This is a genomic window from Syntrophomonas sp. UBA1041 (assembly GCF_002316705.1).
Taxonomy (GTDB): Bacteria; Bacillota; Syntrophomonadia; order Syntrophomonadales; family Syntrophomonadaceae; genus DTU019.
In genome coordinates, this window is record NZ_DCEA01000107.1 from 115,343 (window position 1) to 156,530 (window position 41,188).

The 41,188-nt window shown below is 48.2% G+C and carries 35 protein-coding genes, 1 tRNA gene and 3 riboswitches (1 of these 39 only partly in view); of the genes, 20 read left to right on the forward strand and 16 right to left on the reverse strand.

What is annotated here, in order from left to right:
* The 3 genes from B2633_RS16065 to B2633_RS16075 all read right to left on the reverse strand — a co-directional run.
* On the reverse strand, positions 1–1,383 hold the 5' end (the start) of the coding sequence (locus B2633_RS16065) for an ATP-binding protein (protein WP_483171703.1). The gene continues 1,428 nt to the left of window position 1, outside the view; 1,383 of the gene's 2,811 nt are visible here — the first part of the coding sequence; the start codon lies at positions 1,381–1,383; the stop codon falls past the left edge of the window.
* 258 nt (positions 1,384–1,641) lie between these two features.
* The gene (locus tag B2633_RS16070) at positions 1,642–2,481 is read right to left on the reverse strand and encodes an amino acid kinase family protein (RefSeq protein ID WP_483171704.1); all 840 of its coding nucleotides are present in this window, start codon (positions 2,479–2,481) and stop codon (positions 1,642–1,644) included.
* Positions 2,482–2,511: 30 nt separating this feature from the next.
* The gene (locus B2633_RS16075) at positions 2,512–2,730 is read right to left on the reverse strand and encodes a hypothetical protein (RefSeq protein WP_481039662.1); all 219 of its coding nucleotides are present in this window, start codon (positions 2,728–2,730) and stop codon (positions 2,512–2,514) included.
* A 204-nt stretch (positions 2,731–2,934) separates the two neighbouring features.
* A riboswitch (molybdenum cofactor riboswitch) is annotated at positions 2,935–3,057 on the forward strand.
* A 67-nt stretch (positions 3,058–3,124) separates the two neighbouring features.
* A riboswitch (molybdenum cofactor riboswitch) is annotated at positions 3,125–3,246 on the forward strand.
* A 97-nt stretch (positions 3,247–3,343) separates the two neighbouring features.
* Here B2633_RS16075 and B2633_RS16080 point away from each other — a divergent pair.
* From B2633_RS16080 to B2633_RS16095, 4 genes are read left to right on the forward strand one after another with little or no spacing between them, the layout of a single operon-like run.
* Positions 3,344–4,228, forward strand: a complete 885-nt coding sequence (locus B2633_RS16080) for an ABC transporter substrate-binding protein (protein ID WP_483171705.1) — start codon at positions 3,344–3,346, stop codon at positions 4,226–4,228.
* 29 nt (positions 4,229–4,257) lie between these two features.
* On the forward strand, positions 4,258–4,959 hold the full coding sequence (locus B2633_RS16085) for an ABC transporter permease (protein WP_483171706.1): 702 nt from the start codon (positions 4,258–4,260) through the stop codon (positions 4,957–4,959).
* A complete protein-coding gene (locus B2633_RS16090) occupies positions 4,952–5,647 on the forward strand; it encodes an ABC transporter ATP-binding protein (protein ID WP_481039656.1) in 696 nt (231 codons plus the stop codon). Before B2633_RS16085 ends, B2633_RS16090 begins: the two co-directional genes overlap by 8 nt.
* 15 nt (positions 5,648–5,662) lie before the next feature.
* Entirely contained in the window at positions 5,663–6,538 is an 876-nt protein-coding gene (locus B2633_RS16095) for an ABC transporter substrate-binding protein (RefSeq protein ID WP_483171707.1), read from the forward strand.
* Between the two features lie 98 nt (positions 6,539–6,636).
* On the opposite strand, the gene B2633_RS16100 is transcribed toward B2633_RS16095, so the two are convergent.
* Together B2633_RS16100 and B2633_RS16105 are read right to left on the reverse strand one after the other, a co-directional pair.
* Positions 6,637–7,188 carry a BclA C-terminal domain-containing protein gene (locus B2633_RS16100; protein WP_483171708.1) on the reverse strand — a complete coding sequence of 184 codons (552 nt, stop codon included), beginning with the start codon at positions 7,186–7,188 and terminating at the stop codon, positions 6,637–6,639.
* A 302-nt stretch (positions 7,189–7,490) separates the two neighbouring features.
* Positions 7,491–8,237, reverse strand: a complete 747-nt coding sequence (locus B2633_RS16105; RefSeq protein ID WP_483171709.1) for a hypothetical protein — start codon at positions 8,235–8,237, stop codon at positions 7,491–7,493.
* A gap of 367 nt (positions 8,238–8,604) precedes the next feature.
* A riboswitch (molybdenum cofactor riboswitch) is annotated at positions 8,605–8,725 on the reverse strand.
* Between the two features lie 237 nt (positions 8,726–8,962).
* Here B2633_RS16105 and B2633_RS16110 point away from each other — a divergent pair.
* Entirely contained in the window at positions 8,963–9,868 is a 906-nt protein-coding gene (locus B2633_RS16110) for a Gmad2 immunoglobulin-like domain-containing protein (protein WP_483171710.1), read from the forward strand.
* A 328-nt stretch (positions 9,869–10,196) separates the two neighbouring features.
* Here B2633_RS16110 and B2633_RS16115 read toward each other — a convergent pair whose 3' ends face one another.
* Entirely contained in the window at positions 10,197–10,784 is a 588-nt protein-coding gene (locus tag B2633_RS16115; protein WP_483171711.1) for a CBO0543 family protein, read from the reverse strand.
* 828 nt (positions 10,785–11,612) lie between these two features.
* Between B2633_RS16115 and B2633_RS16120 the strand changes: the two genes are divergently transcribed.
* The 5 genes from B2633_RS16120 (at position 11,613) to B2633_RS16140 (ending at position 18,122) form a co-directional block, all read left to right on the forward strand.
* Positions 11,613–12,509 carry a tyrosine-type recombinase/integrase gene (locus tag B2633_RS16120; protein ID WP_483171712.1) on the forward strand — a complete coding sequence of 299 codons (897 nt, stop codon included), beginning with the start codon at positions 11,613–11,615 and terminating at the stop codon, positions 12,507–12,509.
* Between the two features lie 99 nt (positions 12,510–12,608).
* A complete protein-coding gene (locus tag B2633_RS16125; protein ID WP_483171713.1) occupies positions 12,609–15,548 on the forward strand; it encodes an N-6 DNA methylase in 2,940 nt (979 codons plus the stop codon).
* Entirely contained in the window at positions 15,548–16,213 is a 666-nt protein-coding gene (locus tag B2633_RS16130; RefSeq protein WP_483171714.1) for a hypothetical protein, read from the forward strand. The genes B2633_RS16125 and B2633_RS16130 overlap by 1 nt, the downstream gene beginning before the upstream one ends.
* Positions 16,214–16,878: 665 nt before the next feature.
* Positions 16,879–17,421: an RNA polymerase sigma factor gene (locus B2633_RS16135; protein ID WP_483171715.1), complete on the forward strand. Its 543-nt coding sequence runs from the start codon at positions 16,879–16,881 to the stop codon at positions 17,419–17,421.
* Positions 17,418–18,122, forward strand: a complete 705-nt coding sequence (locus B2633_RS16140) for a DUF4367 domain-containing protein (protein ID WP_483171716.1) — start codon at positions 17,418–17,420, stop codon at positions 18,120–18,122. Before B2633_RS16135 ends, B2633_RS16140 begins: the two co-directional genes overlap by 4 nt.
* Before the next feature lie 50 nt (positions 18,123–18,172).
* Here B2633_RS16140 and B2633_RS16145 read toward each other — a convergent pair whose 3' ends face one another.
* Positions 18,173–18,670: a hypothetical protein gene (locus B2633_RS16145; protein ID WP_483171717.1), complete on the reverse strand. Its 498-nt coding sequence runs from the start codon at positions 18,668–18,670 to the stop codon at positions 18,173–18,175.
* Positions 18,671–18,970: 300 nt separating this feature from the next.
* Between B2633_RS16145 and B2633_RS16150 the strand changes: the two genes are divergently transcribed.
* Together B2633_RS16150 and B2633_RS16155 are read left to right on the forward strand one after the other, a co-directional pair.
* On the forward strand, positions 18,971–19,783 hold the full coding sequence (locus B2633_RS16150; RefSeq protein ID WP_483171718.1) for a hypothetical protein: 813 nt from the start codon (positions 18,971–18,973) through the stop codon (positions 19,781–19,783).
* 440 nt (positions 19,784–20,223) lie between these two features.
* Positions 20,224–20,676, forward strand: coding sequence for a tyrosine-type recombinase/integrase (locus B2633_RS16155; protein WP_483171719.1), 453 nt, complete (start codon positions 20,224–20,226; stop codon positions 20,674–20,676).
* A gap of 214 nt (positions 20,677–20,890) precedes the next feature.
* Here B2633_RS16155 and B2633_RS16160 read toward each other — a convergent pair.
* From B2633_RS16160 to B2633_RS16175, 4 genes are all read right to left on the reverse strand, one after another.
* Positions 20,891–20,965, reverse strand: a tRNA-Arg gene (locus tag B2633_RS16160).
* Positions 20,966–21,047: 82 nt separating this feature from the next.
* Positions 21,048–22,445, reverse strand: a complete 1,398-nt coding sequence (locus B2633_RS16165) for an MFS transporter (RefSeq protein WP_483171720.1) — start codon at positions 22,443–22,445, stop codon at positions 21,048–21,050.
* A gap of 137 nt (positions 22,446–22,582) precedes the next feature.
* Complete coding sequence (gene spoIIP / locus B2633_RS16170) at positions 22,583–23,533, reverse strand: stage II sporulation protein P (protein ID WP_483171721.1); 951 nt, start codon at positions 23,531–23,533, stop codon at positions 22,583–22,585.
* Between the two features lie 116 nt (positions 23,534–23,649).
* Positions 23,650–24,933 carry an adenosylhomocysteinase gene (locus tag B2633_RS16175; protein WP_483171722.1) on the reverse strand — a complete coding sequence of 428 codons (1,284 nt, stop codon included), beginning with the start codon at positions 24,931–24,933 and terminating at the stop codon, positions 23,650–23,652.
* A 526-nt stretch (positions 24,934–25,459) separates the two neighbouring features.
* Here B2633_RS16175 and B2633_RS16180 point away from each other — a divergent pair.
* From B2633_RS16180 to B2633_RS16200, 5 genes are all read left to right on the forward strand, one after another.
* The gene (locus tag B2633_RS16180; RefSeq protein ID WP_483171723.1) at positions 25,460–26,800 is read left to right on the forward strand and encodes a nitrogenase component 1; all 1,341 of its coding nucleotides are present in this window, start codon (positions 25,460–25,462) and stop codon (positions 26,798–26,800) included.
* A gap of 15 nt (positions 26,801–26,815) precedes the next feature.
* Positions 26,816–28,339: a nitrogenase component 1 gene (locus tag B2633_RS16185; RefSeq protein ID WP_483171724.1), complete on the forward strand. Its 1,524-nt coding sequence runs from the start codon at positions 26,816–26,818 to the stop codon at positions 28,337–28,339.
* Positions 28,340–28,399: 60 nt separating this feature from the next.
* Positions 28,400–29,512, forward strand: coding sequence for an ABC transporter substrate-binding protein (locus B2633_RS16190; RefSeq protein ID WP_483171725.1), 1,113 nt, complete (start codon positions 28,400–28,402; stop codon positions 29,510–29,512).
* Positions 29,513–29,595: 83 nt separating this feature from the next.
* On the forward strand, positions 29,596–32,034 hold the full coding sequence (locus B2633_RS16195; RefSeq protein WP_483171726.1) for a heavy metal translocating P-type ATPase: 2,439 nt from the start codon (positions 29,596–29,598) through the stop codon (positions 32,032–32,034).
* 41 nt (positions 32,035–32,075) lie between these two features.
* Positions 32,076–33,299 (forward strand): sulfite exporter TauE/SafE family protein, encoded by a 1,224-nt coding sequence (locus B2633_RS16200; protein ID WP_483171727.1) that lies wholly within the window; start codon positions 32,076–32,078, stop codon positions 33,297–33,299.
* Between the two features lie 24 nt (positions 33,300–33,323).
* Here the strand turns inward: B2633_RS16200 and B2633_RS16205 are convergent, their stop codons facing one another.
* Positions 33,324–34,142, reverse strand: coding sequence for a TIGR03915 family putative DNA repair protein (locus B2633_RS16205; protein WP_483171728.1), 819 nt, complete (start codon positions 34,140–34,142; stop codon positions 33,324–33,326).
* A 28-nt stretch (positions 34,143–34,170) separates the two neighbouring features.
* Positions 34,171–35,400 (reverse strand): putative DNA modification/repair radical SAM protein, encoded by a 1,230-nt coding sequence (locus tag B2633_RS16210; protein WP_483171729.1) that lies wholly within the window; start codon positions 35,398–35,400, stop codon positions 34,171–34,173.
* 427 nt (positions 35,401–35,827) lie between these two features.
* Here B2633_RS16210 and B2633_RS16215 point away from each other — a divergent pair, with 427 nt between their 5' ends.
* Together B2633_RS16215 and B2633_RS16220 are read left to right on the forward strand one after the other, a co-directional pair.
* A complete protein-coding gene (locus B2633_RS16215; protein WP_483171730.1) occupies positions 35,828–36,265 on the forward strand; it encodes a cupin domain-containing protein in 438 nt (145 codons plus the stop codon).
* A gap of 127 nt (positions 36,266–36,392) precedes the next feature.
* Positions 36,393–37,508, forward strand: a complete 1,116-nt coding sequence (locus B2633_RS16220; protein ID WP_483171731.1) for a RuBisCO large subunit C-terminal-like domain-containing protein — start codon at positions 36,393–36,395, stop codon at positions 37,506–37,508.
* Positions 37,509–37,596: 88 nt separating this feature from the next.
* On the opposite strand, the gene B2633_RS16225 is transcribed toward B2633_RS16220, so the two are convergent.
* Complete coding sequence (locus tag B2633_RS16225; protein WP_483171732.1) at positions 37,597–38,160, reverse strand: ATPase; 564 nt, start codon at positions 38,158–38,160, stop codon at positions 37,597–37,599.
* Entirely contained in the window at positions 38,153–38,500 is a 348-nt protein-coding gene (locus B2633_RS16230) for a type II toxin-antitoxin system RelB/DinJ family antitoxin (RefSeq protein WP_483171733.1), read from the reverse strand. The genes B2633_RS16225 and B2633_RS16230 overlap by 8 nt, the downstream gene beginning before the upstream one ends.
* A 424-nt stretch (positions 38,501–38,924) precedes the next feature.
* On the opposite strand from B2633_RS16230, the gene B2633_RS16235 reads away from it, so the two are divergent.
* Positions 38,925–39,614 (forward strand): B3/B4 domain-containing protein, encoded by a 690-nt coding sequence (locus B2633_RS16235; RefSeq protein WP_483171734.1) that lies wholly within the window; start codon positions 38,925–38,927, stop codon positions 39,612–39,614.
* A gap of 266 nt (positions 39,615–39,880) precedes the next feature.
* On the opposite strand, the gene B2633_RS16240 is transcribed toward B2633_RS16235, so the two are convergent.
* Positions 39,881–40,747: a tRNA 2-thiocytidine biosynthesis TtcA family protein gene (locus B2633_RS16240; RefSeq protein WP_483171735.1), complete on the reverse strand. Its 867-nt coding sequence runs from the start codon at positions 40,745–40,747 to the stop codon at positions 39,881–39,883.
* Between the last annotated feature and the right edge of the window lie 441 nt (positions 40,748–41,188).

The window sequence follows — 41,188 nt, forward strand, 5'->3', positions numbered from 1 at the left end:
GCGCATGGCATTATTCACCCCGCGCACCCCTTCTATTTCCTGCCGGTCGGCACTGCTCCAGCCCCCGATGATTTCCACAGGAACACCTTGCAGGGCCTGTTGGGGGCCGTAAACCACCACGTTTTTGGCACAATCGTGCACGGAGCCGATGCATTCGGTATCCTTTGAACAGCCCGGGTTGTAATTTATTAACAGGTCATCTTCCAGTATCGTCCAGCGTCCCGGTTTTAATAAAGCGGAGCGGGCTTCATCCACAAACACCCCCAGGTCTGATATCGCGGACCAATGCGGCTGCCCCATGCTGCCAAAGCGGTCGCGGCTCAGCTCCCGGAAAGCGGAAGCGATGGTTTGATAGGGAAATTGCAGATGCTTATGCTGCTCCCACTCTACCACTTCATAACCTTCGATTTGCAGCAGACGGGCCAGTTCAATCCCCAACCGGGAGGCCTTTATCCAGTCTGTCGCCGCCGTATTTGCGGCCCAGCTAGCGGCCAGGGCTCCTAGGATGCAGGTATTATCGCCAATGATTTGTCCGGGATACAGTGCGGCAAAGTGACCTTCTTGTCCATTGCGGTCAAAGATCAGGGTATGGTAATCCCGTCCCACCACGACCGCCCCGCTCAAACCGATGGGGACTATTACCTGCTGGTATTTGATGGTGCTCCGGTCGGCATCCAGAAAAGGTCCGTGAGGGCTTAGAACCGCACCGACCACTTCCTCCAGGACTTTTTCCCAGGAAAGGGAAATGCTGACCTTAACCGCACAGGCGCGCAGGTCGCTTAATGAGCTGAGAATGATGGTGCGGTCCTCCAAGCCTAGTTCCGCGATGCGATTCAGCAGGGGATTGGCCTGACCATCATAATATTGACCCAGCTTGATAATCAACTGTGCCGGAAGCAGGCCGCTGTTTTGGCTCTCCAGGCTCAGTGCTTCAGGCCAGCCTTCTTCACAATGACGAAACCCCAGGCCGCTGTCTTGAATCAACAGCAGGTCCGGGTTGCCCTGAAGCCGGGCAGTCTGATAATCCCATTTAGCCGGCTCAAATTCATGCCATTTCCAAAGGCGATAAGCGCTGCGATGGCCGGATGAATTGAAAAATTCTTTCCACAAGGTCCAGGAGGTGGTGACCTGCCGGTCTTTGGGACGGTTGAGCAGGTTCTCAGCCAAGGGGGCGCCTTCCACAGCCGCGATTTGCTCCGGGATCATGGCCTTCAGAACCTGTCGTACCAGGGCAAAACCCCCCGGCTGCGAACTGAGCCGCACCCGGTCATCTTCTTTGTGGCGCTGCCAGTAATAAACCCCGCCGCGCACGGTAATATCTTCATTATGTATGCGGAACCAGTCTACTGTAGGATCTCCGCAAACCTGAATCAAAGGTTTCATCATTCACCCTCCCCGTTTCTACAAAGCTTGAATAAGTAGGGCCTATTCAGAATAGAACCCCAGAAAACCCTGAGTTTTTATCGGAACGGGACTCTTCAACAGTCAAAACCTCAACAAAAAGGTCTTTCCACCACGATGCCGGGATGGAAAGACCACACTTTACCAAGGTGGACAAAGCCCTAGTTCGAAATCATATTTCATTATACCATAATGTGGCGGCATGAAGAAGAAAGCCGGGATTTAAGGTATGTGACAGCACTAGTTCTCTTCGTCGTTGTAAATGATAGTGCCTACATGTTCGCCTTTCAAAGCCCGGGTTATATTGCCGGGTTTCAGGCCATTGACAATATGTATTTCTTTGACGCTGCGCGAGCGGGTCAGCATATCCAAAACCGTCCACTCCACCACCAGGTCATCCAGTTTCATGGCCTGTAATTCCCGGGCGCCGATACGGGGGATAAATTTCGCCTCAGGGTATAATTTGGGGTTATCCTCATAGAGGCCGTCAACATCTTTGATATAGATGCACTGTCGGGCGCCGATCACCTCGGAAAGCAGGTAAGCCCCTACATCGGTGCGGTTGGGGGGCAGACTGCCTTGGGCAGGGAGGTGCTCCCAGTATCCGTAAGGGGGCATGCCGTGAATGACGGGGATGCATCCCTGCGAGAAATAAGCCGCCAGTTTGGGTATATCGTCGTGCCCGACCTTTATTCCTCCATGAGGCATCAAGAGGGTGGAGAGCATCAGGGCGTTTTGCTCGGAGACGCTCTGCCCCAGTTTGGCTATAACCCCGGTGGGCATGCCCAATTCCATGGCGATGGAATAGACATGGCGGGAGCGGGTGCCGCCGCCGGTGGATATAATCATCTTGTGTTCAGGCGCGTTGGCCACAATTTCCTGCAGGATGGGCAACACCGCTTTGGCGCCCATGTCAGTGATGCTTTGCCCGCCGATTTTTATTACACTCACCTGCGGCAGGGCCCGGAATTGCTCCTTCTGCTCCAGACCCTGCAAAAAGCTCTTGCTGACCAGGGACTCACCCATTAATTTGCTTTTGACGTGCAGTCTCTTACTGTCTCTTTCCCGTATCAGTGCCACAGCCTAATCCGCCTTTCCCCAGTTTTATTACTAATCTTCATCGATGTCTGCTTCTTCATCCTTGCCGGATTCCAGATAGATTATCTCAGCACCCAATGCTGCGGCCATCTGCTCGAGTTCCATGCGCCGGATGTGCTTGGCATGCAGCCTCAAATCCATTCCAGCTACACCAACCACAACAAAACGGGGCTTCTTCTCGCCCTCTTGGACCTTGCGGCGTTCGCGCACAAAAATTTTCCCTTTTGACATAAAACCCCATCCTTTCTTTCAAGTTTGTCCTAGGTTAAGTATAAGCGAATGTTGGGTTATTTAACCACATTTTCACAGTAAGTCAGAACCCATTACCTTCCATAAATAAGATTGGGATTATACATGTTTGCCACTATGGCGTATAAACGGAAAATTTGGAAAAATAGCAGGAAAAAGTCTTCCTTTGCCGAAAGTTAGTATAACATTGAATATTTTCTCCGATCCTGACCACCTGCAGCTGATGGTGAGTATGGAGGGCAGGACGATGGGTGCAGATGGAAACGACTGCGCCTCCCGCATTTGGAAAGGAGAGTAACTGGGTCTGACTTAAGAGCCGAATCTGCTTTATTTGCGGGTTCGGCTTTATGTTTCGGCTGAAACTGCATACATACCTATAAAAATCTAGCTCCGATCCTGGTCACCTGCAGCTGATGGTAAGTATGGAGGGCAGGACAATGGGGGCAGATGGAAACGACTGCGCCTCCCGCATTGGAAAGGAGAGTGATGATCAATCCCCGGGGTCGAAACTGCTCATGGCGGGTTTGACCTTTTTGTATATGCGTATGGAGGACAGCTATAGCCTTAGAAATGTAATATTAGGGAGGGACTATTAATGTTGTCGAAAAAAAGGTTTTTACCCCTGGCTATTCTATTAATATTCATATTAAGCATTGTAGGCTGTGCTCAGCAACAGCCGCAGCAGCAAGCGCCCCCAGCTGCTGAACAGACCAAGGATGTCATTTTGGCCACTACTACCAGTACACAGGACAGCGGCCTGTTGGATGTCTTGGTTCCGGAGTTTGAAAAGAAGACCGGATATGTGGTTAAAACTGTTGCGGTCGGGACCGGAGCAGCAATAACTATGGGCCAGAAGGGCGAAGCCGATGTGCTGCTGACGCATGCACCTTCTCAGGAGAAACCGATAGTGGATAACGGCGAAGCCATCAATTACCAGCTGGTTATGCATAACGATTTTATCATCGTCGGACCGGAGAGCGATCCCGCGCAGATAAAGGGAACTGCGACCGCTGCCGAGGCTTTCAAGAAAATCAATGAAAAAGGCGCCCTGTTTATCTCTCGCGGTGATAATTCCGGAACCCACACTATGGAGAAGAATCTATGGAAAGCTGCCGGAATAACCCCCACCGTGAGTGACAAATATCAGGAAACCGGCCAGGGCATGGGACAGACCCTTACCGTAGCCCAGCAGAAGGAAGGCTATACTCTGACCGACCGCGCCACCTACCTGGCTCAGAAGAAGAACCTCAGTCTGGCGATACTGGTGGAAGGCGAAAAAGCTCTGTTGAATATCTATCATGTCATGCAGGTCAACCCCGAGAAGTTCCCCAAAGTCAATGCGGCTGGCGCCAAGGCTTTTGTCGAGTTCATGATAGCGCCTGACACCCAGAAGATTATCTCGGAATTCAAGGTGGCAGAATACGGGCAGCCTCTGTTCTATGCTGATGCCGGCAAGAATGAGGCGGATCTCGGTAAATAAACCATTAATTCATAGCTTGGGGTGATCATGTGGAACTGATCTGGCAAGGTCTGGTCAAGGCATTTCAGATGCTGTTCGCCTTGGATCCGGAAGTATTGGAGGTTACCTGGCTTACCCTCAAGGTATCGGGAACAGCCACCCTGGTAAGCGTTTTAATCGGTGTTCCCCTGGGAGCCATTTTAGCCCTGGGTCGGTTCCCTGGTCGCAATTTTCTTGTCAGTCTGGCTAATTTCGGCATGGGCCTGCCGCCAGTAGTGGTAGGATTATGGGTCAGTATATTTTTATGGCGGTCAGGCCCTTTTGGGGATTTGAATATCATTTATACCCCTCTGGCGATCATCATCGCCCAGGCGGTGATTGCCTCTCCGATAGTGGTCAGTTTTACCCTGGCGGCGATTCAGCAGATCAATCCCCGGTTGCGGATGCAATTACTGGCACTAGGCGCCAACCGCCTGCAGATGTTATGGAGCCTGGTCAAGGAAGCCAAGTTGGGACTGCTGGCTGCTGTCATGGCTGGTTTTGGAGGAGTGGTGTCCGAGGTTGGCGCTTCCATGATGGTGGGCGGCAATATTAAAGGCCAGACCAGGGTGTTGACAACGGCTACGGTTATGGAGGTCAACAAAGGCAACTTCGATGTGGCCATCGCCTTAAGCATTATTCTGCTTCTGCTGGCCTACGGCGTTACCGCGCTCTTGACTATCTTGCAGCAATGGAGAAGCAACAATGGATAAGGTCATCGAAATCAAAGCTATGACCCTGGTATTAGGCCGGCGAACCATCCTGAATATCCCTTATTTTTCCCTGGAAGACGGGCAGTCCATCAGCCTGATGGGACCCAATGGCGCCGGGAAAAGCAGTCTGATGCTGATTATGGCGGCGTTGTTGGAACCGACTACGGGCACAATCACCTGGTTCGGCAAAAAGGGCAAAGATCAAACCCTTTTGGATTTGCGGCGCAGAATGGCAATGGTTTTCCAAAAGCCCATGATGCTCGATTTGAGTGTGATGGAGAATGTGGAATTAGGTCTCAAATTCCGCCATATGAGTCGCAAACAGCGGGAGAGACAGGTGAAACCCTGGCTGGAAAGGCTGGGCATAGCTCATCTGGCCAGACAACGGGCCAGGTCGCTTTCCGGGGGAGAGGCCCAGCGGGTGGCTATCGCGCAGGCTTTGGTCTTGCAGCCGGAGATCATATTGCTGGATGAACCCTTCAGCAATTTGGACAAAGAAACCCGCAATGAATTCAAGCAGGACATCGGCAGACTCTTAAAAGAGCAGAAGATAACCACTGTCATGGTGACCCATCATATCAGGGAGGCCATGGATCTGACTGACATCATCTATTACATGGAAGACGGGGAGATCGTGAGCCGGCAAGCAGTAGCCGACTGTACGGTCAATGATAAATTCAGAATGTGAGAGGAGTATGAAAGTGTGAAGAGGCACAGGCATATAGCTTTGTTGCTGGTGGTTTTGCTGGCGGTCGGGTGTTTTGCCCTGCCGGGATGCAGCCAGCAGCAGCCCGCTCCGGTCAAAGAAGTCAAACAGGTGTTTTTATCCAGTACTATCGGCCCGATCGATGCCGGCATCATAGGCGCTCTTGAGGATGCTTATGAACAACAAACCGGAGTAAGGGTTCGTCATGTTGGAGCCGGAACCAGTGCGGCGCTCAAGATTGCAGAGGGTGGCAGCGTGGATTTAGTAGTGGTTCATGCCAAAGCCCTGGAAGAAAAATTCGTTGCTGACGGTTATGGCACCGAGAGAGTCGATTTCATGTACAATGATTTCGTCATCGTTGGTCCGGCCGAGGATCCTGCCGGAATTAAGGGCGAAAAATCAGCCACTGCGGCTCTCAAAAAAATTGCCGACAGCAAATCGCTGTTTATCAGTCGGGGCGACAAATCCGGCACCAATGTAAAGGAAATCGAGGTTTGGGATGCGGCCGGCATCAAGCCTAGCGGAGAATGGTATCGCATCTATGAAAAAGGGGCCAGCGGCAATGTCCCCACCCTGCTCTACACCGATGAACAAAAGGCCTATACCCTTATGGACCGGGCTACTTATATCACCACTAAGGATAAGATCAAGTTGCAGGTATTAGTTGAAAATGATGAGTTGCTGCTCAACTACATCACCCTGATACCGGTCAATCCGGCCAAATTCCCCAACATCAACGCGGAAGGGGCCCAAGACTTTATCGCCTGGCTAGTTTCAGCCGAAGGTCAGAAGATCGTCAAGGAGTTCGGCAAAGACAAGTATGGCGAACCCTTGTTTTTCCCCAACTCTCCCGAAGGCAAAAAACTGCAATAACCGATATTGCTCCCAGAAAAGACCGGGCCGGCATAGCCCCCGGTCTTTTTGCATGATATTTACTATTCTTGAGGTACAGAGCTGATCAGGCCATGATGTTAATCCACTTTCAATATTAATACATAGGCGGTTGTGAAGGGGCCTTGCCTCAGTGTTGCGGGGCTGGGGAGGGTGTTTACATTGCGGATGGTTACTCCGTCATTTGCATTTAGCGTTAATAAGGTTGAACCATGTATGGTTTGACCGGCAGAATTGAATCGCGACCTGACCATGCCATTCACTACCACCGCCCAATCCTGAGGGTTGTTCTGCGCCGTATAAACCGCAAAAGAAATATTATATGTCCCTGCCGCAGCGACTTCTATGTTGGATGTGCCGGGTGCGTGGGTGATGCCCATTAAAGGGCCATTATTGCTGAAGTTAACCGGAGCCCCGACCGCTATGTTCTGGGTATTTATGTGAAATACGTAACCCCAGGCATCAAGACTTGACACATTGGGCTCACCGGCGCTTTTTAAAGCTTCGCTCAAACCGGCCAGGGAATCATCGGATGTACTTACGCCGCCGCCCCTTTTGCGGACCAGCGGCCGCTTTTTTCTGTGACGATAGCGCACCAGCAGCCACTCAAAAGAATCTCCATAAATACTCATTATATAAACCAACCTCTCCGATATATTAATATTCTAGTGATAGAGTATTCAAGGCAAGGCAATGGTGTTACTACGCCTCATGAATCCTACCCCCGCAAGCTTCCGTTTAGATATTGATTCATTTCAATCCAACTTCAAAGCCCGGCAAAATATCAACACTAAAATGACGGGAATGATTCAGTAAATGGGCTCAAATGAAACCATTTACTGAATCATCCCCGTCCTGCAAAAACTCTTAATTAAGGTGTAATAAAACCCATGGCTTTATGTCTTGCTCTTGAGAAAATCCCAGTTGAAATGAATCAGTACATCCTCACATAGGACTTAGTGCAGGTTTGCCACCTGGGCTCACCGGTCCCGGTTTTTTCAGTAGGATATACCAGCAGGATGCAGCGCCCGTTTAAGAGCACCGGTTTCACCGTCTCTCCCAGGAGGATAAGCTCATTATCAGGCAGGCGCAGTCCCGCAGTGGTTTGCACTTCATCCACATGGGTGCGCTCTATCAAACTAGCTACAGTGATAGCTGTCCAGGCGGGCTCAATCTCGATCTTGCCCCGGAAGCGGCCGTCATTGCCGCCTACTCTAAGCCCCACTCCGGCCAAAGCGCCAATCACTCCGATTCCGGTACCGCCATGTTCAGATAGGTGAACACCGACTTTTCGGGCTAATTCATAAGCCTCCCTTTTGCTGAGAACTTCTTCTTTGGCCCGGAACCCGAAAGCTATCACCTCATCGGTCCAGGTCAGTCCGGGAACCGCAGCCACGCACAAGCCAGGATCTGATCCAGGCGCGCTCTCCTTGCGGAGAAATTCCCCAGCCAGATCGATGATATCCTGCAACAGGTGCGCCCCGGTATCAAACCCGAAACACATGGAACTGTTGTGTGAAGTGTAGGCGATATCGGGATGAACATACAACTGGTGGCGGGTGATAGGCTGGGCGCTGCCCCAGTGTCTGTCGACAAGTTCATCGATCAGCAGGGAGGCAAGTTTGCCGGTGCCTCTGCTCTCCAAATTGTCGGTATCATCGATAGAGATATAAAGTCTCATTTCCTATTCCCCCAGGTGTTGAATTATGTAATGAGGCATTATAATTACTGTTCTAATAGCATTATATGCCGCGGCTTTATAAATACGCCTGAGGCGCTGCAACGGCGGTGGCGGCCCGGACTCAAAGGTTCTTTGGCGGACTGATCTTAATCCAGGAGTAATCTGCCGGGGCGGGGCTAAGGCCCCGGCAGACTCCCATAGTTATGGATCCTCTCGCTGAAACCTCTGGAGGGCCCGAGGCATATTCCAGCGGGTTAAAGGCTGCAGAGCATTGCGTCCAGATTATATCCCGGCTTATTAAACAACTTCCGTAAAACAAAAATCCTGGCCATGCCAGGATTGGTCAACCAGCGCTGATACAATTATCGCTGTTTTACTGCACTCTCCTTTCCAAGCACGGGAGGCCACCCCGTTTCCAGGCTAACCCGTCGGCTGATTGCCATAACCTGTATGGTTTTAGGCAGTACAGCTCGGAGAAAATATGCAATTGATATATAATATTTTCGGCGAATTTTCGATAAATCCTGCCATGATGCGCATTCTTTTTAACGTTGCTTGTTTTTACAGCTTTCAAGAAGCCAGATTGCGACCAAAACCGCCGCAACATGTTCATAAATTACAGTGAAAAGCCCCCTTTTTACCCCTAATGAGGCCCTATTTCAGATGTTATACTGGGGATACAAACCATCTTTGGCTTTTTAGCAGGGAGAGGGAGGTTATATCAGATGCCACGATTATCAGCAATCCGGGCGCGGGCCTTGATAAAGCATAAGTCGGACAGACAGATCCGCCGGTTTAGAAATGCCGCTATACTGTTATTGTTTTTGTTGTTAATAGGAGCAACCGGGTGTTGGTCGCAGAAGACCCCCAAACCCCAGCCCGCTCCATCCGGCCCACAGGCTGTCCAGACCATGGATGTGGCGGTTTACTATGTGAAAAGTACGGCTGACAATATGTACCTGGTGCGCGAAGTGCATAAGGTGGAGAAAAGCGAGGCTGTTGCCGGGGCAGCTTTGAATGAACTGATCACAGGAACACCCCAGACTGACGGAGCTTATCGGGTGCTCCCGGCCGATACCGGAGTCCTGGGCATAAAAATCGAGCAAGGCTTGGCTACGGTCGACTTTTCAGCCGAGGTATTGCAGGCCAATGTCGGGGCCACCGGGGAGGCTCTGGGTATAGCCAGCATTGTCAATACCCTGACCGAGTTCCCCACCGTTCAAAAAGTACAGTTCACGGTTGACGGTCGGGTCGAAAATGGTTTGGACTGGTGGGGGCATGTAGGACTGCATGACCAGCCTTTTGAACGCAACCTTAACTCGGTTTACGAACCGGTCATCTGGGCGACTGCTCCAACCCCGGGACAGACCGTATCCAGCCCGGTTAAAATCGAGGGCAGTGCGATGATATTTGAAGCCATGGTGAACTTCCGATTGAAAGAAGCCGGCGGGAAGGTTCTGGCCGAAGGCCATACCCAGGCTTCAGCCGGCGCCCCGGAACGGGGAGAGTTTTCAGCTGAGTTGGCCTTTACCCCGGCAGAGGCTGAAGAGGGGCAGTTGGAAGTCTTTGAGATCAGCATGAAAGACGGCAGCGAAGTCAACAAAGTGATCATTCCGCTAAAGTTGCCATAGAGCAGGCGCGGGGCCCGGATACCAGGCCAATATGAGCGGGGCTGGCTGTAATCGGGCCTGCACTAATCTATAAAAGAAACCGTATCGCCCAGAAAGCACAATGTTCTTGATTATATTCATGATATGCTGAATTCTGGGCCCGCTACAGGCGGAGATTGATTTTCTCAAAATAGGCCTGCCGTACAGCCGGGAAATGAAAAGGGGAGTGTGTCAGCCAAATTAATACCACGGCAGATACTGTGCAAATCAGCCTTGAACAAGACCGGGATACCCGGCTATGTGATTATCGCATTGATCTTTATGCGGGCTGTGGAATCATTATGGACCGCTATTTTATACTGCTGAAGGGAAGCCCAAAATGCCCCATGAACAGAAAGGTGAAAAATACAGCAAGGGCTACAGCCCAGAGAGGTTTTTTGAAATGCAGCCATATCACGGGAAACATTATGCAATCAAACAGCAGCGACCACCAGATGCTCCAGCCATTATGATAGGAAAAGAACCCCAGATTATAGGAAGTCCATTCCAATGAGGCTAAGAACACGATCCACCCCAGCAGATATAAAGGCATATACCTTTTCTTCTGGCTTTGCAGCAGTCTGACCAGATGAGTAAGGTAGAGCAGTATCAATGCGGGGAATGCGGTCAGGTTCAGCAGTAAATCGCTGCCGGTGGTCTTCAGCAACGGGGATTCGTATTCCCACAGCGGGAAATTATAGGAAATCAGATTGTAGACAAAGTTCACCAAAACGGTGAACAGCAGCGTGGGATAATAAAGCTCCCAGTGTTTCCAATCACCGAATTTCCAGGCAGCCAGAAGTGAGACGATGGTTACGATTATTTGGAAGTCTAATAACAAGGACCATTGCAATTGAATTGGCTCCTCTGCGTATAATTCAAAAATATCTTTTCCCAAAGTGAATGAGGTTACTAAAACAGGCGGCGGAGACTGGGGAGAGTTCCGTTAATATTAATAAAGGTTATGAACGGCATAAAATTTTTTTTGACATCAATCAGCAAATGGGGAGTCGGGTGACTAATGAAGGTTATAGACCGCATAAAAAGGCATGAGGGGTTACCGCAACAGTAAAGCCAGTCGCAAACAGTGATGAAGGGTGATAAATGGCCACGAATGGGCCGAGGATGATCACGGCCATCCCTAATCATTTATTAAATAAAAATCGGGGTTTTGCCCCGATTTAATCTTCTTATGGTACGCCTGAGAGGAATCGAACCTCCGCACCCGGCTCCGGAGAAATAAACATAGCAGCCCGAGCAATCTTAATATATCCTCAAATAGCCTATTCTATTGTCTTTGTTGATTATGTTATGTTTTTTTATCCCTAGAAATCCCTCATTATTACACCCTGTTTCATAGCACTGTGCACCGTTAATAGGGAAGAAGGTGCAGATGATCGCAGCATGGAACCGATCCATTCGGATCGCGACAGGTGCCATGTACGAAGTAGAATATGACGATACCCGGACTCATATAAAATCGCCTACCGTGCGTTGCATGCAACATTAGGTACGCAGGACCCCTATCCACAACCGAATGAGGTTCTTGTGCGGGCAGTATGATAAAAGGATTTGATATACACTTGTTCTTCCAAGACAATACTATGCTATCGATGCTTCCGGAAATAAGTCTTTTCGGAAGTTTTTTTATTTTTAGGAGGTATTTTCCCTCCCAAATCGAATAATTAACGTAAGTTTTTCACTTCCGAAAACTTTGGAGGCAGATATGCAATTAAAACTCGCCGCTAAAAATCAACCCGATATCCTTCAGCAATTTTACACCAGCCTGCGGGAAGCCGACCTCGGCTTATCTGCAGATGGGTACACCGGAGATGTAAAAAGGTTTTTAAAGTGGATGGCAGACAGGCACGGGGCTTTCGCTCCCCAGGCAGTATCCACTTTGGACATAATGGAATATCGAACCTGGATGCAGACATCAGGAACTAACGGGATAGGGTTAGCCCCGGCCACCGTAAACCGCAACCTAAATTCGATCAAGGCGTTTTATAGGTTCTGTCAAGAAACTGATATCGTTCAGAACAATCCGGCTAGAGATGTGAAATTAATCGCCAATGCTAAAAAGCCGGCTCCCAGGTGGCTCACTAGAAATGAGCAGGCAGCCCTGATCCGTGCAGTAAAAGAGTATGGCAATTTAAGGGATGAAGCAGTAATCATTACACTACTGCATACGGGTTTAAGAGTCAGCGAACTGGCAGGACTGAGACGGCACAATATCACAATCGGCCCTCGCAGCGGGTTACTGTCCCTCATCGGCAAAGGAAACAAACACCGAGAAGTGCCCCTCAACTCTACTGTCCGTAAAACCTTATCCCAGTGGCTTGAAAAACATACTGCCGATGATTTGTTTCCTGGGAAAAAGGGAGCTTTAAGTTCAAGATCCCTATGGAATATCGTTGATAAATATGCTTATCAAGCTCGCTTAGAAGATGTTTCTCCCCACACCCTAAGACACACCTTCTGTAAAAATGCCGTAGACATGGGGATATCTCTTGAAAAAGTCGCAATGATAGCAGGGCATTCATCGCTGGATGTCACCAAGATATACATCGTACCATCAGTAAAAGACTTGCAAGACGCGGTAGAAAAGATGGCGTGGGAGTAGATATTTGCTATGTCGGTAGTGGCTACACCAAAAGTAGCATAGACGGACAACACCTGATGTCAGTAGGCGTAGTTTTCATGAAATGGAGATATAAGGCTCATGAGCAAACATTTGAACGAGATTATAAAGCGGCTTGGGTACGCTGATTCTCCATGCCTAAAATATAAAAGTAATCACTATGATTCAAAGAATTTGGCGGCGCATACAAGCAAGGTCTTAACTGAGTTGTCGCCATTTGCGGCATATATGGTGGACGCCGAACCTTTCGTCCTTTTCTTTGACGAACCGTCAAATCAAGATGAGCAAAAAATCATAAGCCAGAAGATTTGGAATGCACAGATTCCGGTAGCTATATTCTGCGGCTCATCAACTATTAAAATATTCAACGGATGCACGCTCGAACAAAGAACTCAACTCCTTATTGAAGCGGAGACAATTTTATTTCATACAGTTGATGAGATTGATGCAAATTCTCCATTCTCATTTTGGGAAATTACAGATCATAGCTTTTGGGAGAAATATTCTCAGAAATTTAGTGGCAAAAAACTTAATGATGCGTTATTAGATAACCTCACTTACCTGACGGACAAATTGAAGAATGACCACAAAGTACCATTTGCGACTAAACTTGTGCTTCGCTTGATATTCATTCGCTATTTAATTGACCGTGGTGTAGATTTAGACTATCTTGGCTTTTCTTCCGATGTCGCGGTTTCGAGGAAAGCATTGCTGGCACTGCTAAGCGATAGGATTGCTTTGTACAAACTTTTTGCTCATTTGAAGGGTAAATTTAACGGAAACCTTTTTGAACTTGACGACGAGATACCGGACAATCTGACGGAATCAGCACTTAGGGAACTAAAGGATTTTCTCTCCGCTGATATTTCTACGCGTTCAGGACAGCGTTCCCTCTTTGCTTTATATGATTTTAATATCATTCCGGTTGAATTGATTAGCAATATTTATGAAATTCTTCTCGGAAAAGAAGCACGGGACAAGGATAAAGCTTTCTATACGCCCCAATATTTAGTGGACTACATTCTTGATATGACGATAAATAAACATATCGAGAATAATGGGTCTTGTAAGGTTCTCGACCCATCATGCGGCTCGGGGGTATTCTTGGTAGATAGTTATCGTCGTATGATTGAAAACAAATTAAACGGTGAATTGTATACTGAAGACGATGACCTTTTATGCAATACGTTAAAAAACGATATCTTTGGTATTGATCTCAATCCGAGCGCCATTGATGTAGCTATATTTTCGCTTTACTTGGCTGTGTTGGATTATAAAAACCCCAAAACGCTAAAACAATTCCCTTTGCCTGATTTGAGCGGAAATAATCTGTTGGTATGCGATTTTTTCGATGAAGATGGATTGAAGACTTTACAAAAAGTTCCTTTTGACTTTATAATAGGCAACCCGCCTTGGGGGAGCAAACCGGGAAAGCATGTGGACTATTGCCGAGAGTATGGCCATATGCAGTATATTCAAAATAATGATACCTGCCGAGCCTTTATTCTGCGTTCAAAAGATTTCAGCAAAGAAAACACAATGTGTTGCTTTGTTCTGCATTCCAAAATGCTCTACATGCAAGGAGGTCCATCAAAGAAATTCCGTAAGTATTTGCTAACAAATATAAAAATTAAAAGTATAATTGAGCTGTCGTCGGTTAGGAAACTTGTGTTTAAAAACGCAGATGCTCCTGCTATTGTCTTATCATACAATTTTTCAGACGTGAATCAGGCAGAAAACAGGTTTGAACATATTTCTTTGAAAAGAAATGAGTTCTTCCGATTGTTCAATATCATCGTTTTAGACAAGACCGATGTTAAAAATGTACAGCAGAAATTGCTGATAGAAAATGACTGGGCGTGGAAAACTTTAGTTTACGGATTAACGGGTGATGTCGACACTATACGCAGACTGAAAACAACAACTAAGACATTAGAAGAAAGTATTGAAAATCAGCACCCTCCTATTATTAAAGGTACAGGTGTGCAATATAATGATGGTGATTTAAATGATGCATCCCATCTTTTGGGGCGTCTGCTCCTTGACTCAAGATCCGCAATAAATCACTTTGTGCTATTTGAAAACAATACGTCGCTTTTCGCAAAGGAAAAAATACACAGGCCGCGCAATGAAGCTTTGTTTCACGCGCCATATTGTCTCGTCATGCAGGGGCCTGATATGACGGATTATACAATGGAGGCGGTATACTCTGAAGTTGATTTTGTGTTTCATGAGGTTGTCTATGCGATTAAGGGTTCGTTAAGCCAGAAGGCATTCTTGCTTAATGCCGTTGGATTATTAAACTCAAAGTTATATGCTTATTTCAATCTCATGCTTGGTTCATTTATAGGAATTGAAAGAGAAAAACGCCAAATAGGAGAGGTGTTGTCTTTTCCCTTTATTTTTAGTGAGGACATCGCCAGACAAGTTGAAGATATACAAGCAATTAAAAGGCAAGATGACGGCTTTATCACCAATACAGATGCTTCTGATGAAATTGATATACTCAACCGGACAATTCTTAAAGCTTTTGGATTGTCTGATAATGAGTTTGTTGATTATGCACTTCGTATACAAACACCGCAACTAACAGGAAAAAATGATACTGATGCTAAACGTAAAGCGACTATACCGGACTACGAGATATATGGGAAGTTTTTCTACGATTACTTGTCTGAAATATTTGCAGGTACGGGAAAATATATACAAATACATGTCTACTCTACGGTCGCAAAACACTACGGCGCTATTGAGGTGATTGTTCTCGACGAAAAACCTGCGAAGTGGTTGGTGCTTGTAGATGGCAATACCGATAATCAGAAAAAGATGTTCGCAAAATTATCGGCACATAAAACGAATGAGCTATTTTATTCGCTCAAGGATATCATGTACTTTGATGAGCGTTCTTTCTATATCATCAAACCAAATTATTATAGGAATTGGCATCCTGCCATTGCAAAGCTCGATTTAATGGAATTAACAGATCAGATCCTTTCCAGAAAGAATGGAGGGGAAAACTGATGGCAGGTTTCAAAAAGGAGATAATAAACAGCGCATTTGATTCTGGCATCATAAATGTCATAATTGCTCATCTCACCAAATGCAGCAAGCAAATGAAAGCGGATTGTGGTGCTACAGATAACTTGCTGCAAAACAATGAGGATGCTATTACCAACAGATTGATTGCTATGTATCTGAACGCAAAACCGGGTGTTTTTCGATACGAGCCTCAATCGCCGGAACACTATGATGGCGAGACCGACCGTTATATCGGAAGAACGGACATCAAAGTTATTTCTGGAGACTACTTTCGAGATGGGAAAGCCTATCATATTGTCGAATGTAAACGTATTGACGGCACATTTACACTTAATAAAAAGTACATAACAGAGGGGGTAGAGCGCTTCTTCAGTCCCGATCCACAACCCCAATATTCCTCATATTATCTCCAAAATATTATGTTTGGCTATGTTGTACAAGACATTGATATTCCTGAAAATACAGATAGAATTGATAAGCTTCAAGACTCCTTATTGAAAGGCGCAACAGCCTCCCCATTTATGCTGAAGCAGAACGAAAACTCGCAATACTATGTTTATGCTTGCGGGTATGATGCCAGCGATATAGGGAAGATTGAACTGAGCCATTTATTCTTTGATTTCGCCGATGTAATAAACGGGAAATAGGGAATTATTTATAGGCCGGCTCCTGCTGCCCTATCGAAATGCTCAGTCAAGACATGGACTATGGCAATTTGTAAGAACGCAGTAGATATGGGGATATCCCTTGAAAAGTTTCTATGATAGCAGCGCATTCTTCGCTGGATATCACCAAGATATATACTGTACCTTCAGCAAAAGACCTGCAAGATGCGGTAGAGAAGATGGCTTGGGAGTAAAGAGTTGCGGGAGAACAAAATCAAAGCGAAAGAGGGCAAGGCGACATCCCATCCCCAAATAAACTAAGGTTTTCCGTCGCTTGATTATTCATGAAAATTGAAGTCAAAAGAAACGACAAGGGTCAGATATATAGTCATATCAGGAGAAGATGGCTACATGAAACTTCTGAAGAAAGAGTGAGGCAAAAGTATCTTACTCTCCTAGTTAATGAATATGGATTTGACATTTAGCAAATAGATGAAGAGATTTCTGTAACCAGGCAGAGGCTTTGGCGATGCACGTGCAGGCTTTTTAATTTGGAGAACTATACAAAAAACTCAGAATAAGCCTGCCATGATTGTTGTTGCATCAAAAGCTGAGTTAATTATGTATTATATAACATTAAATTGGGTTTATATCTGGCTTCATTTGAGTCTGAACTAATAATCTTGTTTAGTTTAGGAGACCTAATTATGCAAAAAGAATCTGAAAAGGGTGAAAATTCATTCTGGCATTTAGCTATCCAAAATTACTATCCCAAAATCTTAAATTTTGTTTATTATTTAACCAGAGACTATTATTTGGCTGAAGATATCGCGCAAGAAACCTTTGCTAAAGCAATAGATAAGTTTCATCAACTAAAGGATCCAAATAAGTTGTTTTCCTGGCTGGTATCTATAGCTCTTAACCTTGTTAAAACCTATCATAAAACTAAACAGCGAATAGTAGCTGTGTCAGGATCAGCCCATGTCCTTTTGCTTCCTCAGGATGAATCATTAATGGAAAAGATAGAACACCGAGAAATGCAAAAATTGGTGAAAGATGCGATTGCTCTACTCTCTCCTCAGCAACAAGAAATAATTATTATGCGTTATTATTTGGATATGAAAGAGGAAGATATTGCATTTGCTTTAAAGATAACGATTGGAACTGTCAAGAAACAACTATTTCGTGCTCGTTCCAAACTGCACAACAATCTTGGATACCTTGCGGAGGAGATGGTGAAGAAAAAATGAGTCCTGATGAGTTTGATGAATTCTTAAGTAAATCTCTCAAAAATGGTGGAATAAAATCCACTCAGCCTATAAATGAAATTGAACAATTTATCATTGATAAATTGGCTAGGAAACGAGCTGATAAAAAGAGAAAACAGCGAACTATCCTGAAAGTTACTGTTATAGTGCTTGTGCTCCTGGCCTTTTCCGGCACTGTATTATTTCCCGGCCCATTATACGCCTTTAAGGAACAACTAATCCATACTATAATAGATTTAGGGAAGAATATAAATATTAATTTCACCGACAACTCTCATCATCCTAAGTTACCCGATAAAATGTTTGAAGAAATTGCTGCCATCCAGCCCGATGTCCCCTTCGATATATTGATCCCTCGGTATTTGCCTCCAGAATTTGGATTTTCTAGTGTGGAAAAGAATCCGCATGATGAACAATGCAAAATTGTCATGTCTTTTCATTCAGTAGACGCCTCATTGAGGCTGACTCAAACCGAAATCAGTGATAACTTTGCAGTGTCGATCAACATAAATGCTCAACGAGGAAACTCTGAAAAAATTCAGGTGGGCGCAGATGAAGGAAACATGATAACCTTTAGCGATGGGTCGATAAGCTTGACCTGGATTACCGATGCACATATTTTATGTGAGTTGTCGGGGAATGTTAATGCGGAACAGGCAATAGCAATAGCTGTTTCCATGTAATATTGCTAGCAAGAGGAGGAACACGGTGTTCCCCTCTTGCAACGCCTATTTTATGGGATAAAAATAGCCTCGGATACCGAAGATTGCGAATCATAATCTCCTGAATCTTGGGAGTTATGAACTCCCCTTACCCGATAATATCCTGCTTCTACAGGGATATAGGATGAGCCGCTGACAGAAGACCGATTATAGTCACTGTAAGTTCGATGCGTGACATCTACCCACCTAGAGCCATTCCAACATTGTAAATAGATTCTGGCATCCAGATATTCTACAGTTCCATAGGTATCGGTTTGTCCCATAATGGCAACAGTCCTATTTTTGCCATCCGCTATCCCACAGATCCATTTTTTTATCAGTAGCGCTCCGGCTTTGTCCGTACCCTCATGAACGTTGACGATGATGCTCTGGTGGGCTTCACGAGACATTGTTTCCTGTGGAGGTGGGGCTAGGACTTCTCCAGCCCATGCAGAGCCCGAACCAACAAAACATAAAGCAAATACCATAAGCAATAGACAAGTAGCGGATAACCTCATTCTTTTTTTCATGAACGTTCCACCTTTCAATAATTTATTAATAAGACTATTCAAAGTACGAAAAGGTTGACTAAATATAAAAGAATTGTCAACCTTTTCCACCCCTTGACAGTCTTCTTGTTAAGATTGTGAAAGGCGGTGAAAAATATGTGCAACTCACCATAACTTCAGGGTCCCTTCTTAATTAGTTGCCCCTAACCGCCTTGCTGGTTTAAGTGGCACTTTCACGATTGCAGGAGTTGTTTATTGGGCATGTAAAAAATATTATCATTTTACCCCGCGTATTATGACCTAAAAAAAGGAGTATGATTTATGCAGAGAAAATTATATATACTTGGTTTAACATGTTTACTCGTATTTGGTTTTTCTTTTTATTATTCAGATCAATCGTTAGCTTTTGATATGGGCCTTGAACGACATAACATGACTCCATATGAAATAGAATTAATTGATAATATATTAGACATAAGTTCAGGTCAAAGGCATGATAGTGTTGTATTACAAAAGAATATCGAATTAGGTAAGAAACAGGCGGAAGCTGCAGAACAAAATTTTATTGAAATGGCTATTAGAGATACAATAAATGGAACTATCGAAGAAATACCAAGGTCAACCTTACGATCCTCATGGTTTCTAACTGGCTTGAATACATATAAATCTTGTGGTGGCCACGGACTTGGAACCAGTGACAGTTATTGGGCATCGGATTTAAGGAATAGGAACGGTTCACTTGTAGGGATAAATGGTTATAGATGGGCTAAAGGTTGGGGAACTACTTCATTTACCGCCCCGAGTACCGGAAACTATTCAGTAACAGCCAACTATAGAATAACTGGCAACATATGGGGTGGAAATTTGAATGTAAAGATACAGTTCATTGATGTAAATGACAATCGCACAAAAGAACAAAATTATTTGGATTTGGATTACGGATACTATGATAATGTACCTCAAGAACAAACCCGAGATTTCTATTTGGAGGGAGGTCATACTTATACTGTAGTATTTCAAGTAGCAACAGAAGCAACTGCTTCTGTGGGTCAAGAGATGGCAGATTTTTTAAATACGGAGCTTGATGGAACACAGCGAAATGTTGATTTTGAATGGTTAGAAATAACTAATTAAGGGGATTTGGTGTGTTATCTTATGATATAATTCTCATTATTGCCGCAGCTGTAAGTATAATGTACTATTATCATATTGCTTCTTCATCAAAAAAGTATTTTCAAATAACAATTCAATTATTCTTGATTGGTATTATACTTTGGATTAGCCCGAACATTGGGAATTATCTTAACTATTCTCCCTTAAAAATTGCTGGTTTAATTTTGTTCGTCTGTGGTATAAGCATTTTGATCATAGAGGGTTTTTTTCTCGGGCTACGTGGCAAGAAGTAAGTTGGGAATTACAAGTGCAGGATTGGAAATCGGGATAAGTCGGCTTCCAATCCTGTATTATCTTTCTATACTCTTTTTTCCCTTTGCCATCAATGAGATAGGTCTCAAAGGAATCAAGGCAGTATCTGGCAACGCAAAAGCGATGGTAGATGGGTCGCACAGTATCCAATGCCTCAGCCTAAGCCAATCGTTAAGTATTGCAAATCAGAAGAAGAGGCGGTTGCCGCGCTCCATGATTTAGTTGTTGCTGCCAAAACAGATACTTACGTGGCTCCCAATGATTTAACCCTCAGTCAATATCTGCGCGATTGGATGGTCGAAAACATAGAGGGGACTGTAAGTAAAAACTGGTATGCTCGAAAAATGAATATGATTAAAGTGCATATCGATCCGGATATTGGACAGAAAGCAATCCAGAAGATCATCACCAGAGACATCAAGGAATTCTACAAAAAGCTGGCTAGGTCTGGAAATAAGAGCAAGCATCCGAAACGAGACGGCGATAAGGTAGTTGAGTACGGCTTGGCTCCCGGAAGCATTCGGCATATTCACAACATCTTGAAGCCGGCTTTTCTCCAAGCTGTTGAAGATGGGATAATCGGGCATAAAAAAATCCGATGAAAAAAGTTAAGGCATTTTCTACTTGCCAAACACATAATGGAACCATCAGAAGAGAAACCCAAATTGACGCTGGTTAATAATGGCAAAGTTATTCCTCAAGAAAAGTCGCAAGAAATACGAATTATGTGATCGAGACAAAAAGACTTCTGTCAAAACTTCTGTCAAATCAAAAAAATAGCACTTTCAGTTAGGATGAAAGTGCCTATTTTTCTTATGGTACGCCTGAGAGGAATCGAACCTCCGCACCCGGCTCCGGAGGCCGGTGCTCTATCCACTGAGCTACAGGCGCATAATGCATTACTGATTATAGCAGAATTAGATAGCCAGGTCAAAGGGCAACCTCTGCAAAGCGCTGCAGCCTGGCATGAGGATCAAGAGTCCCGGGCCGTAGCGGTTTTTTCCGGGGCTTCCCGCAGCGCCCCGGTGAGCAATGAAATCAAGAGGCCGGTCAGACTGAGCCCTGCAGCAAACAGGTAAACCCGGTGCGAGGCCATTACATAGGCCTGTTCATAGGGCAGACTCAACTGGTTAACGGCTAAGAACCAGGTGAACAGGCTGGCCGATAAGGCTATGCCCATGGCAAAGCCGAAGTTGCGGATGGTGGCGATAAATCCCCCGGTGTAACCGGCTTTGGTTTTGGGAACCGAGCCCAGAATAGAACTGTTGTTGGGTGAACCGAAACATCCCATCCCGATGCCGTAAATTACCAATCCGCTAATTATATGCAGCGGGCCGGTCGCGGTGTTCATCAAGCTGAACACCGCAAAGGCGATGCTGGCCAAGAGATAGGAAATGGAGGTTAAACGGGCCGGACCGATGCGGTCGGACAGACTCCCCGCCAGTGGTGCGGTGACGGCCAGGCATATGGGCGGTATGGTCATAAACAGACCGGATTGGGCCGGAGAGTAGCCTAATAATCCCTCCAAATAAAACGGCAGCAGGAAGAACATGAAGGTCTGCACCATGTAGACGATGAACCCCATTATATTGCCGAACAGAAACGCCTTTATCTTAAACAATCCCAGATCCAGCATGGACCGGGGATTGCCCCTTTCATACCAGTAAAAGCCCAGGAGCAGAACCAGTCCCAGAACAAACAGCCGCCATTCAATGCTGACTGCGGTCGCCATTGATAGTACCAGAATTATCGCGGCTGACCCGAAAAGCAAGATGCCGATGGGGTCGAATCCCTTATCTGTCTCGCCGGGGGCTTGCTGGGGAAGATATCGCCAGGCCAGATAGAAGGCCATAACGCCGATGGGGACATTTATCCAGAAGATAACGGGCCAGGCGAAGCGGGCTACCAGAAAACCACCCAGGGCTGGACCGGCCATATTGCCGATGCCGACTACACTGCCGGTAAAGCCCAGAGCCTTACCCCGCTCTTCAGGAGGGAAGCTGTTGGATACGATGCCGATTCCGGTAGCCATGAGCATACTGGCCCCCAGGGCTTGAAATACCCGGGCTGCTATCAAACTGTAGAGCGTATCGGACATTCCGCAAAATAACGAACCCAGGGTGAAACCTAAAAAACCGGCTGTGTAAATCTTGTTGCTGCCGATCCTATCGCCCAGGTTGCCGAGAAACAGGAGGGTAGCAGTGACAGCCAGCATATAAGCGGTCACCACCCATTGGATTTGCTGTAGATCGACCCCGAGGCTGCGGGCAATGGTGGGATTGGCGATATTTAATATGCTCCCATCGAGGGTGGCCATAAAGATGCCCAGACAGACAATGGTTAGAACCTGCCATTTCGGTGCGATTTTCAAAAACTCACCCTTCCCCGGTATCCTCAGGCTAAAAATAGTAGCCTGCAACTTTTATTATTATATAATATCGGTTCCGGGAAAGAAGCAATCTGCCCAAATAATGGCTTTAAACCAGTGATGTCCGGATGAGATGACGGCTAACGGTTGCGCAGGACCGCGATCAAGGCATCGCCCATCGCCGTTACGGCCCGTTCTGCGGACAACAGGTAGTTCCCGTGAGTGCCCACCTCCAGAAGCAGGGCGGTGGGATAAAGATCCTGATTATAGTTCCCGCGTCCGATGAAGATGCCCCTCAAAAGCCCGGGATACAGGGAATCAGCCGCCGCCTTGACCTGCAGGGCATAATTCAGATTGGTTTGGAAATTGGGATTGGACCGTCCCATAACAATCATTACCCGTGCACAGGGGATGCCGTTAATGGTAGTTTGATAAGCCGACGCCGGGGCTGCATCGCGGTGTATGTCAAAGGCCGCATCAGGCCCCTCAGCCAAGAGCTGAGTGGCAGTTCGACGGGAGCGATGGTAGGCGTTGATATCATGGGGGTTGTGATTGTTCAGGCTATGAGTGACGCTGATGCCATTGAGTTTAAAAGTATCCGCCAGTTTTGCTCCGATTTGATACACGTCTCCATTTCCGGGTTTGGAAGCGGTACCCGAAGTAGGTACATATGATTCGTCACTGTGAGTGTGGTAAATCACCACATGAATGTCCTGGGGCGGGGTTTGCACCGGTATGCTGGGCCCCAGGACCGGCTGAGCGGCAAGGCTGTCAGGTTTCAGCATTGACTTCAAAGGCGAGTTATCGGCGGTCTTAAGGGCAGCCCAGGCCTGGTCTCTTTCCACCCTGGTCACCTGATAATGCTGATTCTGGTCGCTGATCCATATGTCGTCGACCTGAATGGGGACGCCGGTTTCCAGAATTACATTGCCGGCTTCATCGCGCACGGTGTAGTAGGAAGGGGTGCTCTGATTATCCCCCAGGGGTTTGGACTGGGGAGCATTGATAAGATTCATCAGATAAGCACCTGCCAGTATTATGAGCAGGATTGCGAAAAATACCCATAAATACCGTTTAGCCGTTGTTTCCATAACAAAACCGCCTTTCCTCAATAGCATTAACTATTATGTCTGAAAGGCGGTTTAGATATGCAAAAAAACAATCATTCCATCAAGCCTGAGATGGTGCCTGATCAGCAATTATCCTATCACAGGTTGGTGTCCCAATCAGCCAGATACGCCTTCTGCTCCGGGCTTAAGGCGTCTATGTCCACACCTGCGGCCTCCAGCTTCAGCATGGCCACGCGCTGGTCGATGGCTGCGGGGACGTTATAGACGTGACAGCCTAATTCTTGCCGGTTTTGCAGCAGATGGACCAGTGACATGGCCTGCAGAGAGAAGCTCAAATCCATGACCTCGGCGGGATGTCCGTCCCCTGCGGCCAGGTTTACCAGTCTTCCTTCGGCCAGGAGATATAAACGGCGGCCGTCATTGAGTTCAAATTCTTCGATATTATTCTTCAAGAGCCGCCGGGCAACAGACAGGGAATCAAGGTCGGGTTTGGAAATCTCCACGTCAAAATGGCCTGCATTGGCCATGATAGCCCCATCCTTCATGTTTTGCATATGTTCCCTGCGGATTACATTGACATTGCCGGTGACAGTGATGAAAATATCCCCTAAACGGGCGGCTTCCAGCATAGGCATGACCTGAAAACCATCCATAATGGCCTCGTTGGCCTTGATGGGGTCTATCTCGGTGATGATCACTTTAGCCCCCATGCCCAGAGCGCGCATTGACACTCCTTTGCCACACCATCCATACCCGGCTACAACCACATTCTTTCCGGCCACCACCAGGTTGGTGGTGCGGTTGATTCCGTCCCAAACCGATTGCCCGGTTCCGTAGCGGTTGTCGAAGAGATACTTCATATAGGCGTCATTGACTGCTATAACCGGGAAGAGCAGGGCGTTGTCCCGATCCATGGAACGCAGCCGCACGATGCCGGTGGTGGTTTCCTCACAGGCCCCGATAACGGTCTGGGCCTGTTCACGCCGTTCTTTGTGCAGCAGTGTCACCAAATCGGCGCCGTCGTCTATTACGGCGTCTGGTTGGGCGTCCAGGGCCAGACCCAGAAAGCGCTGGTATTCTGGTATGGATTCACCGTGAATGGCGAAAACGGTAATGCCGCTGTCGACCAAAGCGGCTACCACATCATCCTGAGTGGAAAGGGGGTTGCTGGCACAGGCTACTACGTTGGCGCCGGCAGTTTGCAGGGTTTGCAGCAAATAACCGGTTTTGGCTTCCAGATGCAGGCAGCAGGTCACGGTTTTGCCTGCCAGGGGGCGAGATTGCCCGTATTCATGGTTGAGACGGGTCAAAACCGGCATGCGGCCCTGCACCCATTCCAGTTTGCGATAGCCGTCCGCCGCCAGATTGATATCTTTTATGATTGATTGTTGTGCGAGACTGAATTCTTTAGTCATGTCCATTGCTCATCCTCCTGTGTAATTATAACACGAGCCAACGGTGGTATTGCGAGAATTGGACTTTGAGGTTCCATATTCTTATAGCCGGGTTGATTTGGCGGCTTTATTCAGACCGCGATAAACATTGCCATGCAGGCCCGGGCCTGGTGATGACAGTTAATTTTATCATAATATAGTATTCCCGCCCGGTGCTGATTTGGGTGGGAATAAATTATCAAGCTGCGTTATATTGAGCGGATTGATGTGCAAGCCAAAACAGCGCTTTGGAGGAGGCTTTCTACGCCATAGTTTGCCTGAGATATCCGTTAGGTATATTTGTCGAAACAAAATTTGCTTGGGGTTCTTAAATCGAGGTCAAAAACTATTGACAAAGGTTTTATGGTGCAGTAAATTATTATTAATCATATAGGAATAATTTAATATAGAATAGCCGACTAGAAAACTGGAGGCCGTATTCGCTTTGTGAATGTGGCCTCTATTTTTTATGGGTCACAAAAAGATGATCAATGCTTCATGGGGAGGTAGCACGATGAGTAAATTTGTGGAGCGGCCCCGGTATGTTTGCTCTCTGGGAGGGGCGGTAGGAACCATTAAAGTATTGCCGCGCACCGTGCCTATTCTACACGCCGCCACCGGCTGCGGCGGGAATGTGGCCACGGCCCTGAACCAGGCGGCGGGATATATGGGCAGCGGGTACTGCGCGGGCCAGGCCTTACCCAGCACCAATACATCCGAGCGGGAGATCGTTTTCGGCGGGGAAGAAAGGCTCAGCGAACAAATCGCCAATACCATCAAGCTGGTGGACGGAGACCTGTATTTTGTAATTACCGGATGCATGGTGGATATGATCGGAGACAACATCCATAATTCCATTAAGCAGTTTAATGGAGGGAAGGCCCGGGTCATCGGCGCTGAAACCGGAGGATTCCGGGGGAATTACTATAAAGGCTATGAAATCGTACTGAAGACTCTGTTTCAGGACTTTGTGGAGAAGAATCCGGCCAAAGACAAGGGGCTGGTGAATTTGTGGGGAGTGGTTCCCATTCAGGATGTATTCTGGAAAGGCAATCTCACCCTTATCAAAGACCTGCTGGTAAAACTGGGCTACCGGGTGAACACCTTTTTCGGAGAGGGAGAGACACTGGAAGACTTGCAAAATTCCGCGGCGGCTGCTTTAAACATTGTGGTGTCCGATACTTTTGGCGTGGAAGCCGCCCAGGTTTTTGAAGAAGTGCACAGTGTTCCCTACATTACCGTGCCATTTCCCATCGGCGATCATGGCAGCCAAAGATTTTTGCGGGCCATAGGAAACGCCTTGGGCATTGAAAAAGCTTTTGTAGAGAAGGTGATCAAGGAAGAACAGGCTCGCTATTACAGCTACTTCGAAAGAATCGCGGACGTTTACAGCGATCTCGATTTGCAGCGCTATGCGGTGGTAGTGGGCGATTCCAATTACACCCAGGCCCTGGCCAGGTTTCTGGCCGATGATTTGGGATGGCTGCCGGGCCTGGCGGTCGTAACGGATTTTCTGGATGATGAGCAAAAAGATACAGTAAGGGGTCAATTTAACGGCTATGAATCAGGGATTGAAGCTGAAGTGGTATTCGATACCGACGCTTCCAATGTGGGGAAGTATATTGCCCGGCATTGGGGGCAAAGCAGGGGGCAGCGGTATTTTGAAGGCTTCAACCCGGGGTTTATTCTGGGCAGCGCTATTGACAGGGATATTGCGGAAAAGCTGGGGGTCCCGCAGTTAACCGTGACCTATCCCATATCCAACCGGGTGGTGCTGGACCGGGGGTATGCGGGATATAGCGGGGCTTTGAGATTGACCGAAGATATCCTGAGCGTTCTGGTGGGAAATAGATAAAGGAGGGTGCCAAAGATGGATTACATCAAGGAAAAAACGCCGCCCATTCGTGAAGAGCGATTAGGAGCGTGCATGGCCTTTGGAGGATCATGCTGCGATATTTCAAATCAATCCAAGAAAGGATGTCTGTTCAACAACAACCGTACCTTCTCCCAAAGCCAGGGCTGCCAGCTAACCCTCAGCCTGGCTATCTTGAATACTATCAGAGATTCGGTCATCATCGTTCACAGCCCGATCGGGTGCGGCGCCAACCTGGTGGCCCAGGCGGGGGTGTCCAAAGGATACCAGAAGCTGAGGGATCCCAATGCTTTCGGCCTGCGCTGGATCAATACCAATCTTGATGAAGTGGATGTGATCAATGGCGGGGAAGAGAAGCTCCGGTCGGCTATTTTGTACGCGGACCGGGAATACCGGCCCAGCGCCATTATTGTTATGAATAGCTGCGTTCCGGCCCTGATCGGCGATGATATCGACACGCTTATAGAGGAATTGCAGCAGCAGGTGGCGGCCAGAATCGTTCCCGTGCACTGCGAAGGATTCAAAACCAGGATACAGGCCACGGCTTATGACGCGGTTTATCACGGCATATTGAGGACTCTGGTGGGGATAGAAGAGGAGGAAGCAGATCCCGTCATTATTGACGAACTCGAGGAGTTAAAGAAAAGATACCGCATCAGCCGCACGGTCAATGTCCTCAATGTTTCATCCATGAGCCGCAGCGACGAGCAAGGATTGGTGAAGCTGCTGCAGTCGCTGGATCTCAACGTAAGGATACTGCCCTGCTATGCCCATCCCGATGACTTTGAGGACTCCTTCGAAGCAGCCCTGAATGTCAGCATATGCGCCACCCACGACGATTATTTTGTGGAGCATATGAAATCAAAATACGGGGTTCCCTTTATTTTGAGGACCATTCCCATCGGCATTGCCAACACCAATAAGTGGCTGCTGGATATAGCCCGGTTTTTCGGGATGGAGGAGCAGGCGCAAAAGTTGATCGACAGCGAGGTCCGGGAATTAAATCAGGCTTTGGCTCCTTATCGCCAGTTTCTGCAAGGCAAAACCGCTTTTCTGGGCGGCGGTGAAATCAGGATCATCACCACCGCGGAATTGCTCCACAGTCTGGGCATGGAGGTCCTGGGCCTGCGCGGCTTTCACTTTGACCGCTACGGGGAAGGCCTGTTGGAGGAGTTGATGGCGGAAATCCCGGAAAGCGAGAAAGCCATCATCAACATTGGAACCGGCCAGCCTTTCGAGCAGGCCAACCTTTTATCCAGGTATAAACCGGATGTGTTTGTGGGCCATCCGGGGGGCAATGGCTGGGCCAATAAACAGGGTATACCGGTCTTCCCCTTGTTCGGTCAGGCCTACGATTATATGGGTTATGTGGGCGTTTACGAGGTGGCCCGCAGGCTCACGCGAACCCTTAAAAACACCAGTTACAGCCAGAACCTGGTTAAACATGTCAGGTTGCCCTATCGCCAGGACTGGTATGCCGAAGATCCTTTTGCCTATATAAAACAGGATCTGGCGCTGTAAACGGGGGAGTCAGGGAGAGTCTCCTTTCGGCAGGGAATTTACAAATAAGGAAGGTATTTCATGCTCAAATGGGTGCGCGAAGCAAACCAGCGTTTATTAAGCTATTATTTCATCATTCTGTTTTTTGTTTTATGGCAGGCGGCGCCGCTGGCGGGCTGGGCCAATCCGAAGTTTATTCCGCCTCTGTCCCGGGTGCTGGAGGAGGGATGGAAGCTTATTTTGAACGGGAAACTGCAGCTAGTCAGTTCAACCCGGACCGACTTGATAGAATTGAAAGTGCCCACGTATAAAATTTGCGCTTCCACGGTCTGGGTGGTGGCCGACAAAAAAGGATTCCTGGAAAAAGAAGGCATCAAGCTGGTTTATACCGGCGAACTGATTTCCAGTCAGATTCTTCCCTCCGTATTAAACGGAAATAATGATGTAGCCACCGCCCAGCCTAATTTGCTGGCCATTGCCAAAGCGGGCGGGGCTCAGGTGACGGCGGTGGCCAGAAACCAGGTGGAGCCGTCACCGGAAGTGGACCCCATATTTCGGCATATGAGGTGGTATGTAAGACCCGAAACCGGGATCAGATCCATCTCGGACCTGAAAAACTATAAAGCCGGGGAAAAGATCAAGACCAACGGGACCGTCAACAGCTGCAACCAGTTTCTTTTCAATACCCTGCTGGATAAGGACGGCGTACCCCGAGACAGGATCGAATGGGTTACCTTTACCAACGATATAGCAGTCATCCAGTCAACCAGTCAGGGCATTCTGGATGTGGCCCAGGTGCACCCGCCCTACTATAAATCGGCTGAGGACGCCGGCCTTATCTTAATCGCCGATTCCACCGATACGGATCTGGGAGAAGCGGCCGGGGCCAGCCTCTACTACTTCCGGAACGATTTTATCAAGAACAATCCGGAAACGGTTGAAAAGTTTGTCAAAGGAATCGTAGCCGCCCAGAGATGGAGCAACGAAAATCCGGAAGAAGCCATTCAGCTGACCGCGGAATGGATCAATGTCCCGGTTACGGGAGTGCATTATTTTGCCACAAGCTCAGAAATCAAGGAAAGCGATATTACGCCCTGGCTCAAAGATCTGGAGAACAGCGGCGCGCTTAAACCGGGGCAGGTCAAAGCTACGGATCTCATAACCCGCCAATTCGAAAAAGTATCCCTGAATTAGAGGGGCCGCCCGGGAGAAAAAGCAGGTGCTGCCCTAACGCCTGACAGCGAGCGGACGATGTTCCTGATCATCGCCTCAGACAGTTGCAGGCGAATCGTTCAGGCATCATAAAGGCAGGCAGGGGGGAAGGAAAACTGGCCTTCCCTCCGCCCTCCCGCCTGCCATGGCAATGGGGAAGAGAACCCCCGCCTTCCGCTGCCCGGAGGCGGCTGGGAGCAAGTGAGGTCTTTATGGTGGAAAACGCTACGATAAAAATATACGGCATGACTTGCACGCTGTGCTCGGCGATCATAGAAGCCGGAGTGGAAAAACTGGCCGGCGTGGAAAAAGTCAATGTCAGTTATGCAGCGGAAAAAGCGGCCCTGCAATACGACCCGTCAGCCGTTGAACTGGGCGAAATCAAAAAAACCATTGAAAAATTAGGATTTTTCGTTGAAGAAGGCGAACTGGCCGATTCTGGCAGCGGGTTGGACCGCAGTACCCGAGAAAGAAATAAACTGAAAAAGCAGTTTATCGTCTCGGCCATTTTGAGTTCTCCCTTGCTGCTGGCTATGATTTTGGGGGGCTTGGGATTTTGCCATGATACTTTCGATCCTTACAACCAGACTGCCTGGGGTCTCTTTGTCGAGAGTTTAAGAGTAAAAACCGCCGGCCTTCATAAATGGGAGCTTCAACTGGCCCTGGCTACCCCGGTGCAATTTATTATGGGCTTTAATTTTTACAGGAATGCTTTCTACTCTGTAAAGCTGAGGAAGGCGACTATGGATGTGCTAGTAGTGCTGGGAACCACTGCCGCCTATTTCTACAGTCTTTATGTATCGCTTTTTGAGACAACGCTGTATTATTTCGGCATGAAAAATATATATTTTGAAGCTTCGGCGACGATTATAACCCTTATTCTGCTGGGGAATTATTTGGAGGCTCTGGCCCGGGGAAGAACCTCTACAGCCATACAAACCCTGATAGGGTTGAGGCCTAAAACCGCCAGAGTCATAAAGGGTGACAGTGAAATCGATATTCCCATCGATGAAGTGGCAGTCGGGGATATTATTATTGTCCGGCCGGGGGAAAAAATTCCGGTGGACGCCGTTGTGCTGGAGGGGTACTCCAGCGTGGATGAATCCATGCTGACCGGAGAGAGTGTTCCGGTGGACAAACAAGTTAATGATTTTGTCACCGGGGCTTCCATAAACAAGCATGGCGCCTTAAAAATAAAAGCTCTCAAGGTAGGCAATGAAACCGTTTTAGCCCACATCATCAAGCTGGTTGAAGACGCCCAGTCCAGTAAAGCGCCTATCCAAAGAATCGCCGACCAGGTAGCGGGGGTTTTTGTTCCGGTAGTTATTCTGGCTTCCCTGGCCACCTTCTGCATCTGGTTTTTCTTTATTTATAGCGCACAAGTATTCCTGATTGACAAGGCCATCGTAGCTGCCGTATCGGTTCTGGTCATATCCTGCCCCTGCGCTCTGGGCCTGGCCACCCCCACCGCCATCATGGTGGGAATGGGGAAGGGAGCCCAAAACGGGATCTTAATAAAAAACGGTGAAGTACTGGAGAATGTATGCAAAATAAATACGGTCCTGCTGGACAAAACAGGCACCATTACCACTGGTAAACTGGCGGTAAGTGATCTGCTTTTGATTGCCGGGGACGATGAGGAATTTAGTGAAAGCAGCATCTGGGAAATCGCTGCTATGGCGGAAAAAAAATCGGAGCATCCCCTAGGAACCGCCATATACCAAAAATATAAGCGCTTCTTCTCCCGGGAGGCCGCAGAGTCCCGGCGCTTTGAAGCTATTCCCGGTCAGGGCATTTATGCGCAGGGCCTGGGAAGGACCGTTTTAATCGGCACCCGGAAGTTGATGGAAGATCGCGGCGTAGCCATAGATCATGCCAAGAACCTGCTTATCCCTTTGCAAAATGCAGGCAAGACCTTCAGTTATGTGGCTGTCGACGGAAAACTGACCGCCATTATAGCCTTTACGGATGAAATTCGGGCCCATTCCCAGGAAGCGGTGGCCCGGATGAGCAAAATGGGGCTGGAAGTGTATATGCTGACCGGCGACAATACCCAAACCGCCATGGCCATCGCCGAGCGGGTGGGCATAAAAAATGTTCTGGCGGAAGTATTGCCGGATAAAAAGGCACAAGCCGTTGAAAGTCTTAAAAAACAGGGGAAAAAGGTGGCTATGGTCGGAGACGGGATCAACGACGCCCCGGCCCTGGCGGCGGCGGATATCGGCATAGCGGTGGGAACCGGAACGGATGTGGCCATTGAAACCGGCGATATTGTACTGTTAAAAGATGATTTAACGGCGGTTCCGGCTGCAATTCAACTGTCTTTTGCTACCATGCGCACCATCAAGCAGAACCTGTTTTGGGCGTTTATTTACAATATTATCGGCATCCCCATCGCCGCCGCCGGGTATTTGAATCCAGTCGTAGCCGCGGCCGCCATGGCCTTAAGCTCTATATCGGTGCTGTTAAACTCCCTGCGCCTCAAAGGTTTTAGATTGAATTGACGACCCTGCATTCAGCCGGGGTGACTTATGGAGGTGGTTTTATGTCTGACGAAATGGGCTATGAAGTAGAAAGCGGGCATGGCGGAGTCGATCCCCAACCGGGCGGCAGTTGGAGAATGGTGAGAAGGTTGTTGGCCGGGGTGGTGGTTCTGGCCGGGCTCTATTTTGTTTTGCAGCGCTGGCTTCATTTCGATCTCTGGCAGTTTTTGAAAGATTTGTATATGCTGAAATACTTTTCCCAGCTGGGGAAAGACGCCAGCTATGGCCTGTTGTTTGCATTGGGCGTACTGACCTCTTTTCACTGCATCGGCATGTGCGGCGGCATCACCCTTTCCCAGACCGTTCGCTATAAACAAGATGATATACAGAAATCCTATGCCTGGCTGCTGCCCGCAGTGAAATACAACGGAGGAAGAGTCATCGCTTACACCCTGGTGGGAGCCGTGGTGGGCGGACTGGGGCAGGTGATCAGCTTTTCCGGCGTATGGAAAGGCATCATCCCCTTGCTGGGCGGCCTTTTTATGATTGTTATGGGGATTCATTTGCTGGATATTTTTCCTTTTTTACGCAGACTCACGATCCCCATGCCCAAATTCGCCGCCCGCAAGGTGCTGGCCAATCAAGATCACGGCCCCTTTTACATTGGCTTGCTGACCGGGCTCATGCCCTGCGGGCCTTTGCAGATTGTTCAATTATATGCTTTGAGTACGCGCAGTGTGGTTTTCGGTGCCCTGTCCATGTTCGTCTTTTCCCTGGGAACCGTCCCCTTGTTATTCTCCCTGGGCGCGGTCAATTCTTTGGTGAATAAAAACAGGATCAATGCCATCCTCAAAGCCAGTGCGGCACTGGTGGTGGTTCTGGGCCTGGTCATGGTGGGGAGGGGATTGTCCCTGTCAGGCGTTATGATACACCTACCCTCTATATTGCATTCGCAAAGCATCACGGTCGAGGGAGAAGCGGCTGTAGCCAGGATCGAGGGTCCTGTTCAAACTGTGACCATATCCCTGAAGCCAGACCGCTTTGTACCCCTGGTGGTGCAAAAAGGAATTCCGGTCCACTGGATCATTCAGGTGGACGCCGAAAATCTAAACGAATGCAATAAGGCCATTCATATTCCCAAGTTTGCCATCGACCGGGAATTTTCTCCGGGCCAGAACCTGGTGGAATTTACCCCCCTGGAAAGCGGGGAATTCGTTTATACTTGCTGGATGGGGATGATCAAAAGCAAAATCATAGTAGTGGACGACCTGGCAGTTGGTTTTTAAGGTTGCTGGTCGACAACCCCCTTTTTATTCACGCCGTATCAAAGGCAATGCAGCATTTTCCGCAAGGCGGAAACCATTCCGGCTTGCTTGAAATTCGACCAGGTGCTGGCGATAGCGATGGGGGATGAACTGGGCTTGCAGGCGGGGATTGCGCCGGGAATTGATGCTGATTTCAGTAAAATAAAGCTTCCAAAGCTCCTGGTAGCCGTCTTCTTCCGGCAGGAAGGATGCCGGGACAGTGTCTAAATCAATCAGATACCACCGGCGTTGCGGGTACGGCTTTTTTTCGGGGCTGGTTTGCCCGTCGTAAACAATGGCCCCATTTCTTTTTTGGTCGTGAATGACCCAGCGTTCGCCGGCCAGGCGTTCCGCGAAATGATCGGCGATCAGGGGAAGAATATCATGATCGGGAGCCAGGCTGGCGTATAAAAACTTACCCTGGTCGGCGAAGCGCAGCAATCCTAAGAAACGGTGAACTTCCCGGGTGACCTGGCAGGCTATTTTATGCAACGGATGGACCTGGGGATGAGAATGGTAAAAATCTATTTTGGAACCCATGCGAAAGCCTAAACGGAGATAGTTTAGAATGATGTTCTCTTTGCCGGGGCAGGAAGAAAGGAAAGCATAATAGACCCGGGCCAAAGCAGCCTCCGATATTTTTTCCTCTATGGCCTTGTATACCCGGGCGGCATAATCGGGATTGCTGCACACCAGTCCGCTCTCGACCAACAGGGAGGGCTGGTAAGATTCCCGGGCATAGATGCCGTCCGCGGCTTCCTGGTAATAATGATAATAAATACAGGTCAAAAGGCCGTCAAAGCTGCCGTCGTATAAATAATCCACAGCCTTCCTCCTTTATGCAGAATAAAAATTAAAACAGGGTCAACTGCTGCGCCGATGGAGCCGGGGGAAGGATGCTGCGGCGAATTGTTAACGGATCAAAGGGCCGGCTGCCGGCATAAACCCCTTTGCAGGTGATGAAATGCCGGGCTCGTTTGTAAGCCACGCCCAGGGTTTTTAACTGGTCAGCGGAAAGGGCCGCCAGGCGCCGCTGGGTCAGGATGCGCCAGGCTGACTTGAGCCCGATGCCTGGAACCCGGAGCAATTCTTCGTAAGCAGCCCGGTTGATTTCCAGAGGGAAAAATTCCGGGTGGCGCAGCGCCCAGGCCATTTTGGGATCTATTTCGGTCTCCAGCTGAGGGTGGACCGGATCGACGATCTCCTCGACTTGAAAATGATAGTAGCGCAGCAGCCAGTCCGACTGGTAAAGGCGGTGCTCCCGCAAAAGCGGCGGGGCGGTGGCCAGGGCCGGCAGATGGGAGTCTTGATTGACCGGAACATAGGCCGAAAAATATACGCGCTTCAGGCCGAAAGCCCGGTACAGGGCCTGGGTAGTATGCAGGATAGTCAGGTCGCTGTCCTGGCTGGCCCCGACAATCATCTGGGTGGATTGACCGGCGGGTGCAAATCTGGGAGCATGACGAAATCGTTTGCGCTCCTCCTTATGGATCAGGATTTGATCCCGGACCTGCTGCATGGGTGTATAGAGCATAGGGAGGGACTTTTGCGGCGCCAGGAGGCGCAGGCTTTGTTCGCTGGGCTGTTCTATATTGACGCTCATGCGGTCGGCCAGCAGTCCGGCCTGCTGGATCAGGACCGGGTCGGCGCCGGGGATGATTTTTACATGGATATAACCGTGAAATTCATATTCCTGGCGGAGCAAGGTCAGGATCCGGACCATCTTTTCCATGGTATGGTGGGGTGAAACCTCCACCGCCGCGCTGAGAAACAGGCCTTCGATATAATTGCGCCGGTAGAACTGAAGGGTCAGATCGGCAATTTCCCGGGCGGTAAAGCTGGCCCGGGGTATGTTGTTGGAGCGGCGGTTCACGCAGTAACGGCAGTCGTAAATGCAGTCATTGCTGACCAGGACCTTCAATAAAGAAATGCAGCGCCCGTCGTCGGACCAGGAATGGCAGATGCCGAAGGATTTGGCGTTGCCTATTCCGCCTTCATTTTTCCGGGACACCCCGCTGGAAGCGCAGGCAACATCGTACCTGGCGGCGCCGGTTAAAATGGCCAGCTTGGCCATGGTATCCATATGACTCACCCCACAAGACATTTTTTACGTTTAGCTTTAGGCCGGATATCTTGCCCCGGGCATAAGCAGAGGCAAAGCCTTCCGAGAACATATGTTCTTGAAGATGATTTCAGTATACCATATAAAACGACTTAAGCAAACATATGTTCTAATCATCCTCAAAGGAGAAAATTATGACAGCCGCATTTCAAACAAATACAGCCGTTTGCCGCTCATTGACAGAGGCTTTTAAATTCTATATACTCAAAGATGAGTAAACATACATAAATACTAGGCATTAACCGGGGAGCGGTTCTGAATATCGCAGTAAAGACAGGCAAGGTTCTTTATTTTCGTCTGCAAGGCAGGAGTTTAAGCAATTCCCGCTAATAGAAATAATACCAGGGATGTCATAAGGCATCACAGAAAATCGGAGAGGGGAAAGGATATGCTGATCCGGCATTTGCGAGACTATCAATGGGAAAACATTGCGGTTCTTCCTTATAAGGAGGAAGGCCATCATTATAAACGCATCACGAAGCAGATTCTATCTGAAGAGCTGGCGGATATTCCCTGTCAACTACGCTATTTTGAAATTGCCCCGGAAGGATATTCCACATTAGAACATCATGAACATGCCCATCTGGTCATCATTTTTAGAGGAGCAGGGGAGGCCCTTGTAGGCGACAAGGTTTTTCCCGTGCAGGAAAAAGACGTCATAACCATCCCGGCTCATACCTGGCACCAATTTCGGGCCAGCCAAGGGACGCCTTTTGGCTTTCTTTGCCTGGTCAACGTTGAGCGCGACAAGCCGGTTCTGCCGTCGCCGGAAGATATGGAACGCTTGCGCCGGGACCCTGATGTAGCCGCATTTATAAGGAGTTGAATTTAGTGAAGCCAGAGCGCAGTTTCGGGTTTGATACGCGTATGGCGCATGCCGGCCACAAATGGGCTAGAGTTAGCCTTTATCCATATTGTCCCGGCCACATTAAATTCCAGCGGAGGCATTGATTATGGAAAGATTCTCTATCGTATATCGTTTGGCGGGAAGCGAAACCGATGCCTATAGCAAGGCCGAAGATATCTGCCTGGAGCAGACCGTGGAATTCCCGGGGGAATTGGTGCCCGAGGGGGTTATCCGGGAGCATATCGTGGGACGGATAGAAGATTTCCAACCGGAGGCAGCGGACAGCTACAGAGTCACGGTCAGCTTTGCGATAGAAACCGCCGCCCGGGAACTGACCCAGCTTTTAAACGTGATCTTTGGCAACATCAGCATCAAGCCCGGTTATCGGGTAGAAGAAATCAGATTGCCCGAATCCATAACTAAAGCTTACCGGGGACCCAGATTCGGCAAGAGGGGATTGAGAGAGCGGTTGAATGTGGCTGAGCGTCCTTTGCTTTTTTCGGCTCTCAAGCCCATGGGGCTGTCTGCTGAGGACTTGGCCCGCCTGGCCTATCAGCTGGCCCTGGGAGGGATAGACATCATCAAAGACGACCACGGCCTCACCAACCAGGACTATGCCCCTTTTCACGAAAGAGTTCAACTCTGTGCCCGAGCCGTAGAACGCGCCAACCGGGAAACCGGACAACAGTGTATCTATGTAGCCAACGTTACCGCACCTTATGGTGAAGTGGCTCAACGCGCCAGCTTTGCCCGGGACTGTGGCGCCGGGGGGCTGTTGGTCGCACCCGGCCTGGTGGGATTTGACACCATGCGCAGCCTGGCGGAGGATGACAGACTGGGTCTGCCTATTTTCAGTCATCCCGCTCTGCTGGGAAGCTATGTTTTAAGTCCGCAGCATGGCCTCTCTCATTTCGCTTTATTCGGACAAATCACACGCCTGGCCGGAGCCGACGGAAGCATCTATCCCAATTTTGGCGGGCGTTTTTCTTTCAGCCGGGAAGAGTGCAGAAGCATTGTTCAGGGAACCTCGGTTTCCATGGGGCATCTGAAAACAATTTTTCCCTGTCCCGGCGGAGGGATGAGCATCGGCAGCATACCCGACATGATCCGGGTATATGGCTCAGATGTTATTTTCCTGGTAGGCGGAGGACTGTTCAAACACGGACCCGATATCGTGGAGAACTGCAGGTATTTTCGCAGCCTGGTGGAGGGAGTTTCCTGATGCCCTGTCAAGCTGCGAAATGTCTGACTCGATAATCCACACCGATAGGGAGCTTGATAAATATCCGGGCTGGATATTCTCGGATTCCTTATAATCCCAGTAGTTTTCGCAGCGCGGATTCGGGCCAATGGCTGTTTGGAAAAACTTCAGAATATGCGTTTTCTTTGCTGAAAATCAAGGAAGGTATATCTGTGTTGTCATAAACCAGAATCTTGTCGCATACATGAATCAGTTGCGGCAGAAGAGCCAGCGCACGATGATAGCGCGCCCGGATTTTGTCCTCCGGCACATTATGACCGCCGGCTGCATAACGCGCCCTGACCCGGGCAACATTTATATTCTCGTCGCAAGTCAGGATATAAACACATTGTATTTCATATCCGAGTGCTTTGGCTTTTTGTAATAATAATAGATTTCTTTCAGTGGATAAAACTGTTTCAAATGAAAAATCGACACCGCTGTTGAGAAGTTTATTGCGAAGCGACTCAGCATGCTGGGCGGCTTCAAGGTCGGTTATATCGTACTCCTTTTTCAGGTCGTCTGCGTTGATATAGGTTCCAAAGACCGGAAGCCTGCGCGTTACTGTGGTCTTCCCCGAACCGTTCGGTCCCGCGAAAGCCAGTACGGCAGGTTTGCGCAAGTTGTCAGCCATTGACATATTCCCGCGTCCCATTGGCAAATTCTAAATATGCCCGCTTTGTATCTGTGTCATATCGCGCCACCGGTAATCCTTTTCGCTGATTCTCCGCGACCTCGCTCTGGACGGCAGTTTTAAACGCGTTTGTGATGTCGCCCGAAGAGTAGCCGGAACCGAAACCGGAGTTTTTTACACTGATGGGAAAAGGAATGGCTGCTTCATCGACCGCCTTGCGCAGAAAAATGTTGAGCGCTGTGCTCATATTCATACCCAAGCGGTCAAACAAGCTTTCGGCACGTTCTTTCAGGTCTTTGTCAACACGGATTGTCACCCGCACGTCGTTTTGGGCTTTCATAGCCGTTGTCTCCTTTCAGTGCTTTACATCCATATATATTATACGCGGCGCAAGGGAAAAAGTCGACCGATACACATCCATTGTATGTACAATGTCTGTCTATTATACTTGTATATGCCGCTAAACAATGTCAATCAGCGTCACGGGCAATGCACAGTGCTTTTCATTGATGTTAGCGGTTTTAATAGAAAGTGGTAGCGGACGACGAAGAAAACGGCGTTGACATACGTAAGTAAACGCTATATACTCAGGTATATAAGTAAACATATTTATTTACTTGCATATAATTGCTTTTATTTAAGGTTGACCGGAAAAACTGGAGGCTTGGTTGCATTTTCAATATGCAGACCGGTCTTTTTTTGTCATTGTAAGGGAGTTTAGCGTCTCCATATCGCCTTAAGAATTATACTCCGGGAGAAGAACAATGAATGATTGCAAAATAACTTTTGACGTAGATGATGAAGTTCTCGCGTTGGGGCTGACGGTGGCAGCCATTGTTGTACAGGGAATCGATAACCAGAAAAGCACGCCCGAGTTCGATGCATTTTTTGAGCGGGAGACCAGGCAGGTGCTGCAGGATTTATCCCTTGAAAATATCAAAAGAGATCCTTTGCTGCAGGGCTTTCGCCAGCTGCATGAACGGGCCGGATGCTCCAACCGAAAAACGATTGCTGCCTCCGAGAACCTGCTGAAGTTTCTGTTGAAGACCGGACATTTGCCGCGCGTGAATTTGCTGGTTGATATTTACAATTTAGTATCATTGACCAGCCGTCTGGCGCTGGGGGCCCATGATGTCAGATCTATTGGCGGAAATGTCCGCCTCAGAATGACAAACGGTCAGGAGAGTTTTTGGCCTATCGGCAGCCGGGAGCCTGCTTTGGTCAAACCCGGCGAGTATGCTTATATTGACGATAATAACGATATTATCTGCAGACTTGAAGTTCGACAGGTGGAAAAAACCAAAGTAACCTTGCATACGAAGGAATGCTTCTATATCATACAAGGAAACCCGGCGGTCACTTCTGATGACCTGAAAGCTGCCACCGAGAACCTGATAGAACTGACCCGCAGGTTCTGCGGCGGAGAAGAACGCATTCTTTATAAGCCCTGGTAGTTTATGGGCATGAGGGCACGGCGCCGGCCTTGGGGATTGCGTTTCCGCCGCCTGTGATTTATCGGGCCTGATAAAAGGCCCACCCGGTTTCATCTAAGTATTCTACCGGCGCCCGTATCATGCAAGTCGTATTTTACTTGGAATGATTGTTGTTTAAACCAGTTGGGAAAAAAGCCGGTTAAACCTTAAAAAAGAATGGAGGGTATATAGGGTCTGGTCATTAGATAGACGCTTATAAGGGGGGTATTGCATGAAAGTGGTGGGTATTATTCTTGATCGTAATAATCCAGGTACGAGTATTCCTGCCCATCCTTTTGCCACCCGAGAATACATTCCAGATGCACATTTTGCCCTGCTTTCATAATCAGTTTGTCCACATTTTTGATTTTCTTCTTTAGCTCCTGAATGAGCGTTTTTATTTCATAGCGCTTATTGCCGGTTTTTTCAGCCGCCACCATGCAGGCGCAATTCAAAGGCATTATTCCGCTTTCATTGATGAATTTCTCGATGAACTTTTCTTCCACGTAATAAAGAGGCCGGATTAATTCCAAGTTTGAAAAATTCTGGGCTTTTAATTTGGGCAGCATGGTTTTGAAGCAGCCGGCGTAAAACATATTTAACAGCGTGGTTTCAATGACATCGTTAAAATGATGACCCAGTGCCAGTTTATTGCATCCCAATTCCTGAGCCTTGGCATAGAGAACACCGCGGCGCATTTTGGCGCACATGTAGCAGGGATAATCCTGGGCAATCTTATCTACAACCTTGAAGATATCGGATTCAAAAAGATGAATCGGGATATTCAACTGCCGGCAGTTGTTTATCAATAGCTGCCGGATATCTTTATGATAGCCCGGATCCATGGCGATAAACTCCAATTCGAAATTTCTTATGCCGTGGCAATGCAGCTCTTGAAATAATTTAGCCATCAGGGTGCTGTCTTTGCCCCCCGAAACCGCTACCGCGATTTTATCCCCATCCGCAATTAAATGAAAATCTTTGATGGCTTTTATAAATTTTGACCATACAGGCTTTCTATATTTTTTAATGATGCTTCGTTCAATTTCCGGAAGTGCCGCCATCACTGCTGCTGACTCCCGTGTTTCACAGCCGCTTCCCGCTATTCTGTTCATCATTTTGCCTCGCTGTCAGGGGAACTTTTCCCATCGATTTTTGAAGATGTTTCTCTTATCCTATTATTTCAAAATAGTATAAACCATTTTTTCTGTTTTAACAGCCCTTGGCTTCCGCTTATTGCTGTTCAATTCTTCCAGGGTACCGGAGAGGGGGTTGACGGGTAGAAAGGTTAGCGAAGCAGTTCGCTGGCGGCGAGCCGTTCCGGGAGGAAAGGTCCTATAATTTTAGCGGCAGGTTCCCGGGGAAAGCAACGGGGCTCACTCGCAGGGGCCGGTCATTTATATGCGGTATGCTTAGATTGAGCAAGCGCGGACGATGCTATATACAAAGGTACCACAACATTTATATGCTATATGCTTGGATTGAGCAGCCGCATGATCTCCCCGTAAATATCTGCAACGTCGGGCAGTTTGCCTTTGCCTATTGTACCGAAGGCC

Excerpts from the sequence above, each read along its gene's own strand:
- B2633_RS16075 (WP_481039662.1), bottom strand. The coding sequence starts at position 2,730 with ATGTCAAAAGGGAAAATTTTTGTGCGCGAACGCCGCAAGGTCCAAGAG.
- B2633_RS16080 (WP_483171705.1), top strand. The coding sequence starts at position 3,344 with ATGTTGTCGAAAAAAAGGTTTTTACCCCTGGCTATTCTATTAATATTC.
- B2633_RS16090 (WP_481039656.1), top strand. The coding sequence starts at position 4,952 with ATGGATAAGGTCATCGAAATCAAAGCTATGACCCTGGTATTAGGCCGG.
- B2633_RS16100 (WP_483171708.1), bottom strand. The coding sequence starts at position 7,188 with ATGAGTATTTATGGAGATTCTTTTGAGTGGCTGCTGGTGCGCTATCGT.
- B2633_RS16105 (WP_483171709.1), bottom strand. The coding sequence starts at position 8,237 with ATGAGACTTTATATCTCTATCGATGATACCGACAATTTGGAGAGCAGA.
- B2633_RS16110 (WP_483171710.1), top strand. The coding sequence starts at position 8,963 with ATGCCACGATTATCAGCAATCCGGGCGCGGGCCTTGATAAAGCATAAG.
- B2633_RS16120 (WP_483171712.1), top strand. The coding sequence starts at position 11,613 with ATGCAATTAAAACTCGCCGCTAAAAATCAACCCGATATCCTTCAGCAA.
- B2633_RS16125 (WP_483171713.1), top strand. The coding sequence starts at position 12,609 with ATGAGCAAACATTTGAACGAGATTATAAAGCGGCTTGGGTACGCTGAT.
- B2633_RS16130 (WP_483171714.1), top strand. The coding sequence starts at position 15,548 with ATGGCAGGTTTCAAAAAGGAGATAATAAACAGCGCATTTGATTCTGGC.
- B2633_RS16135 (WP_483171715.1), top strand. The coding sequence starts at position 16,879 with ATGCAAAAAGAATCTGAAAAGGGTGAAAATTCATTCTGGCATTTAGCT.
- B2633_RS16140 (WP_483171716.1), top strand. The coding sequence starts at position 17,418 with ATGAGTCCTGATGAGTTTGATGAATTCTTAAGTAAATCTCTCAAAAAT.
- B2633_RS16145 (WP_483171717.1), bottom strand. The coding sequence starts at position 18,670 with ATGAAAAAAAGAATGAGGTTATCCGCTACTTGTCTATTGCTTATGGTA.
- B2633_RS16150 (WP_483171718.1), top strand. The coding sequence starts at position 18,971 with ATGCAGAGAAAATTATATATACTTGGTTTAACATGTTTACTCGTATTT.
- B2633_RS16155 (WP_483171719.1), top strand. The coding sequence starts at position 20,224 with ATGCCTCAGCCTAAGCCAATCGTTAAGTATTGCAAATCAGAAGAAGAG.
- spoIIP (WP_483171721.1), bottom strand. The coding sequence starts at position 23,533 with ATGGAAACAACGGCTAAACGGTATTTATGGGTATTTTTCGCAATCCTG.
- B2633_RS16175 (WP_483171722.1), bottom strand. The coding sequence starts at position 24,933 with ATGGACATGACTAAAGAATTCAGTCTCGCACAACAATCAATCATAAAA.
- B2633_RS16180 (WP_483171723.1), top strand. The coding sequence starts at position 25,460 with ATGAGTAAATTTGTGGAGCGGCCCCGGTATGTTTGCTCTCTGGGAGGG.
- B2633_RS16185 (WP_483171724.1), top strand. The coding sequence starts at position 26,816 with ATGGATTACATCAAGGAAAAAACGCCGCCCATTCGTGAAGAGCGATTA.
- B2633_RS16190 (WP_483171725.1), top strand. The coding sequence starts at position 28,400 with ATGCTCAAATGGGTGCGCGAAGCAAACCAGCGTTTATTAAGCTATTAT.
- B2633_RS16200 (WP_483171727.1), top strand. The coding sequence starts at position 32,076 with ATGTCTGACGAAATGGGCTATGAAGTAGAAAGCGGGCATGGCGGAGTC.
- B2633_RS16210 (WP_483171729.1), bottom strand. The coding sequence starts at position 35,400 with ATGGATACCATGGCCAAGCTGGCCATTTTAACCGGCGCCGCCAGGTAC.
- B2633_RS16215 (WP_483171730.1), top strand. The coding sequence starts at position 35,828 with ATGCTGATCCGGCATTTGCGAGACTATCAATGGGAAAACATTGCGGTT.
- B2633_RS16220 (WP_483171731.1), top strand. The coding sequence starts at position 36,393 with ATGGAAAGATTCTCTATCGTATATCGTTTGGCGGGAAGCGAAACCGAT.
- B2633_RS16225 (WP_483171732.1), bottom strand. The coding sequence starts at position 38,160 with ATGGCTGACAACTTGCGCAAACCTGCCGTACTGGCTTTCGCGGGACCG.
- B2633_RS16230 (WP_483171733.1), bottom strand. The coding sequence starts at position 38,500 with ATGAAAGCCCAAAACGACGTGCGGGTGACAATCCGTGTTGACAAAGAC.
- B2633_RS16235 (WP_483171734.1), top strand. The coding sequence starts at position 38,925 with ATGAATGATTGCAAAATAACTTTTGACGTAGATGATGAAGTTCTCGCG.
- B2633_RS16240 (WP_483171735.1), bottom strand. The coding sequence starts at position 40,747 with ATGAACAGAATAGCGGGAAGCGGCTGTGAAACACGGGAGTCAGCAGCA.